Source organism: Brevundimonas sp. (genome assembly GCF_035626535.1).
In the GTDB taxonomy this organism is placed as follows: domain Bacteria; phylum Pseudomonadota; class Alphaproteobacteria; order Caulobacterales; family Caulobacteraceae; genus Brevundimonas.
Genome location: NZ_DASPNO010000060.1, coordinates 1 through 53,017, shown reverse-complemented (window position 1 = coordinate 53,017; position 53,017 = coordinate 1). Strand labels below are relative to the sequence as shown.

Annotated in this window: 47 protein-coding genes and 1 tRNA gene; 16 read left to right on the top strand and 32 right to left on the bottom strand. The window is 69.4% G+C overall.

What is annotated here, in order from left to right; translation table 11 throughout:
• A partial coding sequence (locus tag VEC04_RS09625) for a M48 family metallopeptidase (RefSeq protein WP_324776231.1) occupies positions 1-181 on the top strand: 181 nt, incomplete at its 5' end.
• 163 nt (positions 182-344) lie between these two features.
• Here the strand turns inward: VEC04_RS09625 and VEC04_RS09620 are convergent.
• Positions 345-2,468, bottom strand: coding sequence for a PBP1A family penicillin-binding protein (locus VEC04_RS09620; RefSeq protein ID WP_324776229.1), 2,124 nt, complete (start codon positions 2,466-2,468; stop codon positions 345-347).
• Positions 2,469-2,586: 118 nt separating this feature from the next.
• Positions 2,587-3,525: an alpha/beta hydrolase gene (locus tag VEC04_RS09615; protein WP_324776227.1), complete on the bottom strand. Its 939-nt coding sequence runs from the start codon at positions 3,523-3,525 to the stop codon at positions 2,587-2,589.
• A 124-nt stretch (positions 3,526-3,649) separates the two neighbouring features.
• Here VEC04_RS09615 and VEC04_RS09610 point away from each other — a divergent pair, with 124 nt between their 5' ends.
• Positions 3,650-4,771, top strand: a complete 1,122-nt coding sequence (locus tag VEC04_RS09610) for an aromatic ring-hydroxylating dioxygenase subunit alpha (protein ID WP_324776225.1) — start codon at positions 3,650-3,652, stop codon at positions 4,769-4,771.
• Between the two features lie 84 nt (positions 4,772-4,855).
• Entirely contained in the window at positions 4,856-6,931 is a 2,076-nt protein-coding gene (locus VEC04_RS09605) for a S8 family serine peptidase (protein WP_324776223.1), read from the top strand.
• A gap of 67 nt (positions 6,932-6,998) precedes the next feature.
• Here the strand turns inward: VEC04_RS09605 and VEC04_RS09600 are convergent, their stop codons facing one another.
• Both VEC04_RS09600 and VEC04_RS09595 read right to left on the bottom strand, forming a co-directional pair.
• Positions 6,999-7,658 carry a TetR/AcrR family transcriptional regulator gene (locus VEC04_RS09600; RefSeq protein WP_324776221.1) on the bottom strand — a complete coding sequence of 220 codons (660 nt, stop codon included), beginning with the start codon at positions 7,656-7,658 and terminating at the stop codon, positions 6,999-7,001.
• A 212-nt stretch (positions 7,659-7,870) separates the two neighbouring features.
• Positions 7,871-9,712, bottom strand: a complete 1,842-nt coding sequence (locus VEC04_RS09595; protein WP_324776219.1) for a cation:proton antiporter — start codon at positions 9,710-9,712, stop codon at positions 7,871-7,873.
• Positions 9,713-9,862: 150 nt separating this feature from the next.
• On the opposite strand from VEC04_RS09595, the gene VEC04_RS09590 reads away from it, so the two are divergent.
• Both VEC04_RS09590 and VEC04_RS09585 read left to right on the top strand, forming a co-directional pair.
• The gene (locus VEC04_RS09590) at positions 9,863-12,004 is read left to right on the top strand and encodes a M13 family metallopeptidase (protein WP_324776217.1); all 2,142 of its coding nucleotides are present in this window, start codon (positions 9,863-9,865) and stop codon (positions 12,002-12,004) included.
• A gap of 204 nt (positions 12,005-12,208) precedes the next feature.
• Complete coding sequence (locus VEC04_RS09585) at positions 12,209-13,600, top strand: ankyrin repeat domain-containing protein (protein ID WP_324776215.1); 1,392 nt, start codon at positions 12,209-12,211, stop codon at positions 13,598-13,600.
• 223 nt (positions 13,601-13,823) lie between these two features.
• On the opposite strand, the gene hisS is transcribed toward VEC04_RS09585, so the two are convergent.
• From hisS to VEC04_RS09560, 5 genes are all read right to left on the bottom strand, one after another.
• Complete coding sequence (hisS, locus tag VEC04_RS09580; protein ID WP_324776213.1) at positions 13,824-15,329, bottom strand: histidine--tRNA ligase; 1,506 nt, start codon at positions 15,327-15,329, stop codon at positions 13,824-13,826.
• A gap of 70 nt (positions 15,330-15,399) precedes the next feature.
• Positions 15,400-16,674, bottom strand: coding sequence for a DUF418 domain-containing protein (locus VEC04_RS09575; RefSeq protein ID WP_324776211.1), 1,275 nt, complete (start codon positions 16,672-16,674; stop codon positions 15,400-15,402).
• 99 nt (positions 16,675-16,773) lie between these two features.
• Positions 16,774-17,355, bottom strand: a complete 582-nt coding sequence (locus VEC04_RS09570; RefSeq protein WP_324776209.1) for a phthalate transporter — start codon at positions 17,353-17,355, stop codon at positions 16,774-16,776.
• Positions 17,352-18,230: a 3-hydroxybutyryl-CoA dehydrogenase gene (locus VEC04_RS09565; RefSeq protein WP_324776207.1), complete on the bottom strand. Its 879-nt coding sequence runs from the start codon at positions 18,228-18,230 to the stop codon at positions 17,352-17,354. The genes VEC04_RS09570 and VEC04_RS09565 overlap by 4 nt, the downstream gene beginning before the upstream one ends.
• 128 nt (positions 18,231-18,358) lie before the next feature.
• Entirely contained in the window at positions 18,359-18,664 is a 306-nt protein-coding gene (locus VEC04_RS09560; protein ID WP_324776205.1) for a YggT family protein, read from the bottom strand.
• A 159-nt stretch (positions 18,665-18,823) separates the two neighbouring features.
• On the opposite strand from VEC04_RS09560, the gene VEC04_RS09555 reads away from it, so the two are divergent.
• Positions 18,824-18,899: transfer RNA gene (locus VEC04_RS09555), tRNA-Ala, on the top strand.
• Positions 18,900-19,062: 163 nt separating this feature from the next.
• A complete protein-coding gene (locus tag VEC04_RS09550) occupies positions 19,063-19,530 on the top strand; it encodes a peptidase S1 (protein WP_324776203.1) in 468 nt (155 codons plus the stop codon).
• Between the two features lie 81 nt (positions 19,531-19,611).
• On the opposite strand, the gene VEC04_RS09545 is transcribed toward VEC04_RS09550, so the two are convergent.
• The 5 genes from VEC04_RS09545 to VEC04_RS09525 form a co-directional block, all read right to left on the bottom strand.
• Positions 19,612-19,899, bottom strand: a complete 288-nt coding sequence (locus VEC04_RS09545; RefSeq protein WP_324776201.1) for an HPr family phosphocarrier protein — start codon at positions 19,897-19,899, stop codon at positions 19,612-19,614.
• A complete protein-coding gene (locus VEC04_RS09540) occupies positions 19,896-20,300 on the bottom strand; it encodes a PTS sugar transporter subunit IIA (protein WP_168045372.1) in 405 nt (134 codons plus the stop codon). The genes VEC04_RS09545 and VEC04_RS09540 overlap by 4 nt, the downstream gene beginning before the upstream one ends.
• Positions 20,301-20,389: 89 nt before the next feature.
• Positions 20,390-20,821, bottom strand: coding sequence for an HPr kinase/phosphatase C-terminal domain-containing protein (locus VEC04_RS09535; protein WP_324776197.1), 432 nt, complete (start codon positions 20,819-20,821; stop codon positions 20,390-20,392).
• Positions 20,822-20,834: 13 nt separating this feature from the next.
• A complete protein-coding gene (locus VEC04_RS09530; RefSeq protein ID WP_324776195.1) occupies positions 20,835-22,481 on the bottom strand; it encodes an ATP-binding protein in 1,647 nt (548 codons plus the stop codon).
• Positions 22,450-23,154 carry a response regulator transcription factor gene (locus VEC04_RS09525; RefSeq protein WP_324776193.1) on the bottom strand — a complete coding sequence of 235 codons (705 nt, stop codon included), beginning with the start codon at positions 23,152-23,154 and terminating at the stop codon, positions 22,450-22,452. The genes VEC04_RS09530 and VEC04_RS09525 overlap by 32 nt, the downstream gene beginning before the upstream one ends.
• 174 nt (positions 23,155-23,328) lie before the next feature.
• On the opposite strand from VEC04_RS09525, the gene VEC04_RS09520 reads away from it, so the two are divergent.
• On the top strand, positions 23,329-25,047 hold the full coding sequence (locus VEC04_RS09520; RefSeq protein WP_324776191.1) for a hypothetical protein: 1,719 nt from the start codon (positions 23,329-23,331) through the stop codon (positions 25,045-25,047).
• 3 nt (positions 25,048-25,050) lie between these two features.
• Here the strand turns inward: VEC04_RS09520 and VEC04_RS09515 are convergent, their stop codons facing one another.
• From VEC04_RS09515 to zapE, 4 genes are all read right to left on the bottom strand, one after another.
• A complete protein-coding gene (locus VEC04_RS09515) occupies positions 25,051-25,392 on the bottom strand; it encodes a zf-TFIIB domain-containing protein (protein WP_324776189.1) in 342 nt (113 codons plus the stop codon).
• Positions 25,393-25,485: 93 nt separating this feature from the next.
• Positions 25,486-26,673, bottom strand: coding sequence for an NAD(P)/FAD-dependent oxidoreductase (locus VEC04_RS09510; RefSeq protein ID WP_324776187.1), 1,188 nt, complete (start codon positions 26,671-26,673; stop codon positions 25,486-25,488).
• Positions 26,674-26,715: 42 nt separating this feature from the next.
• Entirely contained in the window at positions 26,716-27,231 is a 516-nt protein-coding gene (locus VEC04_RS09505; RefSeq protein ID WP_324776185.1) for a YbjN domain-containing protein, read from the bottom strand.
• Between the two features lie 67 nt (positions 27,232-27,298).
• Complete coding sequence (gene zapE, locus VEC04_RS09500) at positions 27,299-28,411, bottom strand: cell division protein ZapE (protein ID WP_324776183.1); 1,113 nt, start codon at positions 28,409-28,411, stop codon at positions 27,299-27,301.
• Between the two features lie 164 nt (positions 28,412-28,575).
• On the opposite strand from zapE, the gene VEC04_RS09495 reads away from it, so the two are divergent.
• From VEC04_RS09495 to VEC04_RS09485, 3 genes are read left to right on the top strand one after another with little or no spacing between them, the layout of a single operon-like run.
• Positions 28,576-29,622 carry an aspartate-semialdehyde dehydrogenase gene (locus VEC04_RS09495; RefSeq protein WP_324776181.1) on the top strand — a complete coding sequence of 349 codons (1,047 nt, stop codon included), beginning with the start codon at positions 28,576-28,578 and terminating at the stop codon, positions 29,620-29,622.
• A gap of 35 nt (positions 29,623-29,657) precedes the next feature.
• Positions 29,658-30,587: an EamA family transporter RarD gene (gene rarD / locus VEC04_RS09490; RefSeq protein ID WP_324776179.1), complete on the top strand. Its 930-nt coding sequence runs from the start codon at positions 29,658-29,660 to the stop codon at positions 30,585-30,587.
• A 27-nt stretch (positions 30,588-30,614) separates the two neighbouring features.
• Positions 30,615-32,072: an MFS transporter gene (locus VEC04_RS09485; RefSeq protein ID WP_324776177.1), complete on the top strand. Its 1,458-nt coding sequence runs from the start codon at positions 30,615-30,617 to the stop codon at positions 32,070-32,072.
• Here the strand turns inward: VEC04_RS09485 and VEC04_RS09480 are convergent.
• Positions 32,057-33,190: a serine hydrolase domain-containing protein gene (locus tag VEC04_RS09480; RefSeq protein ID WP_324776175.1), complete on the bottom strand. Its 1,134-nt coding sequence runs from the start codon at positions 33,188-33,190 to the stop codon at positions 32,057-32,059. The two genes, VEC04_RS09485 and VEC04_RS09480, sit on opposite strands and share 16 nt — an antisense overlap.
• On the bottom strand, positions 33,187-34,416 hold the full coding sequence (locus VEC04_RS09475; RefSeq protein WP_324776173.1) for a TIGR03862 family flavoprotein: 1,230 nt from the start codon (positions 34,414-34,416) through the stop codon (positions 33,187-33,189). Before VEC04_RS09475 ends, VEC04_RS09480 begins: the two co-directional genes overlap by 4 nt.
• A 48-nt stretch (positions 34,417-34,464) precedes the next feature.
• Here VEC04_RS09475 and greA point away from each other — a divergent pair, with 48 nt between their 5' ends.
• The 3 genes from greA (at position 34,465) to ligD (VEC04_RS09460) (ending at position 37,879) form a co-directional block, all read left to right on the top strand.
• Complete coding sequence (gene greA, locus VEC04_RS09470) at positions 34,465-34,941, top strand: transcription elongation factor GreA (protein ID WP_324776171.1); 477 nt, start codon at positions 34,465-34,467, stop codon at positions 34,939-34,941.
• 129 nt (positions 34,942-35,070) lie between these two features.
• Positions 35,071-35,214 (top strand): hypothetical protein, encoded by a 144-nt coding sequence (locus tag VEC04_RS09465; RefSeq protein WP_324776169.1) that lies wholly within the window; start codon positions 35,071-35,073, stop codon positions 35,212-35,214.
• A 67-nt stretch (positions 35,215-35,281) separates the two neighbouring features.
• On the top strand, positions 35,282-37,879 hold the full coding sequence (gene ligD, locus VEC04_RS09460; RefSeq protein WP_324776167.1) for a DNA ligase D: 2,598 nt from the start codon (positions 35,282-35,284) through the stop codon (positions 37,877-37,879).
• A 266-nt stretch (positions 37,880-38,145) separates the two neighbouring features.
• Here ligD (VEC04_RS09460) and VEC04_RS09455 read toward each other — a convergent pair whose 3' ends face one another.
• From VEC04_RS09455 to VEC04_RS09430, 6 genes are all read right to left on the bottom strand, one after another.
• The gene (locus VEC04_RS09455; protein ID WP_324776165.1) at positions 38,146-39,012 is read right to left on the bottom strand and encodes a Ku protein; all 867 of its coding nucleotides are present in this window, start codon (positions 39,010-39,012) and stop codon (positions 38,146-38,148) included.
• Between the two features lie 54 nt (positions 39,013-39,066).
• A complete protein-coding gene (locus tag VEC04_RS09450) occupies positions 39,067-40,827 on the bottom strand; it encodes an ATP-binding protein (RefSeq protein ID WP_324776163.1) in 1,761 nt (586 codons plus the stop codon).
• A gap of 3 nt (positions 40,828-40,830) precedes the next feature.
• Entirely contained in the window at positions 40,831-41,370 is a 540-nt protein-coding gene (locus VEC04_RS09445; RefSeq protein ID WP_324776161.1) for a YfiR family protein, read from the bottom strand.
• A gap of 1 nt (position 41,371) precedes the next feature.
• Positions 41,372-43,312 carry a TonB-dependent receptor plug domain-containing protein gene (locus VEC04_RS09440; protein WP_324776159.1) on the bottom strand — a complete coding sequence of 647 codons (1,941 nt, stop codon included), beginning with the start codon at positions 43,310-43,312 and terminating at the stop codon, positions 41,372-41,374.
• 114 nt (positions 43,313-43,426) lie between these two features.
• A complete protein-coding gene (locus tag VEC04_RS09435) occupies positions 43,427-45,106 on the bottom strand; it encodes a response regulator (protein WP_324776158.1) in 1,680 nt (559 codons plus the stop codon).
• Entirely contained in the window at positions 45,103-46,602 is a 1,500-nt protein-coding gene (locus VEC04_RS09430; protein WP_324776156.1) for an ATPase domain-containing protein, read from the bottom strand. The genes VEC04_RS09435 and VEC04_RS09430 overlap by 4 nt, the downstream gene beginning before the upstream one ends.
• A 557-nt stretch (positions 46,603-47,159) precedes the next feature.
• Between VEC04_RS09430 and VEC04_RS09425 the strand changes: the two genes are divergently transcribed.
• Complete coding sequence (locus VEC04_RS09425) at positions 47,160-47,393, top strand: hypothetical protein (RefSeq protein ID WP_324776154.1); 234 nt, start codon at positions 47,160-47,162, stop codon at positions 47,391-47,393.
• Here VEC04_RS09425 and VEC04_RS09420 read toward each other — a convergent pair.
• Entirely contained in the window at positions 47,387-47,689 is a 303-nt protein-coding gene (locus VEC04_RS09420) for a hypothetical protein (RefSeq protein ID WP_324776152.1), read from the bottom strand. The genes VEC04_RS09425 and VEC04_RS09420 overlap by 7 nt on opposite strands.
• 116 nt (positions 47,690-47,805) lie before the next feature.
• Here VEC04_RS09420 and VEC04_RS09415 point away from each other — a divergent pair, with 116 nt between their 5' ends.
• Positions 47,806-48,384 (top strand): demethoxyubiquinone hydroxylase family protein, encoded by a 579-nt coding sequence (locus VEC04_RS09415; protein ID WP_324776150.1) that lies wholly within the window; start codon positions 47,806-47,808, stop codon positions 48,382-48,384.
• On the opposite strand, the gene VEC04_RS09410 is transcribed toward VEC04_RS09415, so the two are convergent.
• From VEC04_RS09410 to groEL, 5 genes are all read right to left on the bottom strand, one after another.
• Positions 48,381-48,707, bottom strand: coding sequence for a hypothetical protein (locus VEC04_RS09410; RefSeq protein ID WP_324776148.1), 327 nt, complete (start codon positions 48,705-48,707; stop codon positions 48,381-48,383). The two genes, VEC04_RS09415 and VEC04_RS09410, sit on opposite strands and share 4 nt — an antisense overlap.
• 30 nt (positions 48,708-48,737) lie before the next feature.
• The gene (ligD, locus tag VEC04_RS09405) at positions 48,738-49,718 is read right to left on the bottom strand and encodes a non-homologous end-joining DNA ligase (protein WP_324776146.1); all 981 of its coding nucleotides are present in this window, start codon (positions 49,716-49,718) and stop codon (positions 48,738-48,740) included.
• A 1,186-nt stretch (positions 49,719-50,904) separates the two neighbouring features.
• Entirely contained in the window at positions 50,905-51,309 is a 405-nt protein-coding gene (locus VEC04_RS09400; RefSeq protein ID WP_324776144.1) for a hypothetical protein, read from the bottom strand.
• 195 nt (positions 51,310-51,504) lie between these two features.
• Positions 51,505-51,858 (bottom strand): hypothetical protein, encoded by a 354-nt coding sequence (locus VEC04_RS09395; protein WP_324776142.1) that lies wholly within the window; start codon positions 51,856-51,858, stop codon positions 51,505-51,507.
• 238 nt (positions 51,859-52,096) lie between these two features.
• Positions 52,097-53,017 (bottom strand): chaperonin GroEL (groEL, locus tag VEC04_RS09390; RefSeq protein WP_324776140.1); only part of this gene is annotated, 921 nt, incomplete at its 5' end.

The following is a 53,017-nucleotide window of genomic DNA, read 5'->3' as shown; positions in this document are numbered from 1 at the left end:
GGTGATCATGGCTCCGCACGCGGTGATCGACTACCTCGCCGCTCACGAGGTCGCCCATCTGGTCCACGCCGACCACAGCCCGGCCTACTGGTCGGTGGTCCAGCGCCTGATCGGCGACCACCGCCCGCACCGCAAATGGCTGCGCGACCACGGGCCTGCGTTGCACGCGGTGGGGCGGTAGCGGCCGGAGACCAGTTCGCGACCATTTCGACCATGGTTACGGACGCGAAACCCCCCGAGTTCGACCAGTTCGACCATGAAATGCACGCACGAGGGCCGCGCATTTTCACCGCGTCGTACTCGGGCTAAGCCCAAGGATGACGGGGAAAGGTGTTCACAGCACCTCAGAAGAACAGCGGATCGGCCTTCTTCTCCGGCGGCGGCGCGGGTTCCGGCTGCGGCGCCGGCGGATCGCGCTGGGGCTGGGGCTGCGTCGGGCGCAGCACCGGGGTGTCGTTGCGGTTGGGTGAGGTCGGGCGCTGCGGCGGCGGCGGGTCCAGCAGCCCCTCGTCCAGCGGATCGACGCTCGTGTCGCCCGGCGGATTGTCCCCGAACAGGTCGCCGATGCGGCCGATCAGGCTTTCGACCGGGCTGGGCGGCTGCCAGCCTTCGGGCATGGCCGGGCCGTCCGGGATCGGCGGGGCGTTCAGGCGCGGCAGCGCCGCTTCCATGAAGCCGCGCCAGATGGCCGCCGGCGACGAGCCGCCGGTGACGCCGCGCATCGCCGAGTTGTCGTCCTTGCCGACCCAGACGGCGGTGACGAAGCCGCCGGTGTAGCCGACGAACCAGGCGTCCTTGTAGTCCGAGGTGGTGCCGGTCTTGCCCGCCACGTCGCGCCCGGCGATGGCCGCGGACCGTCCCGTGCCCGAGGTCATGACCCCGCGCAGCATCTGGTTCAGGTAGTAGAGATATGGATTGGAGATGGCCTGCACCGGCCCGGTCTCGCGGCTGGCGCGCTGGTAGATGACCCGGCCCTGCGGGGTGCGGATGCGGCTGATGCCATAGGCCCGGACGCGCTTGCCGCCGTTGGCGAAGGCGTCATAGGCCTGGGCCATGTCGAGCGGCGAGACCTCGACCGCGCCCAACGCCATGGCCGGTTCCAGCCCGATGCGCGAACTGATGCCGAGGCGTCGCGCGGTGCGGGCGACGTTGTCGCGGCCGATCTGGTCGGCGAGCCCGGCGGCGACGGTGTTGATCGACTGGGCCACGGCCTGCGACAGGGTCATCTCGCCGCGGTAGTCGCCCGTATAGTTGCGCGGCGACCAGTTGCCGATGCGGATCGGCGCGTCGTTGACCAGGGTCTGGGGCGTGTAGCCGCTCTCCAGCGCGGTCAGATAGACGAACGGCTTCCATGCCGAGCCCGCCTGCCTGCGGGCATCGACGGCGCGGTTGAACTGGCTGTCGGCGTAGGAGGCGCCGCCGATCATGGCGCGCACCCGGCCCTCGCCGTCCAGCGCCACCAGCGCCGCCTGCTGCACGCCCCTGGACCGGTCGCGGTCGAGGATGCGGCGCACCGCCCGCTCCGCCGAGGTCTGCAGGGTCAGGTCCAGCGTCGTCTCGACGATCATGTCCTCGGTCGGCTCGCCGACCAGTTCGCGGATCTGCTTGTCCAGCCAGTCGACGAAATACTGGGCATGCTGGCTGGCCAGGGTGCGCGACACGCGGACCGGCTCGGTCACCGCCTGGGCGCGCTGCTCGGGCGAGATCACCCCGGCGTCGACCATTTCGTTGAGGACCACCGTGGCGCGCGCAGCGGCCCGCTCGCTCTCGGACACCGGCGAGTAGCGCGACGGGGCCTTGAGCAGGCCGGCCAGCAGGGCCGCCTCGCCGACGGTCAGGTCCTTGGCGCCCTTGTCGAAATAGCGCTGCGAGGCCGCCTCGATGCCATAGGCCCCGGCGCCGAAATAGACGCGGTTCAGATAGAGGGCGAGGATCTCCTTCTTGGAGAATTTCATCTCCAGCCAGACCGCCAGCATGAGCTCCTGGACCTTGCGTTTCATGTTCTGGTCCGGGGACAGGAACAGGTTCTTGGCCAGCTGCTGGGTCAGGGTCGAGCCGCCCTGGACGACGCGCCCGGCGCGCATGTTGGCCGCGATGGCGCGGGTCATGCCGATCGGGTCGAAGCCGGGGTGGTGGTAGAAGCGCCGGTCCTCGATGGCGATGAAGGCCGCCGGGACATAGTCGGGCAGGGCGTCGAGGTCGGCCGGCGGGGCCTGCTGCGTCCCCCGCACCGCGATCAGGGCGCCGTTGCGGTCCAGATAGGTGATCGAGGGCTGGCGGTCGACGTTGTAGAGAGTCGAGGTGTCGGGCAGGTCGCGCGCGAAGACGGCGAAGAAGACGACCAGGAAGATGGCGCCCCAGACGGCCAGCACCGAGCCCCAGTAGATCAGCCGCTGCACCGGGGTGCGGGCGGCCTTCGGCTGACCGTCGCCGCCGCCGCGCCTGAAGCTGAAGCCGGAACCCGCCATCGAAACCTCATCCAGTCCGGTAGCGGTCTTAGCCGTTCGCCGGACGCACGCAAACGCCCCTCACGTCGTCACCGGACCGTGAGGGACGTTTCCGCCGAAAGCATGGCCCTTGGCGGGGCTATTCTAAAAACGCGTTCACCTCAGCGACGAACACGGCCGGCTGATCCAGCATGATGAAGTGGGCGCTGTCGTCGATCCGCTTCAGGGTCGCGGCGGGCAGGGTGGTGAACGAGGCGCGGTAGATGCCGTCGGTGATCTCGGGCGTCATGCGGGGATCGTTGAACCTGACGTAGAGCACGGTGGTGGGGGCGGTGATGTTGGCCAGCTCGGGCCGCAGGTCGGTGACGACCAGCTCGCGCATCGCCGAGGCGGCCACCTTCTGGTCCGTCGTGGCGCCGGCTTCCAGCGGCCCCGCGCGCTGCGACCCGGTATTGATCATGCTGGTGATGCTGGCGCTCGACTCAGCCAGCCACTGCTCGCGGGACGAGTTGGCCATGCCCTGGTAGATCATCTCGCCCATCGGGGCGACGCTCTCGGGCGTGGCGTTGGCGCCGCCGAACATGGCGCCCATGAAGGGGATCATGTCGACCACCATCAGCTTGCCGACGGCGTCCGGATGGCGCGCGGCCAGCATCATGCCGATCGTGCCCCCCATCGAATGACCGATCACCGCCGGCTTCTGCAGGCCCTGCTCGCGGATGTAGCGGGCGATGTCCTCGGCCACCGGAGCGGAGACCGGCCCTTCCGCATTGGCCTCGGCCGGCGCGCCGGCGAAGCCCTGGACATGGATGCGGTGGACGCGGTAGCGGCCCTTCAGCTCATCCGTCAGCATGTCCCAGACCTCGGGCGAGGACGACAGGCCGGGGATCAGGATGACGTCGCCGACCGGGTGCTCCGGCCCGTCGATGCGGACGTGGAAGCGGCCCGACTCGAAGTCGGCGTGCTGGTGGCCGTGGGCGGCGTGGGCGGCGCGCGCATGGGCGCCGTGGGCGTCCTGGGCGAAGGCGGGTGTCGTCAGGGCGGCGGCGGCCATCAGGGCCATAAGGGCAGGTCTCATCGGTTCGCTTTCTCCAAAACGTTCCGTCCTGAATACGCGCCGCACTTTATGATGTAAAGTGCTTTTCTCATACTCGCGCGCGGCGGCTGGCGGGGAGGCCGGGCCCGCGCCTAGAATAGCAGACATGACGCCTCCCGATACCGCCCCCGTCGAAGCGCCCACCGGGGCCCGAGCCGCCCCGCCCGCGCCGTTCGGCAAGGGATTCGTTCTCGACACTTGGTATTTCGTCGCCCTGTCGCGCGACGTGAAGCCGGCCTCGCTGAAGCGCCACGAGCTGCTGGGGGAACCGGTCCTGATCGGCCGGACCCGGGCGGGTCAGGCCTACGCCATGCGCGACATCTGTCCCCACCGGGCCGCGCCGCTGTCGGCCGGACGGCTCGTCGAAAAGCCCGGCGAGGGGGAGACCATCGAGTGCTGCTACCACGGCTGGCGCTTCCGCCCCGACGGCGTCTGCGCCGCCATTCCGTCGCTGGTCGAGGATCAGGCCTATGAGCCGGAGCGCATCCGCGTGCGCTCCTATCCGGTGCGCGAGAGCCAGGGCATGGTCTTCGTCTGGGTCTCGTCCGATCCGCGCACCCCGGCCGAACCCGATCACGAGCCGCCGGTCTTTCCCGGCGTCGTCGGCGGCGAGGCGAAGCTGGTCGAAGCAATGGATTTCGAGGCCCATATCGACCACGCCGTCGTCGGTCTGATGGACCCCGCCCACGGCCCCTACGTCCACCAGCAGTGGTGGTGGCGCTCCGAGCATTCGATGCACGAGAAGGCCAAGGCCTTCGAGCCGCGCGAACTAGGCTTCGCCATGGTCCGCCATGCCCCGTCGTCGAACAGCCGGGCCTACAGGATTCTGGGCGGCGCGCCGGCGACCGAGATCACCTTCCGCCTGCCGGGTTTCCGCTGGGAGCATATCCAGGTCGGCGAGAAACAGGTGCTGGCCCTGACCTGCCTGACCCCCCGGTCGGACACGCGGACCACCATCACCCAGATCTTCTGGTCCGACCACTGGGTGTTCAACATCGCCAAGCCCTTCCTGCGGATGGGCGTGGCCGCCTTCCTGAAGCAGGACGGCGGCATGGTGAACCTGCAGAACGAGGGCCTGCGCTACGACCCGGCCCTGATCTGGATCGACGACGCCGACAAACAGGCCAAATGGTACCAGCAGCTCAAGCGCGAGTGGGGCAAGAGCCGCGCCGAGGGCCGGCCGTTCGCCAACCCGGTCAAGGCGGCGACTCTGCGCTGGAAGAGCTGAGGGCTATCGGGCCCGGATCGGCCTCCTGGAACCCGCCACTGGGCCTCGTAGTTTTTGAGACGCAGGTCGGGCGAGGAGATGGGTATGCTTCCGGGCCGGATCCGATCGATCGCGATCTCTCTTTCAGTCGCTCTTCTCGCGCTTTCCGCCAGCGCCGCCGCGCAAGACGAGACGCAAACCCCGCCGCCCGGTCAGGGGCAGGGACAGGGACAAGGACAAGGGCAGGGGCGGGGCCTTGGCACGCCGCAGCACGTGCTCGACGCGCCGCGCCGGACCGGTCGCCCGATACCCGGTCGCTTCATCGTCACGCTCGAGCCGCGAACCGACCCCCGGGCCGTCGCCGCCGAACACGGCGTCGAGCCGGACTTCACCTATCAAACCGTTCTCATCGGCTTCGCGGGCCGCATGTCGGATCTCGCCCGTAGCGGTCTGCTTCGCGACAACCGGGTGGTCCGCGTCGAGCAGGACGCGGAGGTGGTGATCACGCAATCGGCCAACAGCTGGGGACTCGACCGGATCGACCAGGCGTCGCTGCCGTTGAGTGGAACCTACAGCGCGACAGCGACCGGTCGGGGTGTGACCGCGTACGTCTTCGACTCCGGCATCCGCTTCGATCACGTCCTGTTCGGCGGTCGCGCGGTCCGCGGCATCGATGTCATCAACGACGGACAGAACGGGGGCGACTGCAACGGTCACGGAACGCACGTCGCCGGCACCATCGGCGGGGGCTATGGCTATGGAGTCGCGCCCGGCGTGACCCTGGCCTCCGCCCGCGTGCTCAACTGTCAGGGCAGCGGGTCGGTCAGCGGCATCATCTACGCCCTTGATTGGGTTGCGGCGAACGCCCGCCGTCCGGCCGTCGTCAACATGTCCCTGGGCGGCTCAAGCTCCGCCTCTCTCGATGATGCCGTGAACCGGCTCGTCAGCCGGGGAATCGCGGCCGTCGTCGCCGCAGGCAACGAGACCGCCGACGCGTGCGGCGTGTCTCCGGCGCGGGCTCCGAACGCCCTGACCATCGGCGCCACGGACAACCGGGACGCACGCGGCAGTTACTCGAACTACGGCAGCTGCGTCGACCTGTTCGCCCCCGGCTCCGCCATTGTTTCGGGGTATCACACGGGACCCAACGTCGTGGCCCAGATGAGCGGCACCTCCATGGCCGCCCCACATGTCGCGGGAGCCGTGGCGCTGTTGCTTGAGGCGACGCCTTCGGCCTCGCCCGCGGCGTTGCGTGATGCGCTCTATCAAAGCGCGACCAGGGGCAAGGTGACCGACGCCCGGAGCGTCAACAACCACCTGCTGTTCGTCGGCTCCGCGGCGGCGCCCGTCCCGGTGGCCGGAACGATTACGGGCACCGCCGGAGCTGACACGGTCAACCGGTCGACGACAGTGCCCGGGCAGCCTCTCCCGGGCGCAGGCGGCGAGCGGATCTCCGGTCTGGCCGGCGCCGACAATCTGCACGGGGAGGGGGGCGACGACACACTCGACGGGGGCGATGGCGACGACACGCTCAACGGCGGTCCCGGCAACGATGTCATCGACGGCGGCGCCGGCGTCGATACGGTCACCTACGCCGACGCCGACGCGGCGGTGAAGGTGAACCTCGGCGCTACGGCCGCCCAGGACACAGGCGGATCGGGCGTGGACACGCTCAGAAACCTCGAACATTTCGTCGGTTCGGCGCATCACGACACGGTCACCGGCAACAGCGCGGCGAACACCATTGGGGGCGGGGCGGGTCACGACCAGCTGAACGGCGTCGCCGGGAGCGACACGGTGGACGGCGGAGACGGCTACGACCTCGTCAACGGCGGATCGGGAAACGACCGATTGGTCGGCGGGGCGGGAGGGGACAGGTTCGCCTTCGACTCGGCCCTCGGCGCCACGACGAATGTCGACACGATCGTGGACTTTTCCGTCGCCGACGACACGATGCTGCTGGTCCGGTCCGTCTTCACGACTCTTGCCGCCGGCAGCTTGCCCACCACAGCCTTCCACGTCGGGACGCAGGCGCAGACCACGAGCCACCGGATCATCCACGACCGCGCCACGGGGAACATCTATTACGACCCGGACGGCAGCGGGGCGGCGGCCCAGACGCTCTTCGCCAGGGTCACCGCCGGCCTTGCCCTGACGAGCCTCGACTTCACGGTCGTCTGACGCCGGCGCGCAAGAAAAAGCCGCGACGTGGGAACGTCGCGGCTTTTCATGTCCCGATGGGCCGCGACTACTGCCGGCTGATCGCCCCTGCGAGGATGACGTCGACCTGCTTGCCCATTCGCTCGGTCAGCTGGTTCATCGCCCAGCCGTCGTAGGCGGCGCGGCGGTAGTTGGACAGGAAGGCGTCGTAGATCAGCTCGCTCAGCAGCCGGATGTCGGCGTCCTGGCGCAGCTCGCCCTCGCGCACCGCGGCCTGCAGGGTGTCGGTGATGACCGACAGGATCGGCTTGATGGCGTCGCGGGTGCGCATTTCGGCGGCGACCGGCTGGAACCACGAGCGGGCGATCACCGCCTGGACCAGCGGCAGCTGCTCGAGCGAGCCGTGGTAGCCGGAGCCGAGAGCGGCCAGCAGGCGGGTGCGCACCGAGCCTTCGGCGGCGGCCGCGGCCTTCATCGTCCCGGCCAGCTTGCCCATGTCGGTCGACAGGACGGCTTCGAACAGCTCGGCCTTGTCCTGGAAATTGGCGAACACCGCGCCGGTCGACATGCCCGCGCCCTTGGCGATGTCGCGGATGGTGGCGGGCTCATAGCCGCGCTCGGCGAACAGCTGCCGGGCGGCGTCCAGAACCTTCTGGCGGGTGCGGACCTTGGCCGCCTGGCGACGATTCAGGCGGGGGGTCTCGGTCTCGGATTCGGACTGGGGGGTAGGCAGGGCGATATCTCGCATGAAACGGGTACTCGACTAAACGGCGCTGACACTCGCCGATCGATAACGGACCGCCGAAGCGATGGGGAGGAAGCGGAACGCAACGCCGTGCGACCGCCGGGAAGTCATCTTCCGACAACAGGGGCAGTCATCACGCAACGATGACCAAAATGGGGTGCGGAGATTAACGTGCCGCTGACCGCCGGGGTTAACGCCGCGACATCTTGACCCGATCAGCTTCGCGCCGTCGTGCGCAGGGCGCGGACCCGGCGCGGCCGGTTCGGACCGTCCGGGATAGCCTGCTGGAACAGCGCGCGGAAGCGATCGCGGCGCTCGTGGATCGAGGCCAGCACCAGCCCCATCGGCACGCCCAGATCCACCAGGGTGTTCTCGGCCAGCTGCAGCGCCGCCTCGGTCGTCTCGGGCACGGCGTCCGTGACCCCGAGATGATACAGCCGCTCGGCGTGGCGCTCGTCGCGGGCGCGGGCGATCAGGATCAGGTCGGGCCTCAACCCCCTCGCGGCGCGCACCACCTCGTCGACCTTGGCCGGGGCGTCCATGGTCACCACCACCGCCCGGGCCGTGTCGACGCCGCACAGCTGGAGCATCTCGGGCCGGCCGGCGTCGCCATAAAAGACGTTGGCCCCCTCGGCCCGGCCCCTGGCTACGGTGGTGGCGTTGGCGTCCAGCGCCAGATACGACTGGCCGTGCTCGGCCAGCATCTCCCCGACCAGGCGGCCAACCCGGCCGAAGCCGACGATCAGCACCTGGTTCTCCGTGCTGACCGGCTCCAGCGCCTCGGCCGGCAGATCGGGTTGCGCCGTCTCGACCCGCCGGGTCAGGCGGTCGGCGATCAGGGCCATCAGGGGGATGGTGAAGATGCTGATCGTCGCCGCCAGCATGACCGTGCGGGTGAAGGCCGGCGAGGCGATGCCCTCGACCAGCCCGGCCCCGAAGATGACGAAGGCGAACTCCCCGGCCGGTCCCAGGACCAGCGCCGCCTCGATGGCGGTGCGGTTCTTGACGCCCCACAGCCGCGCCGCGCCGTAGATCAGCCCGGCCTTCAGCAGGGTCAGGCCGACGGCCAGTCCGAAGACCCCGGCCGGATCGGCGGCCACGGCGTCGAGGTCCAGCCCGATGCCGACCCCGACGAAGAAGACGCCGAGCAGCAGGCCTTTGAACGGTTCGATCGACAGCTCGACCTCGCGGCGGAACTCGGTCTCGGCCAGCAGCAGGCCGGCGATCAGGGCGCCGAGGCTCATCGACAGGCCGGCCGCCTGGGCCGCCAGTCCGGCGCCGACGACGACCAGCAGGCTGGCCGCCACGAACATCTCCTGCCCCTGTCCCTGCGCCTTGGCCCTGGCCACGGAGCGGAACATCGGTCGCAGCACCAGCCGCCCCAGCACCACGATCAGCGCCAGACCGATCGCCGCGGGAACGAGCGTCAACAGAGCCGGCCTCAGGACCGACGGATCGAACTCGCCGGCCGGCGTCGCGCCCGCCAGGGCGGCTGCGGCCATGACCGTCACCGTGATCAGGATCGGCGCCACCGCCAGATCCTGCGCCAGAAGGACGGAAAAGGTGGTCCGGCCGGCCGCGCTTCCCATCCGGCCGCGCTCGGCCATCACCGGCATGACCACGGCCGTCGAGGACAGGGCGAAACCCATGCCCAGCACCGCGGCCGACACCAGCGTCTGGCCCATGAGCATGAACAGCGCCGCCAGCGCCACGGTGCACACCGCGACCTGGGTCAGGCCGAGGCCGAAGACCAGTTTGCGCATTGATCTGAGCCGCTCCCACGACAGCTCAAGGCCGATCATGAAGAGCAGGAAGGCGACGCCGAGCTCAGACAGCGAGCGGATCTGGCCGGCGTCGGAAATGGTCAGCCAGGCCAGCCATGGCGCGGTGTCGGACAGGCGCGCCAGTCCGTCGGGGCCCAGCAGCACGCCGGCGGCGAGAAATCCGAGGATGGGGCTGATCTTCAGGCGGTTGAACAGCGGGACCATGACGCCCGCGGCGGCCAGAAAGACCACCAGATCCTTGTATTCGCCGCCCGCGCCGCCGTGCCCCGTCATTCGCCCTCCGTCCCGTTCAGCCTACAGGCTGAAACGCCCGCCTGTCCGCGTTTCCGTCGCATCATGACAAAAAATTCAGGCGACAGGTCTCCCCGCGCGCGTAGGGTCGCCGCCGACCTTCCAAGCGAAGTCAAGTCGAGGGAAACCCACATGAAGAAGCTGCTTATCGGCGCCGCCGTCGGCGCCCTGCTCCTGCCCGCCGCGCCCGCGCTGGCCCAGCATTTCGCGGATGATGGTCACGACCACGCCTGCGTCGACGAGGCCTGCACGGTCTTCGAACTGTTCCAGACCCCGGCCGAGGGCGCGACCGTGCTCGGCTACCAGGGCGTCGTGGCTCCGAAATACGGGACCTGGGGCTTTGACCTCGACGGCCGCGACACCTCGGTTCGCCCGGGCGACAGCTTCATGCGCTACGCCAACGGCGCCGCGCTGGACCGGCTGCAGATCCCCTCTGACCGCACCTCCTACGGCTCGTTCAACCTGCTGCGCGAACTGTCGGACAACCGGGTCAAGGTGATGATCGACGCGCTCGTCGCCCGCACCGACCTGATGCCCGGCTCCGACGAGCAGAAGATCGCCGACGCCTACCGCGCCTATATGGACGAAGCCCGCATCGAGGCGCTCGACGCCCAGCCGTTGCAGCCCTATCTCGCCGCCATCCGCGCCGCCGACACCCATGACAAGGCCGCGGTCTACATGGGCGAGACGCAGGGCCGCTTCGGCGGTTCGATCTTCGGCACCGGCATCTCGACCGACCAGAAGGCCCCGAACCGCTACGTCGTCACCACCGGCCAGTCGGGCCTCGGCCTTCCCAACCGCGACTATTATCTGGAACAGCGCTGGGCCGAGAAGAAGGCGCTGTACCGCGCCTATGTGGAGCGCATGCTGGAGATGATCGGCTGGGAGAATCCCTCCGCCAACGCCGACGCCATTCTCGCCTTCGAGACCCGCATCGCCGAGGCGCACTGGACTCCGGTCCAGAACCGCAACCGCGACGAGACCTACAACGAATACACCATCTCCAGCCTGGCCGGCGAGGCTCCGGGCTTCCCGTGGCAGGACTATTTCTCGGCCATCGGCGTCGGGGAGGTCCCGCGCCTGATCGTGCGTCAGGACACGGCCATGCCGAAGATCGCCGCCATCTACGCCGAGACGCCGATCCAGGTGATCCAGGCCTGGCAGGCCTTCCACACCACGGACGACGCCGCCGGCGTGCTGTCGAAGCGCTTCGCCGACGCCCAGTGGGAGTTCCGCTCGCGTGACCTGAACGGCCAGCCGCAACAGCGCCCCCGCGACAAGCGCGGCATCAGCTTCGCCGAGGGCATGCTCGGCGAGGCCGTCGGCCGCCAGTATGTGGCTGAATACTTCCCGGCCGAGTCCAAGGCCAAGATGGAGGAGCTGGTCGCCAACCTGCGCACCGCGCTCAGCAACCGCATCAACACCTACGACTGGATGAGCGCCGAGACCAAGGCCGCGGCCCAGGACAAGCTGGCCAAGTTCACGGTCAAGATCGGCTACCCGAACAAGTGGCGCGACTATTCCGGACTGCAGGTCCGCGCCGACGACCTGTTCGGCAATGCCGAGCGCGCCGGCCTGTTCCAGTGGAACTACCGCCTCGAACGTCTCAACGAGCCGGTCGACAAGGACGAGTGGGGCATGACCCCGCAGACGGTCAACGCCTACTACAACTCGACCAATAACGAGATCGTCTTCCCGGCCGCGATCCTGCAGCCGCCGTTCTTCGATCCGGACGCGGACCCGGCCGTCAACTACGGCGGCATCGGCGGCGTCATCGGCCACGAGATCGGCCACGGCTTCGACGACCAGGGCTCCAAGTCCGACGGCGACGGCGTGCTGCGCAACTGGTGGACGCCCGCAGACAAGGCCAATTTCGAGGCCCTGACCGCCCGTCTCGGCGCCCAGTACGACGCGTTCGAGCCGTTGCCAGGCTTTAAGGTCAACGGCGCCCTGACCATGGGCGAGAACATCGGCGACGCCGCCGGCAATGCGGTCGGCCTCGAGGCCTATCACCTGTCGCTGAACGGCCAGTCGGCCCCGATCCTCGACGGCACGACCGGCGACCAGCGCTTCTTCTACGGCTGGGCCCAGGTCTGGCAGTCGAAATACCGCGACGACGCCCTGCGCAACCAGATCGCCACCGATCCGCACAGCCCGGCCGAGTTCCGCGTCATCGGCCCGGTTCGCAACGTCGACGCCTGGTACGAGGCCTTCGATGTCAAGCCCGGCGACAAATACTACCTCGCTCCGGAAGACCGCGTCCGCATCTGGTAAGCGGCGGTCCATCGAACAGGGAAGGGCCGGGGCGGCGACGCTCCGGCCCTTTTCTTTGCGCTTCGCCCGGCATAGGCTTTCGCCCGGTCGTCAGGGGCGACCTCCCGTCCGCGGAAAGGGCTCAGCCCGCCTCCACACGCCCTGATCGACAGCGACCTTTTCCAGCCCGCCGAGCGGACACGGGCGCCGAGGAAAGGGTTTCCCATGTCCGCTCCCGAAGCTCCGCGCCGTCAGCTGCCGGCCCACCCGTCCCAGGAATTTCTCCGCAAGGAAGCCAAGCGCCTGGCCCGGGCCGAGGCCTGTCCCCTCACCGCCGCCCAAGCCCGCATCGCGCATGACCATGGCTTCCCCAACTGGGCCAGGCTGATGCGGGCGGTGGTCACGCGCATCGACGAAGGCCGTCGCTCGCCCCTGTCGCAGGCCGCGGCCCGGGGAGACGAAACCGCCGTGCGGGAGTTGCTGGCGGCGGGGGCGGCCGTCGACGGCGAGCCTGGCGAGGTCAATACGCCGCTCTATCTCGCCTGCGGGTCTGACGCACCCGCCGCAGGCCGCATCGCCGTGGCCCGGAGCCTGCTCGACGCCGGCGCCTTCCCGCGCGCCTTCTGCGAGGACGGGTCGACGCCGCTGCACGCGGCCGCCCGCACCGGACCGGCCGAGATGGTCGAGCTGCTGCTTCGCCGCGGCGCCCTGTTCTGGCAGGGCGACGGCCGCGACCGCCGGCCGTTCGACGTCGCCCGGGACGGCGCGCCAACGGATCGCGAACAGATCATGGCCCTGCTCGCCGACGGACCCAGGATCGCCGACCCCGCCTTCCGGGCCGCCGTCGCCGCCATCCAGTCGGGCGACGCGGCCGGGCTGGCCGATCTGCTCGACGCCCATCCGCGCCTGCTGACCGGGCGCGCCATCGAGCCGGAGATGGGCCCCAAAGGCTATTTCAGCGACCCGGCGCTGTTCTGGTTCATCGCCAACAACCCCACCCTGATCCCACGCTCGCCGCCGAACATCGTCGACATCGCCCGCCTGATGCTGGCGCGCGGCGTCAAGCGCGAGGACGTGACCTATGCGCTGGAGCTGGTCATGACCAACGCCTTGATGAGCGGGCCGGAACAGGTCGCCCTCGCCGCTGTCCTGATCGACGCCGGCGCCGAGGTCACCCGCCGTGCCGTTCTGATGACGCTGGGTCATCGGCAGACCGCCGTGCTTGCCTGGCTGGTGGAGCGGGGCCGACCGCTCGACGCCGTGACCGCGGGGGGACTGGGCCGGACCGAAGATCTGGCGCGGCTTCTCGCCGGGGCCGCCGCGCCGGAGCTTCAGGACGCCCTGGCCGCCGCCGTCATCAACCAGCGGCCCGGGGCCGTCCGCCTGTGCCTCGAAGCCGGGGCCGATCCGAACCCGCTGATGCCGGTGCACGCCCATTCGACGCCTCTGCATCAGGCCGCGCTGGAGGGGGATCTGGCGACGATGCGGCTGCTGCTGGCCGCCGGGGCGAGCCGCGAGAGGCAGGACACGCTGTGGCGCGGCACGCCGCTGGACTGGGCCCTGCATGGAAACCAGCCGGAGGCGGCCGAACTGCTGCGCGCCTGCAAGGGCGACTGACGGGGCGGCTTTCAGGCACGAAAAAGCCCGCCGCGGGGGATACATCGCGGCGGGCTTCTTTCGCTCTCTACGGAGCGGACGTTTCCTCCCCGAAACGCCTCCGAAAGGCCGCTGCGTCGGAACGCCACGGCTTTCGAGTGGCGTCAGAATGACGACATTCCCACGGCCAAGTCAATGAAGTCGCAGCCGAAACGGCCGGTTTTCATCCCTTATCAATGATAACTCACGCATCCGTGTGCGGAGCGTCGGCGATCCGGCGGACGACAGCGACCAGTTCGCCGCGGGAGACGGTCAGCTGTCCCGGACGCTCCGCCTTCCACGCCTCGTTGTCGGCGATCCCGGCGGCCAGCGCCCGGCCGGCGTGTAGGTCCTTGATGGTCACCTGACCGGCCGCGATCTCGTCGCCGCCGAGGATCACCGCCGCCGGGGCGCCGCGGCGATCGGCGTATTTCATCTGCGCCTTCATGCCCGCCCGGCCCAGATAGAGTTCGGCGGCGATCCCGGCGCCGCGCAGCTCGGCCACGGCGTCGAGATAGTGCTGCATGTCGGCTTCCGAGAAGACGATCACCACCACGGGGCCGCGCACCGCGTCCGCCGCTCCGCGGCCCGCCGCGCGCAGGGCCGAGGCCAAGCGCGACACCCCGAACGAGAAGCCGGTCGCCGGCAGCCGCTCGCCGGTGAACCGCGCCACCAGGTCGTCATAGCGTCCGCCGCCGCCGATCGAACCGAAGCGCACCGCCCGGCCCTTCTCGTCGGTGGTCTCCAGCAGCAGTTCGGCCTCGAATACGGCCCCGGTGTAATATTCCAGCCCGCGCACGATAGTCGGGTCGAAGCGCACGGCGTCCTGCCCGACCTTCATCGCGCCCAGGGCCCTGTCGATGGCGGCCAGTTCCGCCAAGGCCGCCGCGCCCGCCGCGCCGAGACCGCCCAAGTTGCTGAGCGCCCGCAAAACCTCCTCGCGCGAGAAACGCTCGACCGTTGCTGTGGCGAGAAGAGCCTGGATTCTGGCGATGACCGGTGAAGGCAGCTGCGCACCCTTGGTGTAATCGCCGGACTCGTCCAGCCGGCCTTCGCCCAGCAGGGCGGCGACGCCCTCCCAGCCCAGCCGGTCATATTTGTCGATGGCCCTGAGCGCCGTCAGCCTCTGGCCCGCGTCCTCGATCCCGCCCGCCTCAAACAGGCCGTCGAACAGCTTGCGGTTCGAGACCCGCATCACCGCCTGGTCAGGCGCGAGACCCGCCGCCTGCAGGCCCTCGCAGGCCATGGCGATAATCTCGGCGTCGGCCTCGGGCCGGTCGGAGCCGACCGTGTCGGCATCGCACTGCACGAATTCGCGGAAGCGGCCGGGGCCGGGTTTCTCGTTGCGCCACACCGGCCCGAAGGCGTAGCGGCGGAACGGCTTGGGCAGGGTCTCCCAGTTCTGGGCCGCGAACCGGGCGAGCGGCGCGGTCAGGTCGTAGCGCAGCGCCATCCACTCGCCGTTCCCCGCCTCGTCGGGATCGTCCTGCAGGGCGAAGACCCCCTCGTTGGGACGGTCGGCGTCGGGCAGGAATTTGCCGAGGGCGTCGGCGTATTCGAAGGCGCCGGTGTCGAGTGGCTCGAAGCCCCAGCGTTCGTAGACGGCGGACACCCGCGTCACCAGCCGACGCTCGGCGATCAGGTCGCGGCCGCGGCGGTCGGCGAACCCCCGCGGAGCGCGGGCTTCGGGGCGTGATGAGGCGTGGGTCATGCCGCGCTTCCTAAAGGAGGGAGGCGCGAGTGGCGAGAGGCGCCGGCCCCCCCGGGGGCACGGCGCTGTGTCAGACCGAAACCGGATCGGCGCGGACCGCGCCCACCGCCTTGCGGATCGGCACCAGTCGCCCGTAGGTCAGGCAGCGCCAGACCCACTCCAGCGGCCCCATCTGAAACACCGACAGCCAGAGCGGCGACCAGATCAGCTGGGCCACCCAGACGGCGACGACCACCATCCACATTTCGGCGGGGTGATGCGTGCCGAACCACATCGGCCCCCACGGCGCATAGTAGAGGGTGACCATGATCAGGGTCTGGGTCAGGTAGTTGGTGAACGCCATCCGGCCGACCGGAACCAGCACCGCGGTCAGCATCCGCAGTCCGAACTTCGTGATCAGGATCAGGACGCTCGCGTAGAAGAGGGTGATCAGGAAGGCCATGCCTCCCGCCCCGGCGGCCAGTCCGCGCGTGGGGTCGACCGCCTCGCCCGCCATAAGGTCCTGCCAGCGCCACAGGGCGAAGAGCGCGAGATTGGCGCCGCCGACCAGGATGACGAGCAGATAGGTCCAGAGCGGCGCCCGGCCCGAGAACCAGCCGGACTTGAACAGGCCCAGCCCCAGCATCATCAGCGGCACGGAGATTGGGATCAGGAAGGGGCTGGCCATCAGCTGGAAGGTCGCCCAGGTCTTGAGGTTCTCCATCAGCCCGGCCGGCCAGCCGCTGCGGTACAGGTCAATGGCCGCCGCGATCGAGGCGGGGTCGGCCGTCGGCATGTTCGCCTTCATCTGCTCGGCCATTTCCGGCGGCATGTTCGACATGCCCCAGTAGCCGAGGGTGGCCACCACACCCCAGAGGACGGTGATGGAGCCCCCGACCCAGAGCAGGCGTGAAGCCTTCCACGACCGCACCAGCATCACCAGCATGCCGCAATAGGCGTAGTGGAACAGGATGTCGCCGTACCAGAACACCATCCCGTGGATCAGGCCGAAGACGCCCAGCCAGATCAGGCGGCGCCATAGAACCTTGCCGCGTTCGCGGTCGGACCGCTCGCCGCCGACCAGGAACACCGAAACGCCGAACAGCATGGTGAAGAGGGTGCGGAATTTGTCGGCGAAGAAGACGTCGGTGACCCACAGCCCGACCGTGTCGAAGTAGCTGAGATCGCCGGGCGGCGGCGCTTCGGCCATGGTCAGCTGGACAGGCCAGGCGAAGGAGATGGCGTTCACGGCGAGGATGCCCAGGATGGCCCAGCCCCGCAGCATGTCGAGATTGAAAATCCGGTCCTTCGGCGCGATCGGCGCCTGCGCCGGCTTCAACGGAAGAGTGCTGTCGGCAGCGGCCATGGCGTTTTCCCCCCACTCTGGCGCAGGCAGCTTGGCCCGAACGGCCGCGGCGTCAAACTGAATTTCCTGTAACGCCCCGCGCCGGCCGCGGCGGGGGGCTCAGTCCGGCTCGCGCTCGCCCATCAGGCCGAGGCGGTCGCGCACCTCCGGCTGCGGCCGGAAGGCGATGAAGGCCGCGCACAGCCCGGCCCACAGCGCATAGCTGACGCCGACCAGAACCGCGACCGAAAGGCCGCCGACGCCGTAGATCAGCAGCGAGGTCTCGCTGCCGCCGACCGCCTCGCCGACATTGGCGGCGTGCAGCCACTGCAGCAGCGCCTGGACGAGGGCGAACAGGGCGCCGAGCCCCGCCGCCAACAGGCCGCCGTAGAACATGAAGCGCCAGATCACGCCCAGCCTGGTCGCCGGCCGCCCGGTCCGCCGCCGCTCCTTGTCCAGCAGCCAAAGGCCGCCGGGCACGGCCAGCAGGCCGATGAACAGCACCAGCAACCGCCAGTCCATCTCCAGCCCGGGCATCCAGTTCTTCGGCCGCCACAGCGGCAGGGTCAGGACGAGGGGCGGCCAGAGCCCGCCGAGCACCGCGGCCAGCACGATGCGGTGCGGCTCGCGCCGCCATGTCACCCGCGTCTGGCCCGGGAAGTCCTCGGGCCGGTCCAGCGGGGGAAGCCTGGGGCGGATCATCGCGTCGGCGCCGGCGTCTCGCCGGAATAGTCGTAGAAGCCGCGTCCGGACTTGCGTCCCAGCCAGCCGGCCTCGACGTATTTCACCAGCAGCGGGCAGGGCCGGTATTTGCTGTCGGCCAGGCCGTCATAGAGCACGTTCATGATGGCCAGAACCACATCCAGCCCCATGAAGTCGGCCAGCTCGAGCGGCCCCATCGGATGGTTGGCCCCGAGCTTCAGCGCCTTGTCGATCGACGCCACGTTCCCGACCCCCTCATAGAGGGTGTAGATCGCCTCGTTGATCATCGGCACCAGGATCCGGTTGACGATGAAGGCGGGGAAGTCCTCGGCGTTGGTGGTGGTCTTGCCGAGGCTCTCGGCGAAGGCGACGGCGGTGTCGTAGGTCTCGGCCGAGGTGGCGATGCCGCGGATGATCTCCACCAGCTTCATCACCGGGGCGGGCTTCATGAAATGCAGGCCGATGAACCGCTCGGGCCGATCCGTCGCGGACGCCAGGCGGGTGATCGAGATCGACGAGGTGTTGGAGGCCAGCAGCGTGTTCGGGCCGAGGTGCGGGACCAGATCGGCGAGGATCGACTTCTTGACCGCCTCGTCCTCGACCGCAGCCTCGATGACCAGATCCGCCCGGGCCGCCTCCGCCAGCGACTTCGCCGGCCGGATTCGCGCCACGGCGGCGTCGGCCTCGGCCTGGGTGGTCAGGCCTCGCGCCACCTGCCGCGACAGGCTGGCGGCGATCGCGCCCTGGGCCTGGGGCACGCGCTCCGGCGCGGCGTCGTGTAGCAGCACCTCATAGCCGCCGACGGCGACGGCCTGGGCGATGCCGGCCCCCATCTGGCCCGCGCCGACGATGGCGACTGATCGGATCGTGGTCATGAAGTCCGGAGTTCTGGCAGGCGCTTGGCCCGATCGGAGCGGCACCTTAGGACGGTCGCCGCGTCAAGCAAGCGCCCGATGCCGAGCACGCGCGCCGCCGCCGCCGCTGTCGCCCGGAGGCCACGCTCCTAGCCCAGCGTCTGTATCAGGAAGGGCGCGCTCATCTCGTTGAACAGGATGCGCAGGAAGTGGATCGCCAGCAGCGCCACGATCGGCGTGATGTCCAGTCCGCCCAGCGGCGGAATGACCCGTCGGAACGGCGCGAGTATCGGTCCGGTGACGGCGTCGAGGAAAGACGCCAGCTGGTTCACGAACCGATTGCGGTGATTGATCACGTCGAAGGCGAACAGCCAGCTCATGATCGCCGAGATGATAATCGCCCAGGTCATGAGACCGAGGACGGCGTTGACCAGCCAGACGATGGCGGTGCCCATGGATTCAGCGCTCCCTATCTGGTTCCGCTTCTACCGCGTCGCTCCGGCCTGTCCAAGGATTCGCGAAACCGCGCGACGATCGGCGCGAACCCGTTGACGCCGCGCCCGCCCGCTCGTATGTCGCGCGCTCGCCTGAACCCGACCTGGGTCGGACTTTGGGGGGCCGTAGCTCAGTTGGTAGAGCGCGTCGTTCGCAATGACGAGGTCAGGGGTTCGACTCCCCTCGGCTCCACCATCCTGCTCCGCGCTGACGCGCTTCGCAGGATGATGCGGGATTCGCCGCGTCGACGACACTCTCCCACGAAACCTGACAACGGCGTTAGCCCAGCTTGACGACGCCCCGCGTTTGGCGTGGAGTCGGCTCGGGCTGATCCACAGGGAACCCCGGGGGAACCAACATGAAACGTCTCATCAGCGCGCTGGCGCTGGCCGCCATGCTCGCCGCGCCCGGCGCCGCCGCCGCGCAGAACGCCAACCTGACCGCCAATTTCGGCGAAATCCGCCTGAACGTGGGCTTCACGCCGGATCCGCACCGGGTCGACCTGACCGCGGGCGGTTCGATCGACGCCTATACCGACACCGATCTGCCGGGCGCCTGCGTCGGCGATATCTCTGACGCGCCGGACTATGAGGTCACCTACAGCGCCGGTTCGCTGCCGCTGGTGTTCCGCACCCGTTCGTCGACCGACACCACCCTGATCATCAACGGCCCCGACGGCCAGTGGTACTGCGATGACGACAGCTGGGGCGACGGCGACGCCGAGGTGCGCTTCAACAAGCCGTCCAGCGGCACCTATGACATCTGGATCGGCACCTTCAACGGCGGCACCGCCTCGGCCGCCCTGCTGATCACCGAAACGCCGTAGGCTCACGCAGCGAGCGACCGAGTCGCGAGCGCCGGCGCACCAGAAAGAACGCCCCGACGGTCCGCCGTCGGGGCGTTTTCGCTACTGGTCCTCGTCGAAGCGGCGTCCGACGAGGTCGGCCAGCGCCGCCACCGCCGCCTCCGCCTCGGGCCCCTCGGCGACGATGTCGATGCCGCAGCCGTTGCCGGCGCCCAGCATCAGCAGGCCCATGATCGACAGGGCGTTGACCGTGACTCCGTCGCGGGTGACGTGGACCTCGGCGTCGAAGCTCGAGGCCAGTTTGACGAATTTGGCGCTGGCCCGGGCGTGCAGGCCGCGGGAGTTGCAGATATTGGCGGTCGCCGCCGCCCGGCCGGTCACGACGCTCATTTCTCGCCCTGCAGCACCCAGCTGGCGACGGAGATGTATTTGCGTCCCGCGTCCTGGGCGTGGGCGACACAGGCCTGCAGCGGCTCGCGCCCGCGCACGCTGGCCAGCTTGATCAGCATCGGCAGGTTCAGTCCGGCGATGACCTCGGCGTGGGTCTCCTCCATCACCGAGATGGCGAGGTTGGAGGGGGTTCCGCCGAACATATCGGTCAGCAGGATGACGCCGTCGCCGTCATCGACCGCGCGGGCGGCGTCGACGATGTCGCGCCGGCGGCGCTCCATGTCGTCTTCGGGGCCGATGCAGATGGCGGCGACGCCCCGCTGGGGCCCCACGACATGCTCCATGGCCGACAGGAATTCCGAGGCCAGACCCCCGTGGGTGACGATCACCAGGCCGATCATGAAGGCTTCACCAAGACTCGCGCCCCGCGTCTCCGGCCGTCCGCTGGACCGGCCGCAAGCCGCGCGGAATAGCCCAACTCCGTCCCCGGTTAAAGCCGGGCGAGCGCCGTCGCGACCTTTTCGACCGCCGAGGCCTCGAATCCGTTCAGGCGCAGCAGCGGCAACGCCACCCCCTCGAAGACCCGGGTCTCGGTTTCCGGGAGGCGCTCGACGGGGTCTCCGGTCAGATCCACGGTCAGAGACAGCCGGGTCAGGCCGCGCGCGCAGGCCGGCACGACGCCCACCCCCCGGGCCTCCATCCGCCCGGCGATGGTCTCCGGCGCGACCGCATAGAGGACGCCCCCGGACGCAATCACGTGGGCGTAGTCGTCGGCCACCAGACGCCAGCCGCGTCCAATCAGCCGCAGCGTCAGGTCGCTCTTGCCGGCGCCGGCGGGACCCGTGATCAGCACCGCGCGCCAGCCGACGCCCGGCCGCCACCGCGCCGCCACGGTGCCGTGCAGCGGCTGCCGTCCGCTCATGACCGAAGCCTGATCACGGCCGCCGTCCCGAGGGCGCCGTGGGCAGGGCCACCTCGAAACGCGCGCCGACGATCTCGCCGTCGGCGCCGCGGCGGTTCTCGGCCCAGACCTGTCCGCCGTGCGCCTCGACGATCTGTTTGACGATCGACAGGCCGAGGCCGGAGTTGGTCCCGAACGCCGTGCCGCGGGGACGCGAGGTGTAGAAGCGCTCGAACACCGTCTCGAGGTTCTCCGGCGGGATGCCTGGCCCGTCGTCCTCGACACGGACGCGCACCGGCCGGTCGGGATCGATGTCGTCGCGCGCCAGGCTGACCCGCACTTCCCCGCCCGGCGGGCTGAACGAGCGGGCGTTGTCGATCAGGTTGCGGAACACCTGGCCCAGCGGTCCGTCGCGGCCGCGGATGACGGCGTGTTCCGGCTCGGCGGCGGCGAAGCGCACATGCACTCCTCCGTCTGGCCCGATTCCGGCCTCGTAGACGCCGACGATCTCGCTGAGCAGCACGGTCAGGTCGATGGGCCGGGGCCGGTCGCGGTTCAACTCGGCGTCCAGCCGCGAGGCGTTGGAGATGTCGGTGATCAGCCGGTCCAGCCGCCGCACGTCCTGCTGCAGGAGGGCGGTCAGCTTCTCCCGCTGGGCCTCGGTCCTGACCAGCGGCAGGGTCTCCAGCGCCGAACGGATAGAGGTCAGCGGATTCTTGATCTCGTGGGCCACATCGGCGGCGAAGCGTTCGATGGCGTCCATCCGGTCCGACAGGGTCTCGGTCATGGTTTCGAGCGACCGCGCCAGGTCGCCGATCTCGTCCTTACGGTGGTCGAGGTCGGGCAGGGAGATGGCCCGGGCCCGCTGCAGCCGCACCGCATCCGCCGCCGCCGAGAGCCGCATCACCGGCCGGGCCACGAACAGATGCAGCAGCAGCGACGACAGCAGCGACACGAACAGGGCGACGAGGGCGAACGGCATCAGCGCCAGACGTTGCGCCGCCAGCGTCTCGTCGACGTCGCCGGCCTCCAGCGTCAGCACGCCCAGCACCTGTTCGACGTGGCGAACGGGGATCGACACCGAAACCACCCGGTCGCCGCTTTCCGACATCCGCAGGGTCGCCGAGGATCGGCCTTCCAGAGCGTTTTCGATTTCCGCGGCCAGCGCCGCCCGGGCCTGTTCCAGTTCGCGGGCGTCGTTCGCCTTTTCGTCGGCGTCGGGAACCGCCGGAGGACTGCCTGCCGGCAAGGCCGGGGGCAGGGGTTCTCCCGGTATGGCCTCGGTCACATCGTAGCTGTCGGCGACGAGCACGCCGTCGACATCGAACAGCCGGGCCCGCTGTCCTTCCGGAATAAAGTTGTCGCGCAGCCACTGGCTGGCTTCCGGGCCGTCGAGGTAGGGCGTGGGCACCCCGCGGGTGACCCCGATCTCGGGCTCTCCGAGGACCTGAACCAGCAGCTCGGCCTGCGCCGCCAGCGTCTCCTGCCGGGCCTCGATCAGGCCACGCCGCCACTCGTTCAGCGCCAGGGCGCCGCCGAACAGGATCAGCAGGCTGAGCAGGTTGAGGGCGAGGATGAATCCGCCCAGCCGCGAGCCGCCGAACCGCCGGGGGCGGCGCGGTCGGTCGTCGTCGGCCGGATCGGCCGGCTCAGCTCTCGCGGTAGCGGTATCCGACGCCATACAGGGTCTCGATCGCGTCGAATTCGGGATCGACCACCCTGAACTTCTTCCGCATCCGCTTGACGTGACTGTCGATGGTGCGGTCGTCGACATAGACCTGGTCGTCGTAGGCGGCGTCCATCAGATTGTCGCGGCTCTTCACGAAGCCGGGCCGCTGGGCCAGCGCCTGCAGCAGCAGGAATTCGGTCACCGTCAGCTTCACCGGCTTGCCGTCCCAGGTGCATTCGTGCCGGGCCGGGTCCATCGACAACTTGCCGCGCTTGATGGCCTTGGTCGAGCCGTCGCCCGACGGTTCGGGCTCGCCGCCGTCGGCGCCGGTGCGCCGCAGCAGCGCCTTGACCCGCTCGATCAGCAGTCGCTGGCTGAACGGCTTGTGGATGTAGTCGTCGGCGCCGAGATTGAAGCCCAGGATCTCGTCGATCTCCTCGTCCTTCGAGGTCAGCATGATGACCGGGATCTGCGAGGTCTGGCGCAGGCGGCGCAGCACCTCCATCCCGTCCATCCGCGGCATCTTCACATCGAGAATCGCCAGGTCCGGCGGATTCGTCTCCAGCGCCTCGAGGCCCGACGCCCCGTCGTGATAGGCGGTGATCTTGTGGCCATGGCTTTCCAGCGCCAGCGAGACGGACGCCACGATGTTTTCGTCGTCATCGACCAGGGTGATGTTGGCCAAGGCGGTCTCCTTGCAGGCTTCCCGTTCCCGCACTCAACGCGCGGCAAGCGTTACCGTTCTAAATCAACTGGGTGAGATTACGGCGATAAAATGGGCCGCTCCGCCTGAATGCGCAATGAAACCCGACCTTAAAGCCTTGGCGCCATCATGCGGCGTCATCAGTGCGAGCGTTTCATGGCCGGCCCCGTTCACTACGAAGTCTATATCCGCAAGACAGCGCCCGCCCCCTGGAGCCTCCAGATGGCGACGGAGGACCGCGCCAACGCCATCGAGACGGCCGAGGAACTGCTGGCGGACAACCGGGCCGCCGCCGTCCGCGTCACCAAGGAGACGCTCGACCCGGACACCATGGCCTTCAACAGCGTCACCGTCCTGACCCGCGGCGCGCCCGAGGTGCAACGCAAGCGGGTGATCCCCGAGGACGAGGCCGGCCCGCGCTGCGGCTCGCCCCAGGACCTGTATGCGCCGATGGCCCGCGACCTGATCGGCCGGGTGCTCGAGGACTGGCTCAACCGCCAGGGCGTCACCGCCTTCGAACTGCTTCACCGCCCCGACCTGGCCGAAAGGCTGGAAGCCTCCGGAGTCGAGCTGCAGCACGCCATCCAGAAGGTCGCCGTGCCCGAGAGCCAGGCCGTGGGCCAGCCGGTGCACGACCTCGTCCGCCACTATCAGAAACTCGCCGACCGGACGATCGAGCGCCTGCTGTTCGCCGGGCGCAAGAATCAGTTCCCCGACCTCGAGAATCATTCCCTCGCCGATCTGGCCCACCGGCTGGCCGGACAGTCCGACCGCGCCTTCATCATGGGCGGCATCATTTCCGGCGCCCTGAAGGGTGTGCGCGGCGGCCGGGCGCGGCTCGACCGGCTGATGGACCTCGCCGAGCGGGCGCCGATGGACGGGCCGCCCCACGCCATGGTCATGGTGCCGATCGAACAGGTGATGTGCGAACTCTTCGCCGCCCGAACCAATCTGGCCGATGTGCTCGGCCCCGCCCTCGACCAAGGCGCCTCGCTGGCGGCCGTGGTGCGGATGGTCGCTCCGCGCGAGGTCGCCGCCCTGATCAGCCAGGATCCCCGCCTAGCGCTGCAGGTGCCGGTGGTCGAAGGACCCGCCGCCCGGCTGGGCGAACGCGTCGCGGCGGGCCAGTTCCCTCTGCTGTCGGCGTCGCTCGCCCGCATGGTCGTGCGCGAACTGATGAGCCCGCGCCGCCTGCGCCCCAGCGACGCCGGCGGCGAGATCGACATCCTGCGCACCCTGGCCATGACCCTGACGGCGACGGCGGGACGGCTGCTGACTCTCGAGGAGGTCCAGACCGCCTTCAACGAGCGCTCCAAGGCCCTGGTCACCGCCGACTTCGTCGCCGCCTACGTCAAGCCGTGCAACACCGTGCTGTGCGAGGCCGAGGCCCTGACCCGGCTGTGCGAGAACGTCACCGGACTGGCCAACAAGCGCGCCGCCGCCCGCTGGCTGTCCGCCTGCGTCGGTTCGCTGCGCTTCGAGGGCGAGATGCGGACGCCGTCGGCCGATCAGACCGCCGCCCAGAAGCTGGGCGTCCTGGCCGGGCTGGCGCGCGCGGTGCGCGGTTGCGGTCTGTCGGAGCGGGACGAGACCGAGATCGTCGCCGCCATCGGAGCGGTGGGCGGGACCGTCGAGGCCGAGGCGAGGATCACGGTCATGCTCGCCCGCTCGCCGGCCCCGCTGCCGCAGAAGCTGTCCGTGTTGCTGCGCATGGCCGCGGGCGAAACCGCGCCGCTCGGGCCCGCCGCCGACCGGGCGAGGGCTGAAGCGGTCAAGCTGTTCCGCGCGCCCGACAACCGGGCCGTCCTCGCCGCCGCGCCGGAAGCGCTGGCGCCGCTCAAGGGGCTGATGAAGGCGGCGGGTCTGGCCGCCTGAGGCCTAGTCGAAGATGTCGAAGATGCTGTCGCGCTTCTTCTTGCGGTATTTGTAGTCGTCGTCGCGATACCGGTCGTCCTTGTAGCGCGGCGGTTCGCGATAGCCCTGCTGGGGCTGCTGACCCCATGGCTGCGGCGCCGCTTGCGGCGGGTATGGCTGGGGCGCGGCCTGGGCCGGCGGCGTGGCCGAGGCGCGGCCCTCCTCGGTGGCCGCGGCCATCAGCTTCTCCAGCTCGCCCCGGTCCAGCCAGACGCCGCGGCAGTTCGGGCACATGTCGAACTGCACGCCGCCCCTCTCCAGCGTCTGCATGGCGGCGTTGTCGTTGGGGCACATCAGCAGGGGCATCGGGACGTTCTCCGTGAAGCTGGATGAAGAGCTATGGCCGGACGGTGGTTCCGGCAACCCGCCCATCCCCGCAAGACCCGCGACAAATACGCCTCAGCATCCCTGTCCCGCGGCCCAGCCCGACGACCACGCCCACTGGAAGTTGTAGCCGCCGAGCCATCCGGTGACGTCCACCGCCTCGCCGATCACATACAGGCCGGGCACGGATTTCGCCGCCATGGTCTGCTGGTCCAGCTGGTCGGTCGCAACACCGCCCAGCGTCACCTCCGCCGTCCGGTAGCCCTCGCTCCCCACCGGCTTGACGCTCCAGCCATTGACCGCCTCGTCCAGCCGCCGCAGGGCCTTGTCGGACAGGTCGGCCAGATTGCCCGTCGCCGCCTCCTGCTCGACCAGCACCTCGGCCAGACGCTTCGGAACGATATGGCCCAGCGCCGTATGCGCCGCCTGCCGACCGTTCTCCGCCTTCATCGCCTTCAGCCGCGCGAACACGTCGACCCCGGGGGCCATGGCCACCGAGATCGCCTCGCCCTCGCGCCAATAACTGGAAATCTGCAGCACGGACGGCCCGCTGAGTCCGCGATGAGTGAACAGCAGTCCTTCGGCGAATTTCGTCTTGCCGTGCGAGACCACCGCCTCCACCGACACCCCCGCAAGCGGCTTGAGCCGCTCCAGCAGACCGGCCTCGAAGGTCAGCGGAACCAGCGCCGGCCGCGTCTCCGTCACCCGCAGCCCGAACGCCCGCGCGGTGTCGTAGGCCCAGCCCGTCGCGCCCATCTTCGGGATCGACTTGCCGCCGGTGGCCAGCACCAGCGATGACGCCCGCACCACCGAACCGTCCGACAGCGCCGCCTCGAATCCCTCTCCCGCCCGCGCGACCCGCTCCACCGAGACGCCCAGCGACAGCCGCGCCCCCGCCACCCGCATGTCGTCCGTCAGCATGCGGATGATCTGTTTGGCGCTGTCGTCGCAGAACAGCTGGCCGAGGGTCTTCTCATGCCAGGCGATGCCCGCCCTATCCACCCGCTTGATGAAGTCGTGCTGGGTGAACCGGCGCAGCGCCGAAGTGGAGAAACGCGGATTCTCGCCGAGGAAATTCCCCGGCCCGGTCCCCAGATTGGTGAAGTTGCAGCGCCCGCCGCCCGAGATGCGGATCTTCTCGCCGGGCGCCCGGGCGTGGTCGAGCACCCGCACGGTCCGTCCGCGACGGCCGGCCTCGATGGCGCACATCATGCCGGCGGCGCCGGCCCCGACGATCAGCACGTCCAGGTGTTCAGGCTTCATCCGCCCGCGTTAGCAGGCCGGCGGCCGGGCAGCGAGGTTCCGCTATTGCGCGGCGGCGAAATATCCGACCGTCGTGCCGAAATCGCCCACCAGGTCCAGCCACAGGGCCGTGTGGTCGGTCAGCTGCTCGACGTCGGAACTGTGGATCAGCACGTCGTACTGGACCACCGCCGTATTGTCCCCGCCCGCCTCGCCGGGCCTGAAGAAGGCCTTCAGGAAGCGGCGATCGCGGTTCCAGTCGTTGATCATGGTCGGGGTGATGGTCGGATTGGAGAAGCTGGCCGCGTACTGGATGTCGCCGCAGAGGTCGGCCTGGCAGCTGTAGAAGAAGATCACCCAGTTCAGCGGTCCGTCGGTGATGCTGATCCAGGTCTCGCCCTCCCGGCGGTTGACCTCGCTGACCGTGCCGCCCTTCGAGATCAGCCATGACCGGACCGCCTCGACGGAGACGGTCGGATCGGTCGCCGTCTGGACGGGGGCGGCGGGAAAGGCGGTCGCGGCGGCGGGTGCGGCCATGGCCATGACGGCGGCGGCGGCGAAGGTGGCCAGACGGATCATCGTTTTCTCCTGCGAGCCTTCACCTATCGACGGATGGCGGGCGAAATCAAGGCGCTCCGCGGACCGCTCAGTCCCGTTCGCGGGCCAGCCAATCGGCCCCCGCCATCTCGTTCAGCCGCGACACGGTCCGCTCGAACTCGAACGCCCCCACACCCTCGCGATAGAGCGCTTCCGGTGGCGCCTCGGCCAAGGCCACCAGCCGCGTTCCCGCCTCGTAGAGGGCGTCGATCAGGGTCACGAAGCGGCGCGCCTCGTGGTGATTGGCCGGGCCCAGCACCGGCACGTTCTCGACGAACAGGGTGTGGAACCGTTCGGCCACGGCCAGATAGTCCTGCGGTCCCAGCGCCCGGCCGCACAGTTCGGCGAAGGTCGCCCGGGCCAGCCCGCCGTCGGTGCGCTCGATGACCACGTCCCGGCCCAGCACGGTCAGGTGGGCCGGGCATTCCTCCTGCTCGCCCTTCAGGTCCGACCACAGCGCCTCGAACCCGGCCCGCGCCGGCGCGTCGGGGGGCGTGAACCAGACCCGGTCGCCCATCAGCCGGTCCAGCCGCCAGTCGCGCGCGCCCGCCACCGACACCACCTCGCAACGCGCCTCGATCAGGTCGATGAAGGGGAGGAACAGCTCGCGGTTGATCCCGTTAAGGTACAACTGGTCCGGGGCCCGGTTGGATGTCACCGCCAGCACCACCTTCCGCTCGAACAGGGCCTCGAACAGCCGCCCCAGGATCAGGGCGTCGGCGATGTCGGCGACCTGCAACTCGTCGAAACATAGCAGCCGCGCCTCCGAGGCGATCAGCTCCGCCACCGGACGGATCGGATCGTCGCCCTTCCACTGCCCGAACACCGCCTTGCGCGCATCCGCGTCGCCTTCGCGCCACTGCCGGATCAGGCCGTGCACCCGTGCCATGAAGGCGTGGAAATGGGCGCGCTTCTTCCGCTTCTCCGGCGCGCAGGCGAAGAACAGGTCCATCAGGATGGACTTGCCCCGCCCCGGCGGCCCCCACAGATAGACGCCCCGCACCTCCGGCGGTCCGCCCAGCAGCCCGCCCAACCGACCCTTCCTCCCAAGGTCGATCTCCAGCCGCGCCAGCGCGTCGACCACCGGGACCTGCGACGGGTCGGGCGTCAGTCGGCCGTCGGCCAGCCGCTTTTCATAAGCAGCGCGTATGCGTGATCCCATCCTTCTCGGCCTTAACGGCGCCAGCCGTCGCTGAAAAGCGATTGCTTCGCGCCTGCGAAGGCCCACATAGAGCCATCGTCGTCCGGCACGGTCGGCATCACTCAATTTTGCGCTCAAGCAGCGAGGCTCCGCGAGCCGAGCCTGGCGCGTCGAAGGACCACCTCATGGGCTACAAAGTCGCCATCGTGGGCGCCACCGGCAATGTCGGCCGGGAGATGCTGAACATCCTCGAGGAACTGGAATTTCCCGTCGACGAGATGCACGCCCTCGCCTCGCGCAAGTCGAAGGGCGTCGAGGTGGCGTGGGGCGACAAGGTCGTCAAATGCCGCGACATCGAGGAGTTCGATTTCTCGACCGTGGACATCGTGCTGATGAGCGCCGGCGGTGACGTCTCGCGCCAGTGGTCCGAGAAGATCGGCAAGGCCGGCCCGATCGTGATCGACAACTCCTCGGCCTTCCGCAAGGACCCCGACGTGCCGCTGATCGTGCCCGAGGTGAACCCGGACGCCATCAAGCTGGCCCGCAAGAAGAACATCATCGCCAACCCCAACTGCTCGACCGCCCAGCTGGTCGTCGCCCTGAAGCCCCTGCACGACGCGGCGAAGATCATCCGCGCGGTGGTCTCGACCTACCAGTCGGTGTCGGGCGCCGGGAAGGAAGGCATGGACGAGCTGTGGAACCAGACCAAGGCCATCTACGGCCTCGGCGACGCCACGCCGAAGAAATTCCCGAAGCAGATCGCCTTCAACGTCATCCCCTACATCGGCTCCTTCCGCGACGACGGTTACACGGACGAGGAGGCCAAGATGTGGGACGAGACCCACAAGATCCTCGATCCATCGATCAAGCTGACCGTCACCTGCGTCCGCGTGCCGGTGTTCGTCGGCCATTCGGAAGCGGTGACGCTGGAATTCGACCGCCCGATCAGCCCCGACGAGGCTCGCGCCATCCTGCGCGAGGCCCCCGGAGTCATGGTCATCGACAAGCAGGAGCACGACGGCTACATCACCCCCGTCGACGCCTCGGGCGAGCACGCCGTCTACGTCTCCCGGATCCGCAAGGACCACACGGTCGAGAACGGCCTGTCGCTGTGGGTCGTCGCTGACAATCTGCGCAAGGGCGCCGCGCTCAACGCCGTCCAGATCGCCCAGCTGCTCGACGAAACCGGGACCATCAAACCCTCGTCCGGATATCGCACCCTCACCGTCTGACCTTCCGTTCGCCCTCCCCGGCGAAGGAGATGACCATGTCCGTTTCGACCGGCCCGGATCAGGGCCGCGCCGCCCTGCTGTCCGCCTTCGCCTGCTACGGACTGTGGGGCGTGATGCCCCTGCTGTTCATGGGACAGGCGGCGGTCGGCTTTGACGCGCTCGAAATCCTCGCCCACCGCGCCCTCTGGGCCGTGGCGGTAGCGGGGCTGCTGGTCTGGCTGGCCAAACAGGGCGGACAGGTCCGCGCCGTCTTCGCCTCGCCGCGGACGCTGGCGTGGCTGGCCTTTTCGACCGTGCTGATCGGGCTCAACTGGGGCATCTACGTCTGGGCCACGACCCACGAGGCCACGCTCGAGGCCAGCCTCGGCTATTACATCAACCCGCTGCTCAACATGGTCGTCGGGCTGTGGCTGTTCCGCGAGAAGATCGACCGCTGGGGCTGGATCGCCATCGGCCTCGCCGCCGTCGGGGTGCTGTTCCAGGCGCTGGCGCTGGGCCGGCCGCCGTGGATATCCATCGTCCTCGCCCTCAGTTTCGCTACCTACGGCGTGATCCGCAAGCGTGTGCCGATCGACGCCCAGGCCGGCCTGCTGGTCGAGTGCCTGCTGCTGGTCCCGTTCGGCCTCGCCTGGGTGCTGTGGCTGCAGCACACCGGCGCCGGCGTCGCCTTCGACAGCCCGATCAACACCGTCTGGGCCTTGGCCAACGGCCCCGCCACGGTGCTGCCGCTGGCCCTGTTCGCCTGGTCGGCGCGGCGTTTGCCGCTGTCAACTATCGGCTTCATCCAGTTCCTCGCCCCGACCCTGCAATTCATGGTCGGCGTCTGGGCCGGCGAGGCGCTGACCCCGCTGCGGGTGGTGTCCTTCGCCTTCATCTGGGGCGGGGCCGGGGTGTTCGCGGCGGCCGCCTTCTTCCGCGTCCGGGCCGCCCGGCAAGCCTTGAAGAACGCAGCGGAACCGGCCTAGCTTCCGATCCCCCGTCCGGAGCGCGCCATGGCCGATCCATCGTTGTCGGCCTCCCGCAAGCGCTGGATTCTCGTCGCCACCGTCCTCGGCTCCAGCCTGACCTTCATCGACGGCTCGGCGCTGGGCGTGGCCCTGCCGGCGATCCAGAACGACCTCCGGGCCGGTCCGGCCGCTGTTCAGTGGGTCTCCAACGCCTATCTGCTCACCCTCGGCGCCCTGGTGCTGATCGGCGGCGCCGCCGGGGACCGCTTCGGCCGCCGCAAGGTGTTCGTGATCGGCGTCGCCCTGTTCGCTCTCGCCTCCATCGCCTGCGGCCTCGCCCCCACCGTCGAGCTGCTGATCGCCGGACGGGCGGCGCAGGGCGTCGGCGCGGCCCTGCTGACCCCCGGCGCGCTCGCCGTCATCGGCTCCGCCTTCCCGCCGGAGGAGCGCGGCAAGGCCTTCGGCACCTGGGCCGGGGCGGGAGCGGTCTTTGGCATGATCGGCCCGCTGGTCGGCGGCTGGCTCGCCGACGCCGCCGACTGGCGCCTGATCTTCTGGATCAATGTGCCGCTGGCCGCGCTAACCATCGCGGTCACCCTCAAGGCCGTACCGGAGAGCCGCGACGAGCAGGCGAGGGGCCTCGACTGGCGCGGCGCCCTGTTCGCGATGACCGGCCTCGGCGTCCTCACCTGGGCCCTGACCGCGGCGCCGGACCTCGGCTGGAGCGATCCGTCGATTCTGACCGGCCTCCTTGGCGGGATCGTCCTGCTGGCCGCCTTCCTGTTCGCGGAGGCGCGCCAGCGTCATCCGATGATGCCCCTCCGCCTGTTCCGCTCGCCGGTGTTCAGCGGCGTCAATCTGCTGACGCTGCTGCTCTATTTCGCGCTCGGCGGGGCGATGTTCTTCCTGCCCTTCGATCTGATCCGGGTGCACGGCTGGAGCGCCACCGCCGCCGGCGCCGCCATGCTGCCCTTCGCCGTCATCATGGGCCTGTTCTCGGGTTACGCCGGCAAGCTGGCCGACCGCTTCGGCGCCCGGCTATCGCTCAGCCTCGGCCCGATCCTCGCCGGCTTCGGCCTCGCCCTGCTGGCCCTGCCCGCCCCGGGCGCGGGCTATGTCGACGGTCCGCTGGCCGGGATGATAGCCATGGCCGTCGGCGTGACCCTCGCCGTCGGACCCCTGACCGCCGCCGTAATGGGCGCGGTGCCGGAGGGCCATACGGGCGTCGCCTCCGGGATCAACAACGCCGTCGCCCGCGTCGCCGCCCTGCTCGCCATCGCCTTGCTGGGCGTCATCCTGTCGGCGGTGTTCGTCGCCCGGGCCGACAGCCCCGACGCCCGGGCTCTCCTTGGTGAAGTGATGGGCGGGGCCGATCTCGAGCCCGCCGCCCGCGGGGCCTTCCACGCGGCCTTCCGCGCCGTCATCCTGACCTGCGCCGGGCTCGCCGTCCTGTCAGGCGTCATCGGCGGTCTGACCGCCCCTCGTCGTCAGAAGACCGAGTAGAGCGCGTCCTGCAGCCGCACCGCCCGCGGGTCGCCGATCAGGTGCGGCGACTGGCGGGTCATCACATAGGCCGCCGACAGCCCCACCTCCGGGTCGGCCCAGACGCAGCTGCCGCCCCATCCGTAGTGCCCCCGGGCCTCCGGGTTCGGCCCGAAAATCTCCAGCCCCCGGTTCGAGGTCCAGCCGGCCGCCCAGCCCATCACGAACGGCAGCACCCGGTCCTGGCCGTGCACCCGCTCGCGCCGCGCCGCCGCCAGCGTGGCCTCCGACAGCACCCTGCGTCCCCCGAACCAGCCGGTCGCCACCACCGTCATCAACCGCGCCAGGTCGGCCGCCGTGCCGTGCAGATTGGCCGACGGGATCTCCGTCGTCCGCCACTCGGTCGCCTCGCGCGGCCCGGGCGACGAGCCCCTGTCGAAGAAGGCCGAGCGCTTGATCGGGTCCAGCCCGCCGAGGCTCGGCGGCGCCGAGGGCTTCCTCATCTGCGCCACCCGGTCGTGTTCCGCCTCCGGCAGGCCGATCCACAGGTCCAGGCCCGGGAAGTCCTCGCGCAGCGCCGTTCCCATGGTCCGCCCGTCGACCAGCCGGAACAGCTCGCCGGCCAGAAAGCCGATGGTGATCGGGTGATAGCCCGAGCCGGTCCCCGGCTCCCACATCGGCGCCTGGGCGCACAGCTTCTCCAGCACCCGCTTGCGATCGAACCAGTCCTGCGGCTCGATCCCCTCGGAGAACCCCGGCAGGCCCGCCTGATGGCTCATCAGCTCGCCGACGGTGATCGCCTCCTTGCCGGCCTGGCCGAAGTCCGGCCAGTAGCTGGCCACCGGCCGCTCGTAGTCCAGCCGTCCCCGCTCGACGCAGGTCGCGATCAGCAGGGCCATCACCGCCTTGCCTGCCGAGAACACCGGCGTCAGCGTGTGGGGTCCGTAGGGAACCGTCTGCGCCGTGTCGGCCCAGCCGCCCCACAGATCGACGACCGGCTCGCCGTCGAGGCAGACGCTGAACCGCGCCGCCCGCTCGTTCAGCCTCTCCGGCGCGTCGGTGAAATTGGCGGCGAAGGCGTCCTTCACCGCCGCGAACCGGGGCGGGCAGACGCCGTGGATGTCGGGGAGGTCGGTCATGCGCCCGTCCTAACGTCCCCGGCCAACCAGTCCAGCACGCCCTCCGCCGCGACGACACCGGAGGCCATCGAGGCCTGCAGCAGGTAGCCGCCGGTCGGGGCCTCCCAGTCGAGCATCTCGCCGGCCACGAACACGCCCGGCATCGCCTTCAGCATCAACCGCTCATCCACGGCGTTCAGCCGCACGCCCCCCGCCGACGAGATCGCCCGCGCCAGTCCCTGCACCCCTGTCAGGGTCAGCCGCACCGCCTTGATCCGCCGCGCCAGCTTGTCGGCCCCTTCCGGCAGGGCACCGGGGATTTCGCGCAGCAGCCCGGCCCCGACAGGCGACAGGCCCGCCGCCTTGCGCAGCCAGTTCGAGACGCTGTCCTTGCCGCGCGGCCTGGCCAGCCGTCCGGCAAGCGCCTCGATCGTCAGGTCCGGCCGCAGATCGACAACCAGTGTCGCCGATCCGTCCCGTTCCACCGCCTCCCGCAGCCCGGCGGACAGGGCGTAGACCGCCCCGCCCTCGAGCCCGTATCGCGTCACCATAGCCTCGCCGCGCACGGTTGTGTCCCCGAACGTCAGCGCCACGGGCTTCAGCGGCTGTCCGGCGAACCGCTCGGCGAACACTTGCGACCACATCACGTCGAAGCCGACGTTGGATGGCCGGAACGGCGCCACCTCGACCCCTTCGGCCTCCAGCCGTTCGCGCCAGCCGCCGTCCGATCCCAGCCGGGGCCAGCTCGCCCCGCCCAGCGCCAGCACCACCGCGTCCGGCCGCTCGACCCGCTCCCCGTCGGGCGCCTCGAACACCCAGCCGCCCTCGCGTCGGCCGACCCAGCGCGAGCGGGTCCGCACCTCGACGCCCAGTTCCGCCAGCCGCGCCAGCCACGCCCGCAGCAGCGGCGAGGCCTTCATCGCCCGCGGAAACACCCGCCCCGACGAGCCCGTGAACACCGGCTGCCCCAGCCCCTCGGCCCAGCCGATCAGATGCGTCGGCGAGAACCGTTCCAGCCACGCCGTCACGGTCCCTGACGCCTCGCCGTAGCGGCCGGTGAACGCCTCCGGCGGCTCCGAATGGGTCAGGTTCAGCCCGCCCCGCCCGGCCATGAGGAATTTGCGCGCCACGGACGGCATGGCTTCGTGCACGACCACGGCGACGCCGGCCTGCGCCAGCCGTTCGGCGGCCATGAGCCCGGCCGGCCCGGCCCCGATCACATGCATGGTCTTGTCTGGAGAACTCATGCGGCCTTCTAGACCGGAACGCGCGGCATCGGCATACGCTTCCTGCCCATGAGCGTCGCCTTCACCCGCGAGGAAGATCTGGAGGCCACGGCCGCCGACCTTCCCGACCGCCCTATCTCGCCCCATCCGAACCTCGTCACCCCCGAGGGACTGGCGCGGATCGACGCCGCCCTCGCCGCCGCGCGCGCGGCCTACAGCGCCGCCCAGGCCCACGGCTCGATCGAGGCCGACCGCACCGCCATGGCCCGCGCCACCCGCGACCTGCGCTACTGGTCCGCCCGCCGCGCCTCGGCCCAGCTGGTCGAGACCCCGCCCGACGGCCGCGTGCGCTTCGGCGGCTCGATGACCATCGAGCGAGAGGACGGCCGCACCCAGACCTGGCGCATCACCGGCGAGGACGAGGCCGACCCCGCCGCCGGCTCGGTCAGCCACGTCTCGCCGCTGGCTGTGGCCCTGATCGGCAGACGCGTCGGCGACGAGGCCGTGGTCGCCGGCCAGACGGTCGAGATCGTCGCCGTCGATTAAACGCCCGTCCATTAACGGTTGTCGCCGGGGCCGACGCGCCCCACCCTGCATGCATCCCGCGCCGCGTCCCCGGCGTTCTCCCGGCGCCCCTCGCGTCAGGCGCAGCCGCGCCGGAAAGGAAGCCCGCCGATGGCCCGCAAGCCCAACTACAGCTTCGAACGTCAGGAGCGCGAGCGCGCCGACGCGAAGAAGGCCGCCGAAAAAGCCGCCGCCAAGGCCGAGAAGCGCGCCGCGGCCCGGGGCGAAAAGCCCGGGGACGAGCCCCAGGACTGAAGCTGAGCGAATTCGCCGCCGGCGCGTTTCACGTCCCTGACCCCTCGGTCGTTGACGGGAGACGCGGGTGCGCGGCGAGCTGGAGACCTACAAGGCCAAGCGGAAATTCAGCGAGACGCCTGAGCCGAAGGGCAAGAAGGGCAAGGCCCGCAAGGCCGGGCTGAAGTATCTGATCCAGCGCCACGCGGCGACGCGTCTGCACTATGACTTCCGCATCGAGCTGGACGGGGTGCTCAAGTCCTGGGCCGTGACCAAGGCCCCGTCGCGAGACCCTTCGGTCAAGCGGCTGGCGGTCGAGGTCGAGGATCACCCGCTCGACTACGGGACCTTCGAGGGGACCATCCCGGCCGGCAACTACGGCGCCGGCACGGTGCAGATGTGGGACCGCGGCACCTGGGAGCCGCAGGAGGATGACCTCGACGCCGCCTTCAAGAAGGGCAGCGTGAAGATGATCGTCCATGGCGAGCGCCTGCAGGGGAAATGGGCCCTGATCCGGCTGCGCTCCGATCGCGGCAAGCCCTCCAAGCGCAACAACTGGCTGCTGATCAAGGAGAAGGACGAATACGCCGTGCCGGGCGAGGGCGACGCCAACATGGAGATCGACGCCTCGGTCGCCAGCGGCCGCAGCCTCGCCGAGATCGCGGAGGGCCGGAAGCGCTGGCTCTCTCCGGCGAAGACGAAGAAGGCGGCGCCGCCCACGCCCGAGGCTCGCCCAGCCGTGACCAGCCACGCGTCGAAGCCGCACGCCTTCGTGCCGATCCAGCTGTGCAAGATCGCCGACTATCCGCCGCAGGGGACCGGCTGGGCCCACGAGATCAAGTTCGACGGCTACCGGCTACAGGTTGCCTCGGGCGGCGGCCGCGCGACGATCCGCACCCGAAAGGGCCTCGACTGGTCGGCCAAATTCCCCGAGCTCGCCGCCGACGCCGCCCTCTGGCCCGACGCCGTGGTCGACGGCGAACTCTGCGCCCTGGCCGAGAACCACATGCCCGACTTCTCGGCCCTGCAGGCGGCCATCGCCGCCGGCAAGACGGGGGATCTCGTCTATTTCGCCTTCGACCTGCTGTTCGAAGGCCCGGAGGACCTGCGCGGGCTGCCGCTGTCGCACCGCAAGGCGCGGCTGCAGGCGTACATCGACCGCATTCCCAAATCCGCCGGCAAGCGCATCCGCTACGTCGACCATTTCGCCACCACCGGCCAGGCCATCCTCGAGAGCGCCTGCCGCATGGACCTGGAAGGCGTCATCTCCAAGAAACTCGATGCTCCGTACACGGAGGGCCGCTCCACGACCTGGCTGAAGTCCAAATGCCGCGGCGGCGACGAGGTGGTCATCGGCGGCTGGACCTCCGAGGGCGACCGGTTCCGCTCCCTGATCGTCGGAGTCCAGGACGAGGGCGGCCTGCGCCACCTCGGCCGCGTCGGCACCGGCTACAACCAGACCCTGCTCAAGACCCTGCTGCCGAAGCTCAAGGCGGCCGAGACGGACAGGAGCCCCTTCGTCGGCAAGAACGCGCCGAGGAAGTCGCGCGCCGGGGGCATGACCATCCACTGGACCGCGCCCGTGCTGGTCGCCGAGGTCGAACACGGCGGCTACACCGACACCGGCTCGCTGCGCCAGGCCGCCTTCAAGGGTCTGCGCGAGGACAAGCCGCCGTCCGAGGTGACCGAACGGCCGCACGCGCCCGCCGACCTTGCGAAGGAGCCGGGCAAACACTCGTCCTCCTCGCCGCTGGCCATGCCCGGCGAGCGCCCCGGCAAGTCGGCCAAGGGCAAGCTCGTCATCTCCGGCGTGACCATCTCCAACCCGGACAAGGTGCTGTGGCCCGCCGCAGACGGCCGCCCCGCCATCACCAAGGCCGAGCTGGTGCGCTACTACGAAATGGCGGCCGAACGGATCCTGCCCCACGTGGCCGACCGGCCCGTCTCGATCATCCGCGCGCCCGAGGGCATCGGCGGCGAACGCTTCTTCCAGCGCCACGCCATGCCCGGCTCCAACCCCCGCCTGAAGCTGATCGATGTGAAGGAGCGCAAGCCCTACGTCGGCGTCGTCGATGTCGGCGGCCTCGTCGCGATCGGCCAGTCGGGCGGGCTGGAGTTGCACCCGTGGGGCTGCAAGCCCGGCGACCCGGAAACGCCCGACCAGATCACCTTCGACCTCGACCCCGACGAAGGCCTCGACTTCGCCGACGTCATCGCCGCCGCGAAAACCATGCGGAAGGAGCTGGAAGGCCTCGGCCTCAACCCCTTCGTCAAGACCACCGGCGGCAAGGGCCTGCACGTGGTCGTCCCCATTCTCGCCGACGCCCGCAGCCGCATCGAATGGGACCAGTGCAAGGCCTTCGCCAAGGAGGTGTCCGAGATCGTCCGTCGCCGCGACCCCGACCATTTCACCACCACCATCGCCAAGAAGGCCCGGGGCGGGAAGATCTTCCTCGACTATCTGCGCAACGGCCGCATGGCCACGGCCGTCGCCCCCTGGTCCGCCCGCGCCCGCCCGGGCGCCGGCATCGCCTTCCCGCTGTCCTGGGGCCAGGTGAAATCCGGCCTCGACCCGAAGGCCTACACCCTCCACGACGCCGCCGCCCTGCTGAAGAAACCCGATCCGTGGAGGGACTTCAGGGATGGCGCGGTGAACCTCCGGCCGGTTCTGAAGAAGGTGCTCTGACCCGCTAGAAGGACCTTTTCCGGCCTGCCCCGCCGTCGAGAGTAGCGCCCGAACGCCGCCATCCCGCGAAGGGCGATGACGGCGATCAACCCCAGCGCCAAGCCGACGGCGATCAGGATCGGGTACAGCTCTGGCGGCGGGATGAGGTCGGGCGCCAACTGACCATGGTATTCGGCCCCAATGGGCGTGCCGGGTTCAACGAGACCAACAGCATGGCGCGCCTAGGTTACCGATTGGCTCAGGGCTGACCAATCCGGTCAAGACCGTTAGGCCGCCTTCTTCTTCGCCGCGGTCTTCTTGGCTGCCGGTTTCTTCGCGGCCGCCTTCTTCGCCGGCGCCGTCTTGCGCTCTCCGCCCGCCGATCCCTTCAGGCTGGCTCGCAGCGCCGCCATCAGATCGACCACGTTCGTGTCGTCGGGCTCCGGCGCCTCGACCAGCTTCTTGCCGCCCTTCTGCTTGGCCTTGATCATCTCCTTCAGGGCGTCGTCGTAGCGGTCCCTGAACTCGCTCGGATCGAACTCCGCCTCCTTCTGGGCGATGATCCGGGTGGCGATGTCGACCATGTCCTTGTCGGCCTTCACCGTCGGGATGTCGTCGAAGAAATCGGCTGCGTCGCGCACCTCCTCGTGCGGGCGCAGGGTGTAGGCGACCAGCCCCTTGCCCCGCACCTCCAGCGCGATCTGGCGCTCACGGTTACGCAGCACCAGACAGCCGATGGCGATCTTGCCCGCCGCCTTCATGGCGTCGCGGATGACGGCGAAGGCCTCGGCCCCGACGCCCTTCTCCGGCACCACATAGAAGGGCGAGTCCCAGTACAGCCGGTCGATGTCGTCCTCGTCGACGAACTGGTCGATGTCGATCGTCCGCGTGCTCTCCAGCTTGACCTTGTCAAAATCCTCGTCGTCGAACAGCACATATTCGTCCTTCGACACCTCATAGCCCTTGACCAGATCCGAGCGCTCGACCGGCCCGGCGTCAGGGTCGGTCGGCACCATGCGGATGCGGTTGTTGGTCTCGGGATTGATCAGGTGGAAGCTGACGTGGCTCGCCGCAGAGGTCGCTGTGTAGAGCGCCACCGGGCACGTCACCAGGCTAAGCTTCAGATGCCCCTGCCAGGTCGGTCTCGCGGCCATGATCGCCTCCTCGTCTCAGGTTCGGGAGTCGAACGCGGCGGGCGGTGGATTCGTTCAGGCGGTCCGTTCGGACAGGGTTGCGGCCAGCGCCTCGGAAAGGCCGTCGATGCCGTAGGGCTTGAGCAGAAGGCGGAAGGCCTCGCCCGTCGCCGCCGACGCCGCCTCGCTGAAGCCGGTGGTCAGCAACACCGGCACGGCCGGCATGCGCCGCCGCACCTCCTGTGCGAGGCCGAGGCCGTCCATCTCACCCGGCATGACCATGTCCGAGAACACCAGATCGAACCGGGGATCCTTTTCGAGCAGCGCCAGCGCCTCCGCCGCATTGGCGACCCGCACGTGGCGATAGCCGAGGTCGCCCAGCATATGGCCGACCCCGGCCGCCACGGCGTCGTCATCTTCGACCAGCAACAGACGCCCGGTCGCCTTGCGCTTCGCCCGGGGCTCCTCGGCGGCGGCCGGCGTGACGAGCCCGGCGCCGGCCGGGGTCCTCGAGCTGCGCGGCAGGCACAGGGTGAAGGTCGTGCCCACGCCCTCGCGCGATTCCACGCTGATGTCGCCGCCCGACGAGCGCACGAAGCCATAGACCTGCGACAGGCCGAGGCCGGTGCCGCGGCCGACTTCCTTGGTGGTGAAGAAGGGCTCGAACACGCGTGACGCCACCACGGCCGACATGCCCGCGCCGGTGTCGGCGATCTTCAGGCACACACGGTCCGGCGTCTCGTCGTCGCCTGGAATATTGCAGCCCGACACAGTCAGCGTGCCGCCTTGGGGCATGGCGTCCCGGGCATTCACCGCGAGGTTGAGCAGGGCCAGCTCCAGTTCGCCGCGGTCGGCTTCGACCGGCCACAGGTCGGCCGAGAGGTCCATCACCACCTCGATATCCTCGCGCAGCGACCGCTCCAGCAGGAAGCGCAGCCCCTCGATGTGGCCGCGCAGGTCCAGCACTTCGGCCTTCAACGGCGAGCGCCGCGCGAAGGCCAGCAGCTGGCGGGTCAGCGCCGCGCCGCGCTCCACGGCCTGGCGGATTCCAGCGCTCAGTGTCTTCCGTCGTTTGGGATCGTCCGTCCGGTCGAGCAGCTCGATGCCGCTCGACGCCACCATCAGCAGATTGTTGAAGTCATGGGCGATGCCGCCGGTCAGCCGTCCGATCGCCTCCATCTTCTGGCTCTGGCGCAGGGCCTCCTCGGCCTTTTCCCGCTCGACCATCTGCTGTTGCAGCAGGGCGTTGGCGCGCACCAGTTCGGCGGCCCGGTCGGCGAGTTGCCGGTTAGCCCGCCTCAGGGCGCCCTGGGCCACGGCCAGGACGACGACCACCAACGCCGCCAGCCCGAGAACCAGCAACAGGCCGGCGTAACGGCTGAAGCGCTGCGCCCGCGGGGTTTCCAGCAGCTTCAGTTGAACGGCTCCCAGCCTTTGCCCCGCCTCCTCGACCGGCCGGGCGACCAGCAGGTGACCGTCGTCGAACATCGTCGCGCGCTCGCCGGACGCCGCCGTGTGGAAAACCGTCTCCCCGTCGCGGACGAAACTGGCCACCATCCGGCCGTTCTCGTCATAGACCGCGGCGGTCAGCACACTGGGGTTGATCTGCACGGCGTTGACGTAGTCCTGCGCCGCCTCGGCGTCGTCGAAGGCCAGGGCCCCGCTGACGGCCGAGGCCAGCAGGTCGGCCTGGGCGCCTGCCTCGCGCGCGGTCTGCAGCCTCAGGGATTGTTCGTTCAGCACCGCGATGGCCACCCCCGCGATCAACAGCACCAGCAGCGAGGCCAAGGCCACGATGGGGAAGGGGCTGTAGCGGAGGCGGGCGACCCAGGGCATGCCTCAGCCTCCCCGCACGCTGAGGGCGAGGTTGAGCAGGCGCGAGCTGATCGACAGCCGGCTCCTCGACGCCGCCTGCAGATCGATGTGGAACCGCACCCGGTCGTCGTCGATGACGAAATGGATCATGCCCCGGTCGGACGACACGTTTCCGTCGGTGACCCGCAGGACCGGCCGCTGGCCGTCCCGGACCATGCCTCCGCCGCCCCGTCCGACGTAGAGGATGTGGCAGCCCGCCGCCGCCTCGGCCGTGTCGGGCCGCCGCACCGCGAGCGCCCGCCCGTGCGCCGTCTGGCCCCGGACGGCGCGGTCGAGCGCGCCGTTGAACGGATCGCGGCCGACCACGCAGATCACCACCGGCGACTGGCTTGTGGCGAAGGACTGCGCCGGCCATTCGACGAAGGCCGCGAACCGCACCAGGTAGTTGGCCTTGACCGAATATTCGAGACTCGTCTGCGCGGGCCGGGGCGCGGCGGCGACGTGAAGCGGCAAGCTCCAGAGCAGGGCGAGCAGCACCAGGATGGAGGCCCGCCCCTGGATCATCTCAGAAGCTCACCTGCAGGGCGCCGAAGACGGTGCGGCCGAAGGCCCGGCCCCGGATGGGATCGCCGGTCTCGACCCGCCGATCCTCGATAAGGTTCTGGCCGGTCAGCGACAGCTCCAGCCGGTCCGTCAGCTGCCAGCCAAGCCTCACATCGGCCTCAACATAGTCGTCGACGACGGCCAGGTCGCCGACCGCCCGCAGCCGCACGTCCAATTCTACCGCGTCCGTCAGGTCGTGCTGCGACCGCACCAGCACCTGATAGTCCGGGTCGTCGCCGATCGAGATCAGGCCGCTGATGTCCTCCGGGGTCGGGGTGGGGTCGTAGTCCTTGGTCAGGGTGCTGACGCCGGCGCTCAGTCGCCACGTCGGCGACACGTCGTAGCTACCCCAGGCCTCGACCCCCCAGGTCTTCGCCTCGCCGTGGTTGGTCAGGGTCAGCGGCAGGAAAGTCGCCGGGTTGACCGAGACCGTCCTCAGGCCGTCGTAGACGTTGTAGAAGGCGTTGATCGAGAACGACATCCGGGGCCGGGGATTGGCCCGGTAGCCCAACTCCCAGGCCGTCGCAGTCTCCGACTGGAAATCCCCCCCGACGAGAAATCCCGGGAAGGTCAGGTCGCGCTCGATCCGGTTTGGGGTCCGGCTGGCGCGGCTCACCGCGGCCCAGAGCAGATCGCCGCCTGGCCGCCGCCACGCCAGCCGGACATTCGGCAGGAATTCCTGGCCCGAGAAGCTGTTGTCCTCGAACTTCGCCCCCACCGTCAGGGTCAGGCCATGGTCCAGCGCGATCTGGTCCTGCACGAAGAGGTTGGTCAGCGTCAGCGTACGCTCGGCTGGATCGAGAAAGGCGATGCTGGACGTGGCGAAGAACCGGGACTCCACCACCCGGTGACCGGCGCCCAGGACGACCTGGTGGGGGCCGAACGCGAAGGCATGCTGCACCGACAGATCCCAGGTGTCCGCCTCCTCGACCGAGTCCGGCTCCGTTCGTTCGTACCGGTCGTAATAGGCCTGGACCTGAAATTCGCCGCCGGCCAGCGGCCGGTTCCAGCGGCCGAGCACACTGGCTCCCCTCACGCTGGTCTCGACGCCCAGCAGGTTTTCGTTGACCGCCACCTCGTTGTCGAAGGCGTCGCCCTGTAGGGTCAGCCGGTCCTCGCCGATCGACCAGTCCGCCCGCACGCCCGCCCGCACGCCCCGGGCGTCGTCATTGGCTTCCGCGCCGGTCACGGACTGGCTCTCGTTCCTTCGGTGGCCGGTCAGCCACGCCCGCCACGAGCCCGCCCCGCCGAAGTCGCCGCCATGGCGCAGGGCCAGGGCGTCGTCGTCGTCGCCGGCTCCCACGCTGAGCAGCGTCCCGCGGCTGTCGTGCGCCGACCGGGTGATGATATTGATCACCCCGTTCATGGCGTTGGAGCCGTACAGCGCGCCGCCCGGACCGCTGATCACCTCGATCCGCTCGATGTCCTGCAGCATCACGTCGTGGGCGTCCCAGAGCACCCCCGAGTTCAGGGTCGAATAGATGCTGCGGCCGTCGATCAGCACCAGCAGCTTGTTCGAGGTCTCGTAGCCGTTGAAGCCGCGCGCGCTGATCGCGTAGTCGACCGCGTTGACCCGCTGAACACTGAGGTTGGGCGCCAGCCGCAGCACCTCGGGCAGGCTGGTCGCGCCCGAACGGCGGATGTCGTCGGCGCTGATCACGAAGATCGCCGCCGCCGCGTCGGCCAGCGCCTCGGGTCGCCGCGACACCGAGGTGACCTCGACCATGGCCAGCTCTTCCAGCGACAGCCGCGCCAGATCCTGGTCGTCCGGACCCAACCCCATCGTCTGCCGCGCGATCGCCGCCGTATCCGGTGACGCGGCCGCCGGCGTCTCCTCCGCCTGGGCCACTGCAGGCAGGACCAGAAGTACCGCCGCGGCGGCTCCCCGCCGGAACTGTCGCATCGACACATCCCCCGTCGCTCTCCCGCGAAGGGCTGCAACGCTTCTGGGCTCAATCAGTTGCCGAAGCGTAAGCCGTTTCCGTACGTCACAAAACCCGCCGACCCGGCGCTTCGCCTATGCGGCCACGAAACTTCGCGACAGCTTGCGGGCCAGTTCCGCCTGGACGAACGGCTTGTGCACGATCTCGTGGTCTCCGATCCCCATCAGCGCCTCGGCGTCTGCATAGCCCGTCGCGAACAGGATCGGCACCCGGGGACGCCGCGCCCGCAGCTCCCGGGCCAGGTCGGCGCCGTTCATGCCCGGCATGGCGAAATCCAGGACCACCGCGTCGATGCCGTCGAGACGCTCGATCAGGTCGAGCGCCGCCCCGCCGCTGCCCGCCTCGACGACATTGTAGCCCAGATCGGTCAGCAGGCCGGCTGTGACTTCGCGCACCGCGTCGTCGTCGTCGACCACCAGCACCAGAAGGTGATCCGCGTGGGCGGAGGGCGCCGCTCCGGCGTCGGCGCTCCGGCTCGCCGGCGCGACGTTGGCCTTCGGCAGGAACAGCTTGATGGTCGTGCCACGCCCGATCTCGGTCTCGATGCCGACGCCGCCCCCGGACTGTTTGGCGAGTCCGAACACCTGGCTCAGGCCGAGACCGGACCCCTTGCCGACCTCCTTGGTGGTGAAGAAGGGCTCGAAGGCGCGGGCCCGGACCTCGTCGCTCATGCCCGAGCCGGTGTCGCTGACCGCGACCATGACATACTCCCCGGGGGGCGGAGCCTCGGGCTCCTCCGGTTCGCCGAGCACCACGTTGGCGGTGCTGATCGACAGCGTTCCGCCCACCTCCATGGCGTCGCGGGCATTGATCGCGAGATTGAGGATGACCAGCTCGATCTGAGTCGGATCGATCATCGCCGGCCACAGCTCCTCCGCCAGCTGCGGCGCCGCGATTTCCACACTGCCGCCGATCGTGCTCTGCAGCAGGTCCCGCATGCTCAGCACGGTGTCGTTGAGATCGACCGGCCGCGGCTCCAGCTTCTGCTGGCGCGAGAAGGCCAGCATCTGCGCGGTCAACCGGGCGCCCCGCTGCGACGCCTCGCTCATCATCGCCAGACGCCGCTTCAGCACCGGATCGTCGGCGTGCTTCCGCATCTGTTCGACATTGCCGAGGATCACGGTCAGCAGATTGTTGAAGTCGTGGGCCACCCCCGAGGTCAGCTGCCCGACCGCTTCCAGACGCTGCGCCTGGCGCAGGGCCGACTCCACCTTCTCCCGCTCGAAGATCTGCGAGGCGAGCTGCCGGTTGGCGGCTTCCAGTTCGGCGGTGCGCTCGGCCACCCGCCGTTCCAGCGTCGCCTCGGCGCGCCGGATCTCCTCGATTCGCTCGCGGGCCTCATATTGCCGCCGGCGCCCCCGCAGCGCCGTCCGCACCGCGCTGACCAGCGTCGTCGGGTGGAACGGCCGCTCCAGGAAGCTGACGTTGCCCAGCGTCACCGACAGGCGCTGCGCCGCCGGATTGCGCTCGACGCTGCCGCCGCGCTGGGTCAGCACCACGAACGGAAAGTCCGACCACGACGGCTGCGCCTCGATCCACGCCGCCAGTCCGGTCAGGTCGCTGTCGCGCAGGGCCTCCTCGACCACCACGGCCAGGCCGGCGCCCTGGTCCAGCCGGCCGCGCAGGGCTTCCAGCGTGTCGCAGACCAGCGCCGGCACCCCCGCCTCCTTCAGAATGGCGGCGGCGATGCCGGCGTCGCGGCCCGTCGGCGCCAGCACCAGCGCGCGCTCCGAAAGATCCCCCCCGTGGCTCATGCCGAGGCGTCGCCCATCAGGCCCGAGCCCTGCCCGACGAAGTTCGGCACGCCGCGCAGCACGCCCTGGAAGCCCTGAAGCGGCTCGCCCATGGTCAGGCCGCTGGAGTCGATCTCGAACTCGCGGATGGTCTTCTCATGCCCGCCGGCGCGCTTCTTGATCACCGACACGGCCCGCCGCACATGCCCGACCGCCTCGAAATAGCGCAGCAGGATCACCGTGTCGGCCAGATAGGTCACGTCCACCGGCGCCTTCATGTCGCCGACCAGCCCGTGCTGGGCCACGGTCAGGAAGGTCGAGGCCCCCTGCCGGTTCAGATACTGCAGCAGCTCGTGGATGTGCAGTACCAGGAACTGCTCCTGCGGCATCGCCGCCTGGTAGCCGTTCAGGCTGTCGATGACGACGGTTCTGATCTGCTTCTCGGCCACGCAGGCCCGCACCCGGGAGGCGAACTCGCCCGGCGACAGCTCGGCCGCGTCGACCTGTTCGATGATCAGCGATCCCTCGCTGCGCATCGACTCCAGATCGATGCCCAGGCCGCGCATGCGGGCGAACAGCAGCCCCAGCTCCTCGTCGAAGATGAACAGCGCCGCCTTCTCGCCCCGCTTCACCGCCGCCACCGCGAAATTCAGCGCGAACAGCGACTTGCCCGTGCCCGCCGGCCCCAGGATCAGGGCGCTGGAGCCCCGCTCCACGCCGCCGCCCAGCAGGGCGTCCAGCCCCGCCACCCCGCTCGACACCGGGCTGCGCTCGAAGGCCGTGCGGTGTTCCGAGGCCACGATGCGCGGATAGACCTCCAGCCCGCCGGTCTTGATGGTGAAGTCGTGATAGCCGCCGCGGAAGCGCCGCCCGCGGTATTTGATCACCCGCACCCGCCGCCGCTCGGCTCCGTATTCCGGCGCCAGCTCCTGCAGCTGGATCACCCCGTGCGCCACGCTGTGCACCGTCTTGTCGTTGATGTCGGTGGTCAGGTCGTCGAGCAGCAGGACCGTCGCCCCGCGCTTGGCGAAATAGTGTTTCAGCGCCAGCACCTGGCGCCGGTACCTCAGCGAGCCCTGGGCCAGCAGCCGGATCTCCGACAGGCTGTCGATCACCACCCGCTGCGGCCCGGTCCTGCCGACCGCCTCGAAGATCATCCGCGTGGTCTCGCCCAGCTCGAGGTCGGAGGAATACAGCAGGCTCTGCTGCTGCTGCTCGTCCAGCAGGCTCTCCGGCGGGACCAGCTCGAACAGCTCGACGCCCTCCAGCGACCAGTCGTGCGACCGCGCCGTGCCGCGCAGCTCCTCCTCGGTCTCCGACAGGGTGATGTACAGGCACCGCTCGCCCTTCGCGGCCCCCTCGATCAGGAAGCTCATGGCCGCCGTCGTCTTGCCGGTGCCCGGACTGCCCTCCAGCAGATAGATGCGGTCCCGCTCCAGCCCGCCGGCGAGGATGTCGTCCAGCCCGGAAATCCCGAACCGCGCGTCGTTCCCGCCCTTGATTCCGCCGTCCTTCATGCGTCCTCTCATCGCCTAGCTGGGCCGTAACGCACGGCTATCGAGAAGGTTACACGGCCCCATTCCGTCCCGTTTCCGGCCGGCGCCGGTCAGGCGGCGGCGGGGGGAGGGAGCTTCCCGGCCCCGGCTTCACCCCGGGTGAAGCCGGAAAAATTCGGTGTGGCAGAGTCGGCAGAGTCGGCAGGGTCGACACGAAATTCGGTGTGGCAGAGTCGGCAGAGTCTGCATCGGGGCCCTGGGTGGCCCTGGGGTCTTTTGGGGGGCCGGGCGCGCCTCCGGCGGCGTACGGCGGTTCGATTGTCAAAGACCGGCTGGCGAAGGACAGCAGTATACGCCCGCCCCGCAATGCGGACGGAAGACCGCCTCGAGAAAACGCCAAGGGGCTGAAAAGGCCGAAGGTATTCTCCGCTATCGGACTATAATTCCGCGGATCGCCGGCACGGCGTCAGGCTCCCGGCCGGAGGGGGAGGGCCCCGGAGACACGCCCCCCGACAATTGCGCCGCCCCGCCGCATCGAACCGGCCGGGCCCGCGTTAGGCCCCGGAACAGGAGCCTCCATGGCCAGTAAAGACACCGCCCCGAAGCTCCGCTTCCTCATGCTCGCCGCCGGCGGGGTCACCGCCCTGGGGCTGCTCCTGTCGGGGGTCGTCTTCGCCGACGGCCTGCGCCGCGACTTCTCCGACGCCGACCGGGCGGAGTCCGAGGCCGCCGTGGCCCGGATGGACGCCGCCCAGGCCCGCGCCGACGAAGCTCGCGCCAGGTCCCAGAAGCACGTCTACAAGGGCTATTGAGCCCCGGCGGGCTCCTGCAGCACCCCCAGCACCTCGCCGAACAGGTCCTGCGCCTCCCGGTCGCCCAGCGCCTCGAAGTCCACCCCGGCCGTCATCCGCTCCAGCCGCCGCACCACCTCGCCGCAGTCCGCCCGCGCTCCCGGCCCCTCGTCCAGCACCCATTCGGCGATGGCGGCGATGCTGGCCAGCGCCTCCTGGTCGGTCATCTGGCTGTCCTCCAGCCCCGCCACGGCCGCGATCTCCCCGATCTCGCGCAGGGCGCGGCGGCAGGTGTGGGGATCGCGGGAGGTGGGCATGGCGGGCCAACGTGCGGGGAGGGGCGGGGGTTCATATCCTCCCACGGAGTGAGGAGGGGGACCGCGAAGCGGTGGAAGGGCAAGACGGCCGCACAGCTTCGTGCCACCCTCCGGGCATGCCCTCCACCGTCGCCCGCATTCTCAAGGTCAACCACGGCGGCGAGCACGGCGCCTCCCGCATCTACGCCGCCCAGATCGCCGCCGCCCGCTGGCGCTGCCCCGAGCTCGTGCCCGAGCTCGCCGAGCTGCTGGCGCACGAGCGCCGCCACGAACAGATGTTCCTCGCCCTGGTGCCGTCCCGCGCCGCCCGCCCGTGCCGGCTGATGCCGCTGTGGGCCCTCGGCGGCTTCGCCCTCGGCCTGATGACCGGGTTGGCGGGCCGCACCGGCGTCTTCATCTGCACCGAGGCCGTCGAGCGCACCGTCCACCGCCACCTCGACCACCAGCTGGCCTGGCTCGCCGCCGACCCCGCCCGCGCCGACCCCGAGCTCGCGGAGGCCATCGCCGCCATCCAGACCGAGGAGGAAGGCCACCTCGCCTGGGCCGCCGAACGCCGGCCGCCGCAGACGGGGGCCGCCCGCGCCCTCTACGGCGCCGTCGCGGCCACGGTCGAGGCGCTGATCTGGCTGTCGACGCAGGGGGAGAGCGGGAGGTTGGGGCGGGAGATGACCGTGTCGCGGAGGCGGGTTGCCTAACCCTGCGGGGCTGCCGGTCCCGCGAACACATCTGACCCCGAGGTCTCCAGCGCCCCCAGCACCTCGCTGAACAGGTCCAGCGCCTCCCGGTCGCCCAGCGCGTCGAAATCCACGCCAGCCGTCATCCGCTCCAGCTGCCGGATCACATCGCCGCAGTCGGGCCGCGCCTCGGGCGCCTCCTCGATCACCCATTCAGCGATGGCGGCGATGCTCTGCAGCGCTTCCTGATCGGTCATCTGGCTGTCGGGCAGCACTGCCACGGCCGCGATCTCTCCGATCTCGCGCAGGGCCCGGCGGCAGGTGTGGGGATCGCGTGAGGTCATGTTCGCCAAACGCCGTGCGACTGCGCCGGTTCACCCCTCGCGCCGCACCTCCTCCGGCGCCTTGTCCTCGCGCAGTCCCTTATAGCTGGCCTGCCGCACCCGCCCACTCGCGGTCCACTCCGCGATATCCGCCTGCGCCACCAGCCGGGGCTCGGCATAGTGCAGCCGGTCCCCGCCCGAGGCGGTCGGCTGCGTCTTGCCGGCGAACGGCGAGCGTCCCCGCTCCAGCGCCTTCAGACGCGGGGTCAGCTGCCGCACCTCGCGCTCGCCGAAGCCGTTCTTGACCGACCCGGCATAGATCAGCTCCCCGTCCTCATAGACGCCAGTCAGCAGTCCTTTGAAATGGCCGGTGCGCGACGCCTTCCAGCCGCCCACCACCAGTTCCTGCCCGGGTCGGCATTTCGACTTCAGCCAGACCTGCGTCCGCCCGGCGCGATAGTTCTCGTCCAGCCGCTTTGAGACGATCCCCTCCAGCCGCATCTCGCACGCGGCCCGGTGCAGCTGCCGCGCCGGCGCCTCCGGGAAATGCTCGACGTAGCGGATCGTGTCCTCGATGGCCGGTCCGCCCTCGTCCAGCACGCGCCGCAGCGACGACTTGCGCGTTTCCAGTGCATAGGGCCGCAAGTCGTTCTCGCCCCGGAACAGGATGTCGAAGGCGAAGAACACCAGTTCGTCCGTCCGATCCGCCGCCATCGCCGACTGCAGGGCGCTGAAGCTGGGGTTGCCCTCGTCATCCAACCCACACAGCTCCCCGTCCAGGATGCAGTCCGGCAGTTCCCCCGCGAACACCGACAAAACCCCCAGCTTGCGGGTCCAGTCGAAGCCGTTGCGGGTGAACCACGTCGCCCGCCCGCCCCGCACGTTCAGCTGCATCCGCCAGCCGTCGAACTTGATTTCGTGAATCCACCCCGGCCCCTCCGGCGGCTTGCCGACGAGGGTTGGGTGGGCGATCGGCAGGAACTCGGCCGGCATGAGCGGCGTCCGTTCCAGATCCTGCTTTCTGCGGGCCATGGCGGCGAGTCGAACGGGAGGCGGGGGGATTGGCTCCCGCCCTCCCTCTCCGACGGGTCTGCGTGCCCCACGCGCCCGACCCCGGCTCCCGACCGGGCGCCGGTCAGGGACTGACCGTGCCGGCCTGCCGCGCGAGCGGTTAGGTCCGCCTCCGACCCGTTGCGGACACTAGCCGTCCTCGCCGAACACTGAAGGTTCGATGTCCATGGTCGCTCCGTTCAGTCGCTGCTTCGCGCACGATGAGTGGGAATAGACTTGTTGGATCGGGTCGTCGTTGGATCGCGGACCATCGTGCCAACGCCATAGGCCCTCAAGCGTCACGAGGATCGCCCCGTCGTCCGAACGTTCAATCCCCCGGTCGCAGAACCAACACGAATATTCGGCCATCACCGTAGCTTAGCGTTGGAGATGGCGGCTCCCACCCATAGGTACGTTCGGGTCGTCCGCTCACGGGCGGGACGGCAAAGGCCGCTCTAGGGCGCCTCCTGAATGACCGCTCCCGACCCGTTGCAGACATGCGGATGCGATGCGAGCATCGCGGCATGACACCTGACTTTACCTACGGTTTCGCGATAGGCGTCGCCTTGGTTGTCTAGTGAACATCGTCCACTACCTCGTCCGAAACTGGAAAAAGCTGTAGGCAATGTCCAAGAGGCGTCGGCTTTCCGCGCCCCCGGAGGAATTGCCGGTACTCGGGACTGCTCCCGACCCGTTGCGGACATCGTGGATGCGCGCACCGTGGGATGAGGCGAAGGCTCGCAATGGCCGTTGCCGGATGGGTCACTTCAAATGGTGCAGCGAGGCGAAAGCGTGATCCTGCGGGGGAGACTTCAGGCTGCAGCCAGGTTGGTGAGACGCGCGCTGCGCGCCCCACCAAGAATATCTCAACCGGGCTCGCCGTCGCAGTCAGGATCGAGTTGCGGCTGCGAGACCCAGCAGTCCGACGGATCCCGCGGATTGCAGACGATGTCGATCACATAACAGGGCTCGGGGTCCTGTGCGAGTACAGGAGATGCCGAGGCCAACAGGGCTCCGGCGGCCAAAGGGGCGAGCAAAACGTTGGTAACCAGAGCGCCAACGCTCAGTTTAGCGACTACCATTTCTTCCTCCATTGCCGGCAAGTCCGGCAACGAATGAGCCCACAATACAACCTTCACCGCAAGCGGAATGATACCTTAACGTGCATTCATTCTCTTGCTGGAATGCGGTCTTCCTCGTACAGGCGTTCGGTGATGACGCCGCCTCGGTCTTGCGAGTATTTCCGGCCAACGCGTCCTTCTGCGTCACGATAGACATTGAACTGCGCCCAACGTGGCCGGTCCTCGCTTCCCGGAGGGGCGTATATTGGTGAAAGGTCTATTCCACTGTTGAAGAAGGCGACTGCGTCTGTGTCGATGCCGCAGCCCGGGGGGCTTTCCCGAAGGCTCTGGCATTGGCTCAGCCCCGCATCCCGACCTCCGTACCAGCACTGAAGGACCACATAAGCGACCATCGGCCTGCAGTCGGGGCCTTCCGCCAACGCAGCGGGTTTTGTCGCGCAGGCGGTCAGCGTCGCGATGACTCCCGCCGCGACAATGTGAAGGATCTTCATCACAATCTCCGTTGCATATCGCGTTCAGCGAGTTGTAGCGCCGCAACATCCGGCTGTATCCAGAAAACTTTGCAGCTCGAAGGCGGAGCGAACGTTACCGGAAATAGCCTAAGCTCAAATGATCGCCTCTTGGATTGAGCTCAACGTCCGATTCCCACCCTTAGGTGACGGTCGGCTCCCGACCCGTTGCGGACTTTAGGTTTGGCTGTCGATCACTTCGAGGACCTTGCCGAACCCCACCACCTTTGGACCCTCTTGGATGATCCACTCACTGCCAGCATGGATTTCAGCGGCAAGGCGCGGCCATGACCAGAACGAGATAGGCGTCTCAATCGACTGTCCCGGCAGTAGTTCGACACCCTCTGGCAGATCGATGAAGCCGATGGTCATCTCGCGGTTTTCAGGCCCAAAAAAGTTGTGGTTTGGCCGATAGCTTCCCCGGACCGGACCGGTTCGTCCGCCGTCGCCGGTCGCCAACAAAGTCACGGACGCGACGACTTTTATAAACTCGCCTTGCTCAAACCGATCCTGAAAAACGTAGGGGGTCATGATGCCAAGATAGCAGTCCGGCGACGATCTGGGCAGACCGCACATAAGTCCGCTCACCACCCCTCGCGGACCATCGGACGGTCTGCTCCACGGCCAGGAGCGTCAGCTCCGGCCGCTGGCCGAAAAGCGGCCGATCCAAAGGTTCGCAGTGGAGTGCGAAGCGGAACTTCAAAAAAAGGGCGGGCCCGTCGCCGGACCCGCCCTCTTCTGTTTCAGCTCAGCGAACTGAACTTCCGGATCAGAAGTCCATGTCGCCCATGCCGCCCATGCCGCCGCCCATGCCGCCGCCGGCGCCGCCGGCCGAGGGCTTCTTCGGCGCGTCGGCCACCGCGGCTTCGGTGGTGATCATGATGCCGGCCACGGAGGCCGCGTCCTGAAGGGCGGTGCGGACCACCTTGGCGGGGTCGATCACGCCCATGGCGACCAGGTCGCCGTACTCTTCGGTCTGGGCGTTGAAGCCGTAGGTGGCCGAGGAGTTCTCCAGCACCTTGCCGACCACGATCGAGCCTTCGACGCCGGCGTTCTCGACGATCTGCCGGATCGGGGCCTGGATGGCGCGGCGGATAATGGCGATGCCGGCGGTCTGGTCGGCGTTGTCGCCGGTCAGGCCTTCAAGCGCCCTGGTCGCCTTGAGCAGGGCGATGCCGCCGCCCGGGACGATGCCTTCCTCGACCGCCGCGCGGGTGGCGTTGAGGGCGTCGTCGACGCGGTCCTTCTTCTCCTTGACCTCGACCTCGGTCGAGCCGCCGACGCGGATGACCGCGACGCCGCCGGCCAGCTTGGCCAGACGCTCCTGCAGCTTCTCCTTGTCGTAGTCCGAGGTGGTGTCCTCGATCTGCTTCTTGATCTGGGAGATGCGGGCCTCGATGGCCGACTTCTCACCCACGCCGTCGACAATGGTGGTGTCGTCCTTGGTGATGGTGACCTTCTTGGCCTTGCCGAGCATGTCGATCGTGACGTTCTCGAGCTTGATGCCGAGGTCTTCCGAGATCACCTGGCCGCCGGTCAGGACGGCGATGTCCTCCAGCATGGCCTTGCGGCGGTCGCCGAAGCCCGGAGCCTTGACGGCCGCGACCTTCAGACCACCACGCAGGCGGTTGACGACGAGGGTGGCGAGGGCTTCGCCTTCGACGTCTTCGGCGACGATGACCAGCGGCTT

Coding starts and splice junctions, on each gene's coding strand:
- VEC04_RS09620 (WP_324776229.1), bottom strand. CDS start 2,468: ATGGCGGGTTCCGGCTTCAGCTTCAGGCGCGGCGGCGGCGACGGTCAG.
- VEC04_RS09615 (WP_324776227.1), bottom strand. CDS start 3,525: ATGAGACCTGCCCTTATGGCCCTGATGGCCGCCGCCGCCCTGACGACA.
- VEC04_RS09610 (WP_324776225.1), top strand. CDS start 3,650: ATGACGCCTCCCGATACCGCCCCCGTCGAAGCGCCCACCGGGGCCCGA.
- VEC04_RS09605 (WP_324776223.1), top strand. CDS start 4,856: ATGCTTCCGGGCCGGATCCGATCGATCGCGATCTCTCTTTCAGTCGCT.
- VEC04_RS09600 (WP_324776221.1), bottom strand. CDS start 7,658: ATGCGAGATATCGCCCTGCCTACCCCCCAGTCCGAATCCGAGACCGAG.
- VEC04_RS09595 (WP_324776219.1), bottom strand. CDS start 9,712: ATGACGGGGCACGGCGGCGCGGGCGGCGAATACAAGGATCTGGTGGTC.
- VEC04_RS09590 (WP_324776217.1), top strand. CDS start 9,863: ATGAAGAAGCTGCTTATCGGCGCCGCCGTCGGCGCCCTGCTCCTGCCC.
- VEC04_RS09585 (WP_324776215.1), top strand. CDS start 12,209: ATGTCCGCTCCCGAAGCTCCGCGCCGTCAGCTGCCGGCCCACCCGTCC.
- hisS (WP_324776213.1), bottom strand. CDS start 15,329: ATGACCCACGCCTCATCACGCCCCGAAGCCCGCGCTCCGCGGGGGTTC.
- VEC04_RS09575 (WP_324776211.1), bottom strand. CDS start 16,674: ATGGCCGCTGCCGACAGCACTCTTCCGTTGAAGCCGGCGCAGGCGCCG.
- VEC04_RS09570 (WP_324776209.1), bottom strand. CDS start 17,355: ATGATCCGCCCCAGGCTTCCCCCGCTGGACCGGCCCGAGGACTTCCCG.
- VEC04_RS09565 (WP_324776207.1), bottom strand. CDS start 18,230: ATGACCACGATCCGATCAGTCGCCATCGTCGGCGCGGGCCAGATGGGG.
- VEC04_RS09560 (WP_324776205.1), bottom strand. CDS start 18,664: ATGGGCACCGCCATCGTCTGGCTGGTCAACGCCGTCCTCGGTCTCATG.
- VEC04_RS09550 (WP_324776203.1), top strand. CDS start 19,063: ATGAAACGTCTCATCAGCGCGCTGGCGCTGGCCGCCATGCTCGCCGCG.
- VEC04_RS09545 (WP_324776201.1), bottom strand. CDS start 19,899: ATGAGCGTCGTGACCGGCCGGGCGGCGGCGACCGCCAATATCTGCAAC.
- VEC04_RS09540 (WP_168045372.1), bottom strand. CDS start 20,300: ATGATCGGCCTGGTGATCGTCACCCACGGGGGTCTGGCCTCGGAATTC.
- VEC04_RS09535 (WP_324776197.1), bottom strand. CDS start 20,821: ATGAGCGGACGGCAGCCGCTGCACGGCACCGTGGCGGCGCGGTGGCGG.
- VEC04_RS09530 (WP_324776195.1), bottom strand. CDS start 22,481: ATGGCGTCGGATACCGCTACCGCGAGAGCTGAGCCGGCCGATCCGGCC.
- VEC04_RS09520 (WP_324776191.1), top strand. CDS start 23,329: ATGGCCGGCCCCGTTCACTACGAAGTCTATATCCGCAAGACAGCGCCC.
- VEC04_RS09515 (WP_324776189.1), bottom strand. CDS start 25,392: ATGCCCCTGCTGATGTGCCCCAACGACAACGCCGCCATGCAGACGCTG.
- VEC04_RS09510 (WP_324776187.1), bottom strand. CDS start 26,673: ATGAAGCCTGAACACCTGGACGTGCTGATCGTCGGGGCCGGCGCCGCC.
- VEC04_RS09505 (WP_324776185.1), bottom strand. CDS start 27,231: ATGATCCGTCTGGCCACCTTCGCCGCCGCCGCCGTCATGGCCATGGCC.
- zapE (WP_324776183.1), bottom strand. CDS start 28,411: ATGGGATCACGCATACGCGCTGCTTATGAAAAGCGGCTGGCCGACGGC.
- VEC04_RS09495 (WP_324776181.1), top strand. CDS start 28,576: ATGGGCTACAAAGTCGCCATCGTGGGCGCCACCGGCAATGTCGGCCGG.
- rarD (WP_324776179.1), top strand. CDS start 29,658: ATGTCCGTTTCGACCGGCCCGGATCAGGGCCGCGCCGCCCTGCTGTCC.
- VEC04_RS09485 (WP_324776177.1), top strand. CDS start 30,615: ATGGCCGATCCATCGTTGTCGGCCTCCCGCAAGCGCTGGATTCTCGTC.
- VEC04_RS09480 (WP_324776175.1), bottom strand. CDS start 33,190: ATGACCGACCTCCCCGACATCCACGGCGTCTGCCCGCCCCGGTTCGCG.
- VEC04_RS09475 (WP_324776173.1), bottom strand. CDS start 34,416: ATGAGTTCTCCAGACAAGACCATGCATGTGATCGGGGCCGGGCCGGCC.
- greA (WP_324776171.1), top strand. CDS start 34,465: ATGAGCGTCGCCTTCACCCGCGAGGAAGATCTGGAGGCCACGGCCGCC.
- VEC04_RS09465 (WP_324776169.1), top strand. CDS start 35,071: ATGGCCCGCAAGCCCAACTACAGCTTCGAACGTCAGGAGCGCGAGCGC.
- VEC04_RS09455 (WP_324776165.1), bottom strand. CDS start 39,012: ATGGCCGCGAGACCGACCTGGCAGGGGCATCTGAAGCTTAGCCTGGTG.
- VEC04_RS09450 (WP_324776163.1), bottom strand. CDS start 40,827: ATGCCCTGGGTCGCCCGCCTCCGCTACAGCCCCTTCCCCATCGTGGCC.
- VEC04_RS09445 (WP_324776161.1), bottom strand. CDS start 41,370: ATGATCCAGGGGCGGGCCTCCATCCTGGTGCTGCTCGCCCTGCTCTGG.
- VEC04_RS09440 (WP_324776159.1), bottom strand. CDS start 43,312: ATGCGACAGTTCCGGCGGGGAGCCGCCGCGGCGGTACTTCTGGTCCTG.
- VEC04_RS09435 (WP_324776158.1), bottom strand. CDS start 45,106: ATGAGCCACGGGGGGGATCTTTCGGAGCGCGCGCTGGTGCTGGCGCCG.
- VEC04_RS09430 (WP_324776156.1), bottom strand. CDS start 46,602: ATGAAGGACGGCGGAATCAAGGGCGGGAACGACGCGCGGTTCGGGATT.
- VEC04_RS09425 (WP_324776154.1), top strand. CDS start 47,160: ATGGCCAGTAAAGACACCGCCCCGAAGCTCCGCTTCCTCATGCTCGCC.
- VEC04_RS09420 (WP_324776152.1), bottom strand. CDS start 47,689: ATGCCCACCTCCCGCGATCCCCACACCTGCCGCCGCGCCCTGCGCGAG.
- VEC04_RS09415 (WP_324776150.1), top strand. CDS start 47,806: ATGCCCTCCACCGTCGCCCGCATTCTCAAGGTCAACCACGGCGGCGAG.
- VEC04_RS09410 (WP_324776148.1), bottom strand. CDS start 48,707: ATGACCTCACGCGATCCCCACACCTGCCGCCGGGCCCTGCGCGAGATC.
- ligD (WP_324776146.1), bottom strand. CDS start 49,718: ATGGCCCGCAGAAAGCAGGATCTGGAACGGACGCCGCTCATGCCGGCC.
- VEC04_RS09400 (WP_324776144.1), bottom strand. CDS start 51,309: ATGAAGATCCTTCACATTGTCGCGGCGGGAGTCATCGCGACGCTGACC.
- VEC04_RS09395 (WP_324776142.1), bottom strand. CDS start 51,858: ATGACCCCCTACGTTTTTCAGGATCGGTTTGAGCAAGGCGAGTTTATA.